The 54,182-nt window shown below is 56.6% G+C and carries 60 protein-coding genes, 1 tRNA gene and 4 pseudogenes (1 of these 65 running past the window's edge); 43 read left to right on the top strand and 22 right to left on the bottom strand.

Going from position 1 to position 54,182, the window contains the following annotated elements:
• The 29 genes and pseudogenes from ACQ4OD_RS17185 to ACQ4OD_RS17045 form a co-directional block, all read left to right on the top strand.
• Window positions 1-1,087 carry the 3' portion of a phage portal protein gene (locus ACQ4OD_RS17185; protein WP_088852976.1) on the top strand. 140 nt of this gene lie to the left of the window's left edge, so the window shows 1,087 of its 1,227 coding nt (coding positions 141-1,227); the start codon falls outside the window, past its left edge; its stop codon occupies window positions 1,085-1,087.
• A gap of 3 nt (window positions 1,088-1,090) precedes the next feature.
• On the top strand, window positions 1,091-1,708 hold the full coding sequence (locus tag ACQ4OD_RS17180) for an HK97 family phage prohead protease (protein WP_050706323.1): 618 nt from the start codon (window positions 1,091-1,093) through the stop codon (window positions 1,706-1,708).
• Between the two features lie 15 nt (window positions 1,709-1,723).
• The gene (locus ACQ4OD_RS17175; RefSeq protein ID WP_258801889.1) at window positions 1,724-2,947 is read left to right on the top strand and encodes a phage major capsid protein; all 1,224 of its coding nucleotides are present in this window, start codon (window positions 1,724-1,726) and stop codon (window positions 2,945-2,947) included.
• A 14-nt stretch (window positions 2,948-2,961) separates the two neighbouring features.
• A complete protein-coding gene (locus ACQ4OD_RS17170; RefSeq protein ID WP_088852979.1) occupies window positions 2,962-3,345 on the top strand; it encodes a head-tail connector protein in 384 nt (127 codons plus the stop codon).
• Window positions 3,342-3,713: a head-tail adaptor protein gene (locus ACQ4OD_RS17165; protein ID WP_158216155.1), complete on the top strand. Its 372-nt coding sequence runs from the start codon at window positions 3,342-3,344 to the stop codon at window positions 3,711-3,713. The genes ACQ4OD_RS17170 and ACQ4OD_RS17165 overlap by 4 nt, the downstream gene beginning before the upstream one ends.
• Window positions 3,691-4,125 carry a hypothetical protein gene (locus tag ACQ4OD_RS17160; protein WP_241412604.1) on the top strand — a complete coding sequence of 145 codons (435 nt, stop codon included), beginning with the start codon at window positions 3,691-3,693 and terminating at the stop codon, window positions 4,123-4,125. The genes ACQ4OD_RS17165 and ACQ4OD_RS17160 overlap by 23 nt, the downstream gene beginning before the upstream one ends.
• Before the next feature lie 9 nt (window positions 4,126-4,134).
• Window positions 4,135-4,734 carry a phage tail terminator protein gene (locus ACQ4OD_RS17155; RefSeq protein WP_430944642.1) on the top strand — a complete coding sequence of 200 codons (600 nt, stop codon included), beginning with the start codon at window positions 4,135-4,137 and terminating at the stop codon, window positions 4,732-4,734.
• Complete coding sequence (locus tag ACQ4OD_RS17150; protein WP_088852983.1) at window positions 4,731-4,910, top strand: DUF2635 domain-containing protein; 180 nt, start codon at window positions 4,731-4,733, stop codon at window positions 4,908-4,910. The genes ACQ4OD_RS17155 and ACQ4OD_RS17150 overlap by 4 nt, the downstream gene beginning before the upstream one ends.
• On the top strand, window positions 4,907-6,403 hold the full coding sequence (locus tag ACQ4OD_RS17145) for a phage tail sheath subtilisin-like domain-containing protein (protein WP_430944641.1): 1,497 nt from the start codon (window positions 4,907-4,909) through the stop codon (window positions 6,401-6,403). The genes ACQ4OD_RS17150 and ACQ4OD_RS17145 overlap by 4 nt, the downstream gene beginning before the upstream one ends.
• 57 nt (window positions 6,404-6,460) lie before the next feature.
• On the top strand, window positions 6,461-6,808 hold the full coding sequence (locus tag ACQ4OD_RS17140; RefSeq protein WP_260269999.1) for a phage tail tube protein: 348 nt from the start codon (window positions 6,461-6,463) through the stop codon (window positions 6,806-6,808).
• Window positions 6,808-7,107: a phage tail assembly protein gene (locus ACQ4OD_RS17135; protein ID WP_280087917.1), complete on the top strand. Its 300-nt coding sequence runs from the start codon at window positions 6,808-6,810 to the stop codon at window positions 7,105-7,107. The genes ACQ4OD_RS17140 and ACQ4OD_RS17135 overlap by 1 nt, the downstream gene beginning before the upstream one ends.
• Before the next feature lie 129 nt (window positions 7,108-7,236).
• Complete coding sequence (locus ACQ4OD_RS17130; protein ID WP_430944640.1) at window positions 7,237-9,435, top strand: phage tail tape measure protein; 2,199 nt, start codon at window positions 7,237-7,239, stop codon at window positions 9,433-9,435.
• Window positions 9,432-10,781 carry a DNA circularization protein gene (locus tag ACQ4OD_RS17125; RefSeq protein ID WP_430944639.1) on the top strand — a complete coding sequence of 450 codons (1,350 nt, stop codon included), beginning with the start codon at window positions 9,432-9,434 and terminating at the stop codon, window positions 10,779-10,781. Before ACQ4OD_RS17130 ends, ACQ4OD_RS17125 begins: the two co-directional genes overlap by 4 nt.
• A 4-nt stretch (window positions 10,782-10,785) precedes the next feature.
• On the top strand, window positions 10,786-11,898 hold the full coding sequence (locus tag ACQ4OD_RS17120; protein ID WP_430944638.1) for a phage baseplate assembly protein: 1,113 nt from the start codon (window positions 10,786-10,788) through the stop codon (window positions 11,896-11,898).
• Window positions 11,895-12,404 (top strand): phage baseplate assembly protein V, encoded by a 510-nt coding sequence (locus ACQ4OD_RS17115; RefSeq protein ID WP_430944637.1) that lies wholly within the window; start codon window positions 11,895-11,897, stop codon window positions 12,402-12,404. The genes ACQ4OD_RS17120 and ACQ4OD_RS17115 overlap by 4 nt, the downstream gene beginning before the upstream one ends.
• Complete coding sequence (locus ACQ4OD_RS17110; protein ID WP_430944636.1) at window positions 12,401-12,799, top strand: phage GP46 family protein; 399 nt, start codon at window positions 12,401-12,403, stop codon at window positions 12,797-12,799. The genes ACQ4OD_RS17115 and ACQ4OD_RS17110 overlap by 4 nt, the downstream gene beginning before the upstream one ends.
• Window positions 12,789-13,829, top strand: a complete 1,041-nt coding sequence (locus ACQ4OD_RS17105) for a baseplate J/gp47 family protein (RefSeq protein ID WP_280092962.1) — start codon at window positions 12,789-12,791, stop codon at window positions 13,827-13,829. The genes ACQ4OD_RS17110 and ACQ4OD_RS17105 overlap by 11 nt, the downstream gene beginning before the upstream one ends.
• The gene (locus ACQ4OD_RS17100) at window positions 13,820-14,416 is read left to right on the top strand and encodes a YmfQ family protein (protein ID WP_430944635.1); all 597 of its coding nucleotides are present in this window, start codon (window positions 13,820-13,822) and stop codon (window positions 14,414-14,416) included. The genes ACQ4OD_RS17105 and ACQ4OD_RS17100 overlap by 10 nt, the downstream gene beginning before the upstream one ends.
• 6 nt (window positions 14,417-14,422) lie before the next feature.
• Window positions 14,423-15,949, top strand: coding sequence for a hypothetical protein (locus tag ACQ4OD_RS17095; protein WP_430944634.1), 1,527 nt, complete (start codon window positions 14,423-14,425; stop codon window positions 15,947-15,949).
• Between the two features lie 9 nt (window positions 15,950-15,958).
• Entirely contained in the window at window positions 15,959-16,186 is a 228-nt protein-coding gene (locus ACQ4OD_RS17090; protein ID WP_088852993.1) for a hypothetical protein, read from the top strand.
• Window positions 16,183-16,422 (top strand): hypothetical protein, encoded by a 240-nt coding sequence (locus tag ACQ4OD_RS17085; protein ID WP_430944633.1) that lies wholly within the window; start codon window positions 16,183-16,185, stop codon window positions 16,420-16,422. Before ACQ4OD_RS17090 ends, ACQ4OD_RS17085 begins: the two co-directional genes overlap by 4 nt.
• A gap of 83 nt (window positions 16,423-16,505) precedes the next feature.
• Complete coding sequence (locus tag ACQ4OD_RS17080) at window positions 16,506-16,928, top strand: structural protein (protein ID WP_430944644.1); 423 nt, start codon at window positions 16,506-16,508, stop codon at window positions 16,926-16,928.
• Entirely contained in the window at window positions 16,925-17,287 is a 363-nt protein-coding gene (locus tag ACQ4OD_RS17075; protein WP_430944632.1) for a hypothetical protein, read from the top strand. Before ACQ4OD_RS17080 ends, ACQ4OD_RS17075 begins: the two co-directional genes overlap by 4 nt.
• Window positions 17,284-17,544, top strand: a complete 261-nt coding sequence (locus tag ACQ4OD_RS17070) for a hypothetical protein (RefSeq protein WP_343579748.1) — start codon at window positions 17,284-17,286, stop codon at window positions 17,542-17,544. Before ACQ4OD_RS17075 ends, ACQ4OD_RS17070 begins: the two co-directional genes overlap by 4 nt.
• Before the next feature lie 16 nt (window positions 17,545-17,560).
• A complete protein-coding gene (locus ACQ4OD_RS17065) occupies window positions 17,561-17,980 on the top strand; it encodes a hypothetical protein (RefSeq protein WP_430944631.1) in 420 nt (139 codons plus the stop codon).
• An 18-nt stretch (window positions 17,981-17,998) separates the two neighbouring features.
• Window positions 17,999-18,154, top strand: a pseudogene (locus ACQ4OD_RS17060) (DUF2514 family protein); the annotation flags it as partial.
• A 70-nt stretch (window positions 18,155-18,224) separates the two neighbouring features.
• Window positions 18,225-18,599 (top strand): hypothetical protein, encoded by a 375-nt coding sequence (locus tag ACQ4OD_RS17055; protein ID WP_280092927.1) that lies wholly within the window; start codon window positions 18,225-18,227, stop codon window positions 18,597-18,599.
• A gap of 78 nt (window positions 18,600-18,677) precedes the next feature.
• Window positions 18,678-18,866, top strand: a complete 189-nt coding sequence (locus tag ACQ4OD_RS17050) for a hypothetical protein (RefSeq protein WP_336196687.1) — start codon at window positions 18,678-18,680, stop codon at window positions 18,864-18,866.
• Between the two features lie 864 nt (window positions 18,867-19,730).
• Window positions 19,731-19,821: transfer RNA gene (locus tag ACQ4OD_RS17045), tRNA-Ser, on the top strand.
• Window positions 19,822-20,205: 384 nt separating this feature from the next.
• Here the strand turns inward: ACQ4OD_RS17045 and ACQ4OD_RS17040 are convergent.
• Complete coding sequence (locus tag ACQ4OD_RS17040) at window positions 20,206-20,616, bottom strand: hypothetical protein (RefSeq protein WP_430944630.1); 411 nt, start codon at window positions 20,614-20,616, stop codon at window positions 20,206-20,208.
• A gap of 824 nt (window positions 20,617-21,440) precedes the next feature.
• On the opposite strand from ACQ4OD_RS17040, the gene ACQ4OD_RS17035 reads away from it, so the two are divergent.
• On the top strand, window positions 21,441-22,184 hold the full coding sequence (locus ACQ4OD_RS17035; protein ID WP_430944629.1) for a hypothetical protein: 744 nt from the start codon (window positions 21,441-21,443) through the stop codon (window positions 22,182-22,184).
• A gap of 426 nt (window positions 22,185-22,610) precedes the next feature.
• Here ACQ4OD_RS17035 and ACQ4OD_RS17030 read toward each other — a convergent pair whose 3' ends face one another.
• Entirely contained in the window at window positions 22,611-23,318 is a 708-nt protein-coding gene (locus ACQ4OD_RS17030) for a hypothetical protein (protein ID WP_430944628.1), read from the bottom strand.
• A 239-nt stretch (window positions 23,319-23,557) separates the two neighbouring features.
• Between ACQ4OD_RS17030 and ACQ4OD_RS17025 the strand changes: the two genes are divergently transcribed.
• A complete protein-coding gene (locus ACQ4OD_RS17025; protein ID WP_430944627.1) occupies window positions 23,558-23,989 on the top strand; it encodes a hypothetical protein in 432 nt (143 codons plus the stop codon).
• Window positions 23,990-24,251: 262 nt separating this feature from the next.
• On the opposite strand, the gene ACQ4OD_RS17020 is transcribed toward ACQ4OD_RS17025, so the two are convergent.
• The 3 genes from ACQ4OD_RS17020 to ACQ4OD_RS17010 all read right to left on the bottom strand — a co-directional run bounded on the left by ACQ4OD_RS17020 (window position 24,252) and on the right by ACQ4OD_RS17010 (window position 26,963).
• Window positions 24,252-25,025 (bottom strand): hypothetical protein, encoded by a 774-nt coding sequence (locus ACQ4OD_RS17020; RefSeq protein ID WP_430944626.1) that lies wholly within the window; start codon window positions 25,023-25,025, stop codon window positions 24,252-24,254.
• A 7-nt stretch (window positions 25,026-25,032) separates the two neighbouring features.
• Window positions 25,033-25,671 (bottom strand): hypothetical protein, encoded by a 639-nt coding sequence (locus ACQ4OD_RS17015; protein ID WP_430944625.1) that lies wholly within the window; start codon window positions 25,669-25,671, stop codon window positions 25,033-25,035.
• A 152-nt stretch (window positions 25,672-25,823) separates the two neighbouring features.
• Window positions 25,824-26,963 carry a toll/interleukin-1 receptor domain-containing protein gene (locus ACQ4OD_RS17010; RefSeq protein ID WP_430944624.1) on the bottom strand — a complete coding sequence of 380 codons (1,140 nt, stop codon included), beginning with the start codon at window positions 26,961-26,963 and terminating at the stop codon, window positions 25,824-25,826.
• Window positions 26,964-27,290: 327 nt separating this feature from the next.
• On the opposite strand from ACQ4OD_RS17010, the gene ACQ4OD_RS17005 reads away from it, so the two are divergent.
• A complete protein-coding gene (locus ACQ4OD_RS17005; protein WP_430944623.1) occupies window positions 27,291-27,689 on the top strand; it encodes a hypothetical protein in 399 nt (132 codons plus the stop codon).
• Between the two features lie 192 nt (window positions 27,690-27,881).
• Window positions 27,882-28,883, top strand: coding sequence for a tetratricopeptide repeat protein (locus ACQ4OD_RS17000; RefSeq protein ID WP_430944622.1), 1,002 nt, complete (start codon window positions 27,882-27,884; stop codon window positions 28,881-28,883).
• 13 nt (window positions 28,884-28,896) lie between these two features.
• Here the strand turns inward: ACQ4OD_RS17000 and ACQ4OD_RS16995 are convergent, their stop codons facing one another.
• From ACQ4OD_RS16995 to ACQ4OD_RS16985, 3 genes are all read right to left on the bottom strand, one after another.
• On the bottom strand, window positions 28,897-29,241 hold the full coding sequence (locus tag ACQ4OD_RS16995) for a hypothetical protein (protein WP_430944621.1): 345 nt from the start codon (window positions 29,239-29,241) through the stop codon (window positions 28,897-28,899).
• A gap of 274 nt (window positions 29,242-29,515) precedes the next feature.
• Window positions 29,516-30,007 carry a hypothetical protein gene (locus ACQ4OD_RS16990; protein WP_430944620.1) on the bottom strand — a complete coding sequence of 164 codons (492 nt, stop codon included), beginning with the start codon at window positions 30,005-30,007 and terminating at the stop codon, window positions 29,516-29,518.
• Between the two features lie 42 nt (window positions 30,008-30,049).
• Complete coding sequence (locus ACQ4OD_RS16985; RefSeq protein WP_430944619.1) at window positions 30,050-31,831, bottom strand: SIR2 family protein; 1,782 nt, start codon at window positions 31,829-31,831, stop codon at window positions 30,050-30,052.
• Between the two features lie 276 nt (window positions 31,832-32,107).
• On the opposite strand from ACQ4OD_RS16985, the gene ACQ4OD_RS16980 reads away from it, so the two are divergent.
• Together ACQ4OD_RS16980 and ACQ4OD_RS16975 are read left to right on the top strand one after the other, a co-directional pair.
• Entirely contained in the window at window positions 32,108-32,947 is an 840-nt protein-coding gene (locus ACQ4OD_RS16980) for a hypothetical protein (protein WP_430944618.1), read from the top strand.
• Window positions 32,948-32,989: 42 nt separating this feature from the next.
• The gene (locus tag ACQ4OD_RS16975) at window positions 32,990-33,571 is read left to right on the top strand and encodes a toll/interleukin-1 receptor domain-containing protein (RefSeq protein ID WP_430944617.1); all 582 of its coding nucleotides are present in this window, start codon (window positions 32,990-32,992) and stop codon (window positions 33,569-33,571) included.
• Window positions 33,572-33,893: 322 nt separating this feature from the next.
• Here ACQ4OD_RS16975 and ACQ4OD_RS16970 read toward each other — a convergent pair whose 3' ends face one another.
• The 5 genes from ACQ4OD_RS16970 to ACQ4OD_RS16950 are packed head-to-tail and all read right to left on the bottom strand — an operon-like array spanning window position 33,894 to window position 37,387.
• Window positions 33,894-34,307 carry a hypothetical protein gene (locus tag ACQ4OD_RS16970; RefSeq protein ID WP_430944616.1) on the bottom strand — a complete coding sequence of 138 codons (414 nt, stop codon included), beginning with the start codon at window positions 34,305-34,307 and terminating at the stop codon, window positions 33,894-33,896.
• A gap of 12 nt (window positions 34,308-34,319) precedes the next feature.
• Window positions 34,320-35,075 (bottom strand): hypothetical protein, encoded by a 756-nt coding sequence (locus ACQ4OD_RS16965; protein ID WP_430944615.1) that lies wholly within the window; start codon window positions 35,073-35,075, stop codon window positions 34,320-34,322.
• Window positions 35,076-35,086: 11 nt separating this feature from the next.
• Window positions 35,087-35,683 (bottom strand): hypothetical protein, encoded by a 597-nt coding sequence (locus ACQ4OD_RS16960; protein WP_428628118.1) that lies wholly within the window; start codon window positions 35,681-35,683, stop codon window positions 35,087-35,089.
• A complete protein-coding gene (locus ACQ4OD_RS16955; RefSeq protein WP_430944614.1) occupies window positions 35,680-36,834 on the bottom strand; it encodes a toll/interleukin-1 receptor domain-containing protein in 1,155 nt (384 codons plus the stop codon). Before ACQ4OD_RS16955 ends, ACQ4OD_RS16960 begins: the two co-directional genes overlap by 4 nt.
• A 34-nt stretch (window positions 36,835-36,868) precedes the next feature.
• A complete protein-coding gene (locus ACQ4OD_RS16950) occupies window positions 36,869-37,387 on the bottom strand; it encodes a TIR domain-containing protein (RefSeq protein ID WP_430944613.1) in 519 nt (172 codons plus the stop codon).
• Window positions 37,388-37,782: 395 nt separating this feature from the next.
• Between ACQ4OD_RS16950 and ACQ4OD_RS16945 the strand changes: the two genes are divergently transcribed.
• Together ACQ4OD_RS16945 and ACQ4OD_RS16940 are read left to right on the top strand one after the other, a co-directional pair.
• On the top strand, window positions 37,783-38,757 hold the full coding sequence (locus ACQ4OD_RS16945; RefSeq protein WP_430944612.1) for a toll/interleukin-1 receptor domain-containing protein: 975 nt from the start codon (window positions 37,783-37,785) through the stop codon (window positions 38,755-38,757).
• Between the two features lie 303 nt (window positions 38,758-39,060).
• Window positions 39,061-39,426, top strand: coding sequence for a histone-like nucleoid-structuring protein, MvaT/MvaU family (locus ACQ4OD_RS16940; RefSeq protein WP_430944611.1), 366 nt, complete (start codon window positions 39,061-39,063; stop codon window positions 39,424-39,426).
• A gap of 83 nt (window positions 39,427-39,509) precedes the next feature.
• Here ACQ4OD_RS16940 and ACQ4OD_RS16935 read toward each other — a convergent pair whose 3' ends face one another.
• The 3 genes from ACQ4OD_RS16935 to ACQ4OD_RS16925 form a co-directional block, all read right to left on the bottom strand.
• A complete protein-coding gene (locus ACQ4OD_RS16935) occupies window positions 39,510-40,349 on the bottom strand; it encodes a hypothetical protein (RefSeq protein ID WP_430944610.1) in 840 nt (279 codons plus the stop codon).
• 61 nt (window positions 40,350-40,410) lie between these two features.
• Complete coding sequence (locus tag ACQ4OD_RS16930) at window positions 40,411-40,908, bottom strand: toll/interleukin-1 receptor domain-containing protein (RefSeq protein ID WP_430944609.1); 498 nt, start codon at window positions 40,906-40,908, stop codon at window positions 40,411-40,413.
• A gap of 677 nt (window positions 40,909-41,585) precedes the next feature.
• Complete coding sequence (locus ACQ4OD_RS16925) at window positions 41,586-42,509, bottom strand: hypothetical protein (RefSeq protein WP_430944608.1); 924 nt, start codon at window positions 42,507-42,509, stop codon at window positions 41,586-41,588.
• A 270-nt stretch (window positions 42,510-42,779) separates the two neighbouring features.
• Between ACQ4OD_RS16925 and ACQ4OD_RS16920 the strand changes: the two genes are divergently transcribed.
• The 3 genes from ACQ4OD_RS16920 (at window position 42,780) to ACQ4OD_RS16910 (ending at window position 46,631) form a co-directional block, all read left to right on the top strand.
• Window positions 42,780-45,410, top strand: coding sequence for a UvrD-helicase domain-containing protein (locus ACQ4OD_RS16920; protein WP_430944607.1), 2,631 nt, complete (start codon window positions 42,780-42,782; stop codon window positions 45,408-45,410).
• A gap of 325 nt (window positions 45,411-45,735) precedes the next feature.
• Entirely contained in the window at window positions 45,736-46,248 is a 513-nt protein-coding gene (locus tag ACQ4OD_RS16915) for a hypothetical protein (protein WP_430944606.1), read from the top strand.
• 182 nt (window positions 46,249-46,430) lie between these two features.
• Entirely contained in the window at window positions 46,431-46,631 is a 201-nt protein-coding gene (locus ACQ4OD_RS16910; protein ID WP_430944605.1) for an antitoxin Xre/MbcA/ParS toxin-binding domain-containing protein, read from the top strand.
• A gap of 18 nt (window positions 46,632-46,649) precedes the next feature.
• Here ACQ4OD_RS16910 and ACQ4OD_RS16905 read toward each other — a convergent pair whose 3' ends face one another.
• The 4 genes and pseudogenes from ACQ4OD_RS16905 to ACQ4OD_RS16890 form a co-directional block, all read right to left on the bottom strand.
• Window positions 46,650-47,222 carry a helix-turn-helix domain-containing protein gene (locus tag ACQ4OD_RS16905; protein WP_430944604.1) on the bottom strand — a complete coding sequence of 191 codons (573 nt, stop codon included), beginning with the start codon at window positions 47,220-47,222 and terminating at the stop codon, window positions 46,650-46,652.
• A gap of 521 nt (window positions 47,223-47,743) precedes the next feature.
• Window positions 47,744-48,121 carry a hypothetical protein gene (locus tag ACQ4OD_RS16900; protein WP_430944603.1) on the bottom strand — a complete coding sequence of 126 codons (378 nt, stop codon included), beginning with the start codon at window positions 48,119-48,121 and terminating at the stop codon, window positions 47,744-47,746.
• Between the two features lie 446 nt (window positions 48,122-48,567).
• Window positions 48,568-48,877, bottom strand: a pseudogene (locus ACQ4OD_RS16895) (type 1 glutamine amidotransferase domain-containing protein); the annotation flags it as partial.
• Window positions 48,851-49,295, bottom strand: a pseudogene (locus tag ACQ4OD_RS16890) (SDR family oxidoreductase); the annotation flags it as partial. The pseudogenes ACQ4OD_RS16890 and ACQ4OD_RS16895, both read right to left, overlap by 27 nt.
• A 397-nt stretch (window positions 49,296-49,692) precedes the next feature.
• On the opposite strand from ACQ4OD_RS16890, the gene ACQ4OD_RS16885 reads away from it, so the two are divergent.
• Entirely contained in the window at window positions 49,693-50,607 is a 915-nt protein-coding gene (locus ACQ4OD_RS16885; protein ID WP_430944602.1) for a toll/interleukin-1 receptor domain-containing protein, read from the top strand.
• Between the two features lie 219 nt (window positions 50,608-50,826).
• On the opposite strand, the gene ACQ4OD_RS16880 is transcribed toward ACQ4OD_RS16885, so the two are convergent.
• Window positions 50,827-51,018 (bottom strand): hypothetical protein, encoded by a 192-nt coding sequence (locus ACQ4OD_RS16880; RefSeq protein WP_430944601.1) that lies wholly within the window; start codon window positions 51,016-51,018, stop codon window positions 50,827-50,829.
• Window positions 51,019-51,273: 255 nt separating this feature from the next.
• On the opposite strand from ACQ4OD_RS16880, the gene ACQ4OD_RS16875 reads away from it, so the two are divergent.
• Both ACQ4OD_RS16875 and ACQ4OD_RS16870 read left to right on the top strand, forming a co-directional pair.
• Window positions 51,274-51,894: a hypothetical protein gene (locus tag ACQ4OD_RS16875; RefSeq protein ID WP_430944600.1), complete on the top strand. Its 621-nt coding sequence runs from the start codon at window positions 51,274-51,276 to the stop codon at window positions 51,892-51,894.
• Complete coding sequence (locus ACQ4OD_RS16870; RefSeq protein WP_430944599.1) at window positions 51,894-53,792, top strand: caspase family protein; 1,899 nt, start codon at window positions 51,894-51,896, stop codon at window positions 53,790-53,792. Before ACQ4OD_RS16875 ends, ACQ4OD_RS16870 begins: the two co-directional genes overlap by 1 nt.
• Window positions 53,793-53,991: 199 nt before the next feature.
• Here ACQ4OD_RS16870 and ACQ4OD_RS16865 read toward each other — a convergent pair.
• Window positions 53,992-54,182: pseudogene (locus ACQ4OD_RS16865) on the bottom strand (hypothetical protein); the annotation flags it as partial.

The following is a 54,182-nucleotide window of genomic DNA, read 5'->3' as shown; positions in this document are numbered from 1 at the left end:
GGTGTATGCCTGCATCTACGTGCTGTCCAGCTCCATGGCCCAGTTGCCGCTGAGCGTGTTGCGCAAGGTCAACGGGCGGATCGAGGTGGCCACCGACCACCCGGCCCATTACCTGCTTCACGATGAGCCGAACACCTGGCAGACCTCTTACCGCTGGCGGGAAACCAAGCAGGCCCATGTGCTCGGCTGGGGCAACGGCTACACCCGAGCAGTGCGCAGTCGTCGCGGTGAATTGCTGTCGCTGGAAATGCATGAGCCGCAACACACCGAGCTGGTGAAGAACGGTAATCGCTGGGTGTACTCGACCCAGGATGAAGACGGCGCGCCGCTGGCGGTGTCACCCGAGGACATGATTCACCTGCGCGCCATCGGCTCGCACCGGCGCATGGGGATCAGCCCCATCCGGCAGAACGCCGACACCATTGGCCTGGGCATGGCCACGGTGCGCTATGGCAAGGAGTTTTTCGAAGGTGGCGGCCGGCCGACTGGGCTGGTCACCGTCAGGGACGGGAAGCTGGATAACACCAGCTGGGAGCGCCTGAAAACGGTTTGGCGCGCCGCCGTGGAACGGCTCAAGCGTTCGGACAACAAGACGCTGCTGTTGCCCGCCGACCTCGATTACAAGGCGCTGACCATCGCGCCCGAGGATGCGCAATTTCTCGAGACTCGCAAGCTGACCCGCAGCGAGATTGCCAGCATCTTCAACGTGCCGGCGCACATGATCAACGACCTGGAAAAGGCCACGTTCTCGAACATCAGCGAACAGGCCATCCAGTTCGTGCGCCATACGGTCATGCCGTGGGTGAAGAACTGGGAGGAAGAAGTAAACCGCCGCGTCTTCACCCGCGCCGAGCGCATGGCCGGCTACTACGTCAAGTTCAACCTGGCCGGCCTGTTGCGCGGCACCCCAAAAGAGCGCGCCGAGTTCTACCGCATCGCCATTCAAGACGGTTGGATGAGCCGCAACGAAGTGCGCGTGCTGGAAGACCTCAACCAGCTGGAAGGCCTCGACTCGATGTTGCTCAACGTCAACACGCAGTTGCTCGGCGCAGACGGCAAGCCGTTACCCGTAACGAAGCAGGAATAACCCATGAGTGAATTCGAACAACGCATGCTGCAGGCGCAGCATTGCGAGCTTCGTGCTGTCCAGCCGGATGAGCAGGGCAGCGCGCCGAAGATCGCCGGCTATGCCGCTGTCTTCAACCAGCGTAGCGACCTGCTGGGCGGCACCTTCGTGGAAATCATCGCCCCGGGCGCGTTCGATGACGTGCTGAACCAGGACACCCGAGCGCTGTTCAACCACGACCCGACCTACCTGCTGGGCCGCACGGCCAGCGGCACGTTGCGCCTGACCGTGGATGAGCGCGGCCTGGCCTACGAAATCGATACGCCCAATACGCAGACCATCCGCGACCTGGTGGTCGAGCCGCTGCGCCGTGGCGACATGAGCGGCAGCAGCTTCGCCATGCGCGTGGCCAAGGGCGGCGATACCTGGCACGAGGAGAAAGACGGCCTGATCGTGCGCACGATCTTCAAGATTGCCGAGCTGCGCGACGTAGGGCCGGTGGCGTTCCCGGCTTACCCCGACTCCAGCGCTGCCCAGCGCTCCCTGACTGCCTGGAAGCAGGCGCAAACCGAAGGCGACGAAGCCCGCGCACATTTTGAGCGCGAGGCCCGCGAGCGCCTGCTTGACCTAACTGAACTGTGATCCCAAGGGGGAGCTATGACCCTGCAACAAATGAAAGAAGCCTATAACAAGCTGTCGGCCGAAATGCGCTCGCTGCATGACACCACCCCGGACGACGGTTGGACCGGCGAAGTCCGCGCCAAGTGGGAAGGCATGAAAGCCGACCTCAAGGGGCTGCGCGAGAAGATCGAGCGTGAAGAAGAACTGCGCGCCCAGGATCAGAGCTTTGTCGAAGGTCTGGACCGTGAGCGTCCGGCCGGCGCCCCGAAGAACGAGGCGGAGGCCGAGCAGCGCAGCGCCTGGGATAACTGGGTGCGTCGCGGCCTGGAGTATCTGACCCCCGAGCAGCGTTCCGTGGTTCTGGAAATGCGTGCTCAAGGCACCAATCCGAACGAGGCGGGTGGTTTCACCGTGCCGACCACCCTGCAGGCCAAGGTGATCGAATCGCTGGTGACCTATGGCGGTATTGCTTCGGTGTGCCAACTGCTGCAGACCGACAACGGCGCGCCCATCGCCTGGGCCACCAGCAACGGCGGCGAGGAAGAAGGCGAGCTGATCGGCGAGAACAAGCCCGCCGGCGAAAAGGATGTCGAGTTCGGGATGGGCACCATGGGGTCGCACACCATCAGCTCGAAGATCATCCGCGTCTCTGAACAGCTGCTGCAGGACTCGGGCATTGACATGGAAGGCTACCTGGCCGGCCGTATCGGTAAGCGCGTGTCGCGTACCCGTAACCGGCTGATCGTCCAGGGCACCGGTACCGGCGAAACCGCCGATGCGCCGGCGCAGCCGAAGGGCCTGGAATACTCGACCCCTCAAGGTGCCATGACCGCCAAGGCGACCGCCTTTACCTGGCAGGAGGTCAACAGCCTGATTCACTCCGTTGACCCGGCGTATCGTGCGGCCGCCAAGTTCCGCTTGGCGTTCAACGACAAGACGCTGCAGGCGATGGAAGAAATGGTGGACGCCAACAATCGTCCGCTGTGGCTGCCCGGCATCGACAGCGACCGTCCGGCCACCATCCTCAAGCATCAGTACGTGATCGATCAGGCCATCGCCGATATCGGCGCCGGCAAGAAATTCATGTATGCCGGCGACTTCAACGAACTGGTGCTGCGCGCGGTCCGTAGCCTGACCCTCAAGCGTCTGGTGGAGCGTTACGCCGAGTACGGCCAGGTCGGCTTCCTGGCGTTCGTGCGCTTCGGCCTGGTGCTGCAGGACACGGCCGCTATCAAGCACCTGGTGGGCAAGACCGCCTGACAGGAGGGTTGCCCATGCTGACGCTTGAGCAGATCAAGAGCCATTGCAAGCTGGAGCTGGACGAAACCGAGGAAGACACGCTGCTGCAGGCCTACGCCCGCGCAGCGCGTCGCCAGGTCGAGAAGGACAGCGGCCGGCGGTTGTACTGGGTCACGCTGCCGGCCGACGCGCCGGCAGACGCGACCGGCGATGAAGCCTACCTGCGTGGGCTGCTGCCGATCGATGCGCCGGAGAACGCGTTACCCGTAACGGATGACGTGGCGCTGGCCATGCTGCTGTTGGTCGCCCACTGGCATCGCAACCGCGAGCCGGTCACCGAGTCGACCAGCAACGGCACCAAGGCGCTGCCGCTGGCCTATGACGCCCTGGTGCAGCCTTACCGCTGGTTTACGCTGTGAGGGAGCCGGAAGCGGGCGAACTGCGCACCCGGGCGGTGGTGCGCATCCGCAACGACACGCCCAGCGGTTCCGGCCTGGACTCGCATTTCGAGGTAGTGGCCAAGCGGTGGTGCAAGATCGAGCCGTTAGGCACGGCCACCTACACCGGGTCGGTGCAGACCGGGACGACCATTACGCATCGCATCTACTGTCGATTCGTGCGGGACCTGGACACGCGGCATGAACTGGTCGCCGGCGGCCGGGTGTTCCGCGTCAAGCGGGCTACCGGTATGCGCGGGCGGCAGGTGTGGTCGGTGATCGAGGTCGAGGAGCTGCAGGCGGCGAATGCGCCGGCGGGAGGTGGCCGTGGCCAACTCCGTTTCGATTGACGGCTATCTGCATGTCGAGGGCTTCGACAAGTTCGACCAAGAGGCCTTCAACAAGCGAAAGATCCGCGCTGGCATGCGCAAGGTTGGCCAGCTGATCACAGGCCGGGCACAGATGAATCTAGCGCTCGGCGGTGGCCAGGACGGCTACCCCGTAAACCGTAGCGGGGCCACCACCGACTCCATCGGCTACAAGGTGTCGCGCTCGGGCTTTCTGGTGCGTGTCGCACCCAGCAAGACCGCGAGCATGAGGGCCTTCTATCCCGCTTACCTGCACTACGGCGTGCGCCGCAAGAGTGGGGGCGGGTGGCGGATCAAACCCCGCGACAACTACATGACCGACGCCCTTGTCGACAGCCGAGACGAGGTGCGGCGCATCCTGCAGCAGGCCTTTGCCGCCGCGCTGCTCAACTGAGCACCTGACATGAAAATCACGCCTGTGATCGAGCAGCTGCGCGCCTATGCGCCTGGCTTCGAAGGGCGCGTGGCCGGCGGTCTGGATTGGGACCCGACCGCCGACAGCGCCAAGATGCCCCCGCCGGCGGCCTATGTGATCGCCGTTGGCGACTCGGCCGACGAGCCGCAAGCGCAGAACGTTTACACCCAGGCCGTGCGCGACGTCATCGACGTGTGTGTCGTGCTGCCGACCGATGATGAGCGCGGCCAGTCGGTAGCCGACGTGCTGCACGACGTGCGCGCCCAGCTGTGGCGTGCCCTGGTGGGCTTCGAGCCGGACGACGAATCGGGGCCGCTGCTGTACGACGGCGGTCAACTGCTGCTGCTCGACCGCGACCGCATGGTCTACCGCTATCGCTTCTATGCCGACTTCCAGCTCGGCCGCTGGGAGCAGACCGGCGAAGGCAAGCCGCAGACCTGGCAGGAATGGCAGCTGGGCGGCCTGCCAGCCCTGGAAGGCATCGACACCCGTTTGGACTTCCTCAACCCCCTGAAAGACCCCAACGTCGACGCCCCCGGGCCAGACGGGCGGGTCGAGTTCACCATCCGTGAGGACTTGAACCCATGACCACGATTCACCTCAAGCCGGCACCGGGGCGCGATTGCCCGCTGCCAGATCAGCCGGGCAAGTACCTGCCCGCCGAGGGGGCCGTCGTGCCCCGAGACGCCTACTGGGAGCGCCGCCTACTTGACGGCGACGCCCTGGAACAGAAGACCACCACCCGGGGGAGCAAAGCGCGATGAGCATCGGTTTCAGCAACATCCCCAGCGACATTCGCGTGCCGCTGTTCTATGCCGAAGTCGACAACTCCATGGCCAACAGCGGCGGGTCCAGCCTGCGCCGGCTGATCGTCGGCCAGGTCAATGACGACGCCGACAGCGATGAAATCGGCCGCCTGGTGCTGGTGTCGAAGACCAGCGACGCCAAGGACATTGGCGGCACCGGCTCGATGCTGGCCGCTATGCATGCACGCTGGCGGGCCATCGACGTGGCCGGCGAGGTCTGGTGTCTGCCGCTCAAGGTGGCCACCGGCGCGGCCGCGACCGCCACCGTTACCGTAACGGGCAGCGTCGCCACTGCCGGCCTGGTCAATCTGTACGTGGCTGGCCAGCGTGTGCGCGCCGATGCCGTCGTCGGGGCCTCGGCCGAGGCCGTGGCGGCCAGCTTGGCGGCGGCCATCAATGCCGCCATTGACCTGCCGGTGACGGCCACGGCCGCCGCCGGCGTGGTCACCCTGCAGGCCAAGTTCAAGGGCGAGCTGGGCAACGATATCCAAGTCCAGCTGAACCGCCTGGGGCGCGCCAATGGCGAGACTACGCCGGCCGGCCTGACGCTGGTGGCCACGGCCATGACCAACGGCGCCGGCACCCCGGCTGTATCGGCGGCGTTGGCCGCGCTGGGCGACGAAGAATTCGAGTTCATCGCCCAGCCCTGGACCGATGCCGACACGTTGGGCGCCTGGAAAACCGCCATGGACGACAGCGCCGGCCGCTGGTCTTGGGCGAAGCAGCTCTATGGCCATGTGTACAGCGCGCAGCGCGGCACGTTGGGCCAGCTGGTCGCCGCTGGGCGCCTGCGCAACGATCCGCATGTCTCCGTGCATGGCTTCGAGCGCGGCGTACCGCAGCCGGCGTGGGAAGTGGCGGCGGCCTGGGCGGCACGTACCGCTGTGTTCATCAGTGCCGACCCTGCGCGACCGACGCAGACCGGCGCGTTGACGGGCATCGACCCGGCGCAGGCGAGTGACCGTTTTACCCTGACCGAGCGGCAATCGCTGCTGACCAGCGGGGTGGCCACCGCCGTCTACAACGGCGGCAGCTACCGCATCGAGCGTGCCGTGACGACCTACCAGCGTAACGCCTACGGCCAGCCGGATGACTCCTACCTGGACAGCGAGACGCTGCACCAGTCGGCCTACGTGATTCGCTACTTGCGCAGCATCATCACCAGCAAGTACGGCCGTCACAAGCTGGCCAACGACGGCACGCGCTTCGGCCCCGGCCAGTCCATCGTCACGCCGAAGGTGATTCGCGGCGAGCTGGTCGCGGCCTATGGCGCGCTGGAGCGTGAGGGCATTGTTGAGAACGCCGAGGCGTTCAATCAGTACCTGATTGTCGAGCGCGACCCGAAGAACCCGAACCGCCTGAGTGTGCTGTTCCCGCCGGACCTGGTGAACCAGCTGCGAGTGTTCGCGCTGCTGTACCAATTCCGCCTGCAGTACCCGGACGCGGCGTAACCCTCATCGTTCAACCCCAGCCCGCCCTGTGCGGGCTTTTTTATGGGAGTGCCCTTTATGGGTCAGAAAGTCGCGGGCACCTGTTTTATCAAGGTCGACGGCGATCAGCTGGTCATCACCGGCGGCGTGGAATGCCCGCTTTCGGACAAGAAGCGCGAAACCATCACGCGGGGTCATTTCAAAGAAGAAGACCTGATCCCCTATGTGGTGGTCGACGCGGTGAAGACCGCTAATTTCCCCCGGGCCAAGCTGGCCAATGGGATCAGCATGACCATCACCGCCGAACTGGCTGACGGTTCGGTGTACGTGCTGAGCGGCGCGTATCTGGTGGACGAAATCAAAGTGACCGGCGATGACGCCAAGGTCTCGCTCAAATTCGAAGGCATCCAAGGAGACTGGCAGTAATGACCACTGTAACTCACACCCTCGCTACCCCAATCCAGGCCCATGGCGAAGAAGTCAAAGTGCTGACTCTGCGTCGCCCCACCGTGCAGGAATGCCGGGCCATCAAGGTACTGCCCTACAACGTTGGCGACAGCGGCTATCCGGTTATGGAAGTCGAGGCGGCGGCCAAGTACATCGCCGTGTGCGCTGGCATCCCGGCCAGTTCGGTGAACCAGCTCGACCTGATTGACCTGAACAGCGTTGGCTGGACCATCGTTGGTTTTTTCACGCGCCAAGATTCGACAGCCTCGGAAAGCTGATCGAGCTGGCCTACGACCTCGCCTGGTGGTGGAAATCCACCCCGGGCGAGGTACTGGGGTGGACCCTCGACACGCTGTTCGAGAGTGAGGAAAACGCGTGGCGCATCAACGCGCTGAAAGGGGGAGACGGTGGCGGATAAATTCCAACTCAAGGCGCTGATCACCGGCGTCGACAAGCTGTCACCGGTGCTTAACGGTGTTCGCAAAAACGCCGCGGTGCTGCGCAAACAGCTGAACAGCTCGGGCCTGGGCAAGATCACCTTCGGTGAGGCCCTGCAGGGCGGGGCGATTGCGGCCCCGTTCGTCATGGGTGTGAAAGCGGCCATCGGCTTTGAAAGCGCCATGGCCGACGTTAAGAAGGTGGTCGACTTCGAGTCGCCGGCGCAGTTCAAGGCGATGAGCGATGACGTGCTGAACCTGTCCGAGCGTCTGCCCATGGCGGCCGAGGGGATTGCCAAAATCGTCGCTGCCGGTGGCCAATCGGGCATTGCCCGGGAGGAGTTGGCCAGGTTCGCCGAAGACGCTGTGAAAATGGGCGTCGCCTTCGACCAGACTGCTGAGGAGTCCGGCAGCATGATGGCGACATGGCGGACAGCTTTCCGCATGACCCAGGATGGCGTGGTGGAGCTCGCAGACCAAATCAACTACTTGGGGAACACGGGGCCAGTCAACACCAAACAACTGTCCTCTATCGTGACCGAAGTGGGTGCACTGGGTGAGGTGGCTGGCTTTTCTTCGGCGCAGATCGCGGCTATCGGCGCCACTATGGTGGGCGTGAAGCAGGATGTTGCGGCTACGGGCATCAAGAACTTCATGCTGGCCATGACCAAGGGGACGGCGGCTACCAAGTCGCAGGCCGAGGCCTTCAAGTCGCTGCGCCTGGACTCCAAGCAGGTCGCAGAGGGCATGCAGAAGGATTCGCAGGGCACCATGCTGGACCTGCTCAAGCGGATTTCCGAGGTCGACGCGGCCAAGCGTCCGGCGCTGCTGACTAATCTGTTTGGCAGTGAGTCGGTGGCGGCTATCACCCCGCTCTTAACCAACTTGAAGCTGCTGAAAAGCAACCTGGCCAGTGTCGGGGATTCGACAAAGTATGCCGGCTCCATGGAAGGGGAGTACACGTCGCGGGCGGCGACGACGGCAAACGCCCTGCAGCAGTTGCAGAACCGGGTGACCCGCCTGGGTATCACGGTCGGTAGCATGCTGCTGCCCCCGCTCAACGACTTCATGGCGACGGTGGGGCCGATCATCAGTGGCGTGACCAGCTTGGCCGGGGCGCATCCCTGGCTGATCAAAGGGCTGCTGGGTGCGGCGGTGGGCTTCACCGTACTGCGCTTGGCCACGGCCGGGGCCTCGGCGGCGCTGGCCCTGATGAACGGGGTCGCGAGCATGAGCCCGGTGGGCATGATCGTCCGGGGTATCGCCATTGCCGCCGGTGTGCTGATTGCCAACTGGTCGACCGTGGCGCCGTACTTCCAAGCGGTATGGGACAAGATCAAGGCCCCGGCGATGGCGGTGTGGGAGTGGATGAAAACCGCTTTCGCCTGGTCACCGCTGGGCCAGATCGTCGCCAACTGGGAGCCGCTGACGGCGTTCTTCGGCGCGCTGTGGGAACTGGTCAAAGCCCTGTCGGTGCCGTTCTTCGACTTCCTCAAGTCGGTCTTTGACTGGTCGCCGCTGGGTTTGATCATCAAGCACTGGGAGCCCATCACCGGCTTTTTCAAGGGGATCTGGGACAAGCTGCGACCCATCATCGAGCCCATGATGAAATTCCTGGGCTTCGACAGTGAGTCGAGCGGCGACGGCGTGATCAGCGCGGCGACGGCTAAGGTCAACGACTGGGCCGAGCAGCAGAAGGCGCGCAACGCTGCCGGCGAGCCGGTACCGGGGGCGCTGGTCAAGCCGATGGCGCAGCCGGTGCAGCTGATGCCCGAAGCCACCAGCGTGGCCAGCCTGATGCGTGCGCCGAATCAGCCGGGACCGTGGGCGGCGATGCCGCTGTCGGCCTCGCAGATGGCCGAGCATGCACAGGAAAGCCTGGCCAAAGGGCTGACCCCGCAGGAGGCGGCGAAACGCGCTGAAATAGGCCTGCTATCGCGTCCTGGGCAAACCAGTCTGTCGGCGCCGGCACCCGGTGCCCTGGCCGCGTCGCGGGGTTCCCTGGTGCAGCAGGCGGCCCAGGCAAGCAAAGCCCAGCTGGAAGGGCAAATGGTCGTGCGCTTCGACAACGCACCGCCGGGCATGCGGGTGGAGCAGGCCGACACCAACCAACCCGGGCTGCAGGTCAGCCCACAAGTGGGCTACCGATCCTTGGGGAGGGCGTCATGAGTACCTGGCGGGATCAGCTGCACCCGGCCTCATTCCGGGGCGTGCCGTTCCACGTCGACAGCGACAGCATGCCGGCGGGACGGCGTACACAGACGCATGAGTATCCGCAGCGGGACAAGCCCCTGGTGGAAGACCTGGGCCGCGTCACGCGGGAAATCAAGCTGGCCGCCTTCGTGATAGGGGAGGACTGCTATTTCCAACGTGACAACCTGCTCAACGCCCTGGACAAGCCCGGGGCGGGCGAGCTTGTCCACCCCTGGTATGGCCGGCTGACGGCCACCGCGACGGTCTGCAGCGTCAGCCATGAGCGCCGCGAGGGCGGCATGGTCCGCTTTGACCTGGTGTTCGTGGAGGGCGGCGAGAAGGGCTTTCCTGCCGGTGTGCCGAACACGGCGCGGCAGCTGGAGGACTCATCGGAAAGCCTGCTTGAGTCGGCGATTGCCCGGTACAAGGCCGCCATGGCGGTGGTCAACCGGGCGCGCCTGGCAGTGGTCGCGCTGCAGAACGGTGTGGCCGGGGTGCAGATGGCCATTGCCTCGGAGCTTCGCCAACTGACTGGCCTGGTCAGCTCGGTGGAGGCGCTGGCCGACATGCTGATCAACGCCCCGGGCAACTTCGCGGCGATGATCCGGGGGCAGTTCGCCAGTGTCGGCGGCAGTTCACGGTCATCGGGCTATCGCTGGGGGCCGTCCAGCGTGGGCGACTCGGCCAGCCTAGAGGCCGATCCGGAGTTTGCCCGCACCGTCGCGGCGCTGCCCGAGGCGACGCCGGAGTTTTCCAGCTTCGCCGAGTCCGGCCGGGCCATCACCGGCCAGGTGGAGCAGGCCCGCCAGTTGGCCAACGCGCCGCCACCGGCCGGAGGAACCGACACCGCCGCCGTGGTCACCGCTGCCCGCGAGCTGGTGCGCGATGCGCTGATCGTGTTGGCCGTGCGCGAGGCGGTGGCCATGCCGGTGGTGCAGGCGCCCGAGCCGTTGACCGGCTTCGCCACCTTGGAGCAGCAGGTGGTGGCCCCGATTCAGCGCCCCGAGGTGCCGGTGACTGCCGACGTGGTCGCGCTGCGTGACGCCATCAGCGACGCCCTGTGGCTGGCCGCCCTGGCGTCGCCGGTCGAGCATGTCGAGCGGCTGGAGGTGGTGCGTAATCAGGTGCGGGCGCACCTGACCGAAGTGGCCCGCGCCGGCGTGCGGCTGGCCGAGGTCACCACGCGGGAAAGCCTGCCGGCGGTGGTGCTGGCGTACCAGCGCTATGGCGACGCCACCCGCGCCGAGGAAATCGTTACGCGTAACAAGGTGCAGCACCCGGGCTTCCTGCCCGTGGGCGCGCTGACCATCGCTCGAGAGTGAATCCATGGACAACCAAAATGCTGTCACGCTGAGCGTGAACGGCCTGGACTATCGCGGCTGGAAGAAAGTCAGCATCAGCGCCGGCATTGAACGCCAAGCCCGGGATTTCCGCCTGGGCGTGACATGGAGCTGGCCGGGCCAGGTGCAGGAAATCCCGGTGCGCCAGGGCAACCGCTGCGAAGTGCGGATCGGTGCCGACCTGGTGCTGACGGGTTGGGTGTTCGGCACGCCGATTAGCTACGACGCCCGCAGCGTCGAACGGTCGGTCGCCGGCCGCTCGCTGACTGCCGATCTGGTGGACTGCTCGGCGGTGAACAAGCCCGGCCAATGGCGCGGGCAGAGTGTGCAGAAGATCGTGCAGGCCCTTGCCGAGCCCTACGGGGTGCGGGTGCTGAGCGAGGTGGCGGAAACCACCAAGCTGGCCGATCACCAGATCGAGCCGGGCGAAACCGCCTTCGAGTCCGTCGACCGCCTGCTGACGCTGTCGCGGCTGTTGTCGACCGATGACGCCCGGGGGCGGGTGGTGATCATCAAACCGGGCAGCGCCGGCCGCGCCGTCGACCGCCTGGAACTGGGGCAGAACTTGTTGACCGGCAGCGCCGAGTTGGATTTCTCGGGGGTGTTCTCCGAGTACCGCGTCACTGGCCAGCGCTCAGGCACCGACACTGACTACGGCGCGGCGGCTAGCGAAGTAAAGGCCGGCGTCACCGATCCGCGCGCCACCCGGCGCCGGGTGCTGCTGATCCACGAAAGTGGCCAGATGACCCCGGAGCTGGCCCAGGCGCGGGCGAACTGGGAGCGCGGGAGCCGCATGGGCAAGGCGCTGACCCTACGCTACAAAATCCAGGGATGGCGGCAGTCCACCGGCGCCCTGTGGGTACCGAACATGATCGTGCGCGTGGTCGACCCGCTGATCGGCATCGACCGCGACATGCTCATCAGCGAAATCGAATACGTGCTCGATGACGCCGGCACCGTGGCCAACATCGTTGTAGGGCCGCCGGATGGCTTCGACCCCGAGCCGAAAGACCCGCACAAGTCGCGCAAGCTCAAGAAGGGCGGCAAGGCCGACAACTTCGAATACCTCATACCCGCCGACTGGAAGCCTGGCCAATGAAACCCATGAGAAATTTTCTCGCCCGGGGCGTGGTCGCCCTGGTCGATGCTGGCCGCAAGCTGCAGGGCCTGCAGATGCGCCTTACCGCCGACGAAGTGAAAGACGGCATGGAGCACTTCGAGCCCTACGGCTTTACGTCCAACCCGCTGCCCGGCGCCGAGGCGCTGGCGGCGTTCCTGGGCGGCGACCGCTCCCATGGGGTGGTCGTCTGCGTCGCCGACCGGCGCTTTCGCCTGCAGGCGCTCAAGAGCGGTGAGGTGGCGATTTACACCGACGAGGGCGACTGCCTGCACTTCAAGCGTGGCCGCTTGATCGAGATCCAGACGCTGACGCTCAAGGTCAAGGCCGAGACGGCCGTGGAGTTCGATACGCCGGTGATCCGCACCACGGGCCAGATCGTTTCCAAGGGCGACCAGATCGCCGCCGGCGTCAGCCAGGTCAACCACCCGCACGCCGGCGTGACAGTGGGCACCCAGCAGAGCGGTAAGCCGGTGGTGACGGCATGACGCTGCTCGATGCCGAGTCCGAACGCGCCTGGCAGCGCGCCGTGGTGATCAGCCTTTTGACCTGGCGGCGCGCCGAGGCCGGCGACCTGCTGGACGATGACCAGCGTTACGGCTGGTGGGGCGACACGTTCCCGACCCTGGCCAATGACCGGATTGGCTCCCGCCTGTGGCAGCTGCGCCGGCGCACGCTGACCGACGACACGGTGCGCACGGCTGAGGCGTTCGCCCGCGAGGCGTTGCAGTGGGCGGTGGATGACGACCGGGTGAGCGCCGTTACGGTAACGGCGTCGCGCAAGGTCGACCGCCTCGACATGCAGGTGCGGGTCGGCCTGCGCGATGGCGCGGTGATCGATGTTCAACTAGACAACCTGTGGCAGGTGATCAATGCCGTTTGAAATCCCAACACTGCCCGCCCTGGTGGCCAGGGCGCAGGCCGACTTGGCCGGCGGTAGCGCTCTTGTCCGCTCCGACGCCGAGGTGCTGGCCCGCGTACTGGGCGCGGCGTCGTCCGGCCGCTACGGTCACCAGCGCTACATTGCCGACCAGATCCTGCCGGACACGGCCGACGACGAAACCCTGCTGCGCATGGCCCAGGCGCGGCTTAAGCGCGGACGCCTGGAGGCCGTGAAGGCGAGCGGGGCGGCCACCTTCACCGGCGCCGCCTCGGCGCTGCTCGACGCCGGCACGCTGCTGCAGCGCGATGACCAGGTGCTGTTCAGGGTGCGGGCCTCGGTCAAGCTGACCGGCACCGAAGGCGTGGCCCAGGTTGAGGCCCTGGAGCCGGGCGAGCTGGGCAACACGCCGGCCGGCACCCCGCTGCGCGTGGTGTCGCCGGTGCTGGGGGTCAATGACACGTTCACCGTGGCGGCACCGGGCCTGACCGGCGGCACCGAGCAGGAGAGTATCGAGGCGCTGCGCGCTCGGGTGATCCGTTCGTACCGGGTTATTGCCCACGGCGGCAGCAAGAGCGATTACGAAACCTGGGCGCTGGAGGTTGCCGGGGTTACCCGGGCCTGGGTGGTGCGGCACTGGATGGGGCCGGGCACGGTTGGGGTGTTCTTCGTGCGCGATGGCGATATCGACATCATCCCCAGCGCCGAGGCCCTGGCGGCCGTGGCGGCGTACATCGAGCAGGAACGGCCGGTCACGGCCGAAGTGTATGTGCTGCCGCCGGCAGAGAAGCCGGTGCAATACCAGCTGTCAGTCACACCGGACAGCAGCGCGGTACGTCGCGCCGTGGAAGCCGCCCTGGTGGACCTGCACAACCGTGAATCGGAGCTGGGCGCCACGCTGCTGGCCACCCACATTGGCGAGGCTATCAGCGGCGCCACGGGTGAGCGCGATCACAAGGTCATCAGTCCCGCAGGCGACGTGCAGGCGGCTCCTAATGAGCTGCTGACCTATGGGGGTGTGCTGTGGTCGTGAGGACGGTAGCGGACTACTACGCCCACTTGTGCGCCTTGCTGCCGCCGGGACCAGCCTGGGATCGTGAATTCAACCCCGGCGTTGACCAGGTGCTGCAGGCGGCGGCCCAGGAGCTGGCCACCGAGGATCGCCGCGCCGCCGACCTGCTGGCCGAGAGCGAGCCCGCCACGGTGCGCGAACTGGTCCCCGATTGGGAGCGGGTCATGCACCTGCCTGACCCCTGCATGGGCGACTCACCGGCGTTTGCCGATCGGCAATTGGCCGTGCGCCGCCGGCTGCTGGAAGTCGGCGGGCAGACGCCGGCCTACTTCGTGGAGCTGGCTTTCTCGCTGGGCTACCGCAATGCCCGCGTGGTCGAGCACCGGGCGCCGCGCTTCGGTCGGTCGCGCTTCGACTCGGCCCGCTTCGGCACCTGGGGCGCGCAATTCATGTGGACCCTGGAGACGGGGCCGCGCCTGGCCCAAGGCAGCCGCTTTGGATTCAGCCATTGGGGCCAGACCTTCGGCGGTGCCGCCAACGGCGCGCTGGAGTGCCTGGTCAGCCGCGCCGCCCCGGCGCACACCCTTGAAACCATTACCTACGGATAACGCGATATGGACTACCCGAAACGCATTCCCAATGTCGGCCTGGTCGGCGGCAAGTTCGTGGACGAAAACGTCAGCACTGGCCTGCCGGGCTCGTTGATCCCGTCCGCCTGGGGCAACGCAGTCACCGATGAGCTGTTGGCTGTGATCAAGGCCGCCGGCCTTGTGCCGAGTGAAGACAACAACGCGCAGCTGCTGCAGGCAATTCAGGGCCTTGCTGCCAGTGACATCAAGCGCGCCGTGCGTGTGGCGACTACGGGGCCAATTGCCCTGTCCGGCCTGCAGACGATTGACGGCGTGGCCCTGGTGGCTGGTGACCGGGTGCTGGTGAAGGATCAGGCCAACGCCGCGCAGAACTGGATCTACACGGCGTCCGCCAATGCATGGTCACGGGCGTTGGATGCGAACGAAGACGCTGAATGCACCCCGGGTCACCTGATCATCGTCCAGGCCGGCACCGCATACGCCGGCACCCTGTGGCAGCTGGCCAACACGTTGCCGCCGCAGGTCGGTACCACGGCGCTGACCTTCGCCATGACCAGCGGGCGAACCGGAGTAGCCGCCGGCACTTATCGGCAGGTGACGACGGATGCATTCGGGCGCGTTACTGCGGGCGCGAACCCTACAACGCTTGCCGGCTTCGGCATTCTCGATGCCTACACCAGGTCATGGATTGATGCTAACAAGGCGTCCCTGGTCAGTCCGGCGTTTTCCGGAACGCCGACCGCAGAGACCGCTAACCTGGGGGCAAGAACCTCCCAGCTGGCCAACTGTCTGTTCGTGGCCAACACGGTTGATAGGGCCGTTGCGGAGCTGGTTAACGCGCTGGCAAAGAAGGCTGACAATGCCAGCATGCTTGTCGAGCTGGGAAAACGGTTACTGATCGATGCCGTGAGCCAGCAACGGCCGCGCCTGTCTTCGCCAAGTAACTCTGTGGACTGGAACGCATCTGCGTTAGAGATTCGAGAGGCGCAGCAGGTGGCCGAGTGGTCGCCGGCTGAGACGGGCGACCAATGGGCGCCTGCTATAGCGTTTCACTGGGCTGGAAGAATTGGTGGAAAGCTGGCCATGGATGCTACCGGTGTCCTGAAATGGGAGGGGCACCCCCTTGCAACGCTTGATAGCCCTGTATTCACCGGCGCCCCCCGAACAGACACCGCGCCATACGGCGATGAGACGGGACGGCTTGCTAACACTAAATTCGTGCAGAGCGCGGTAAGAGGGCAGGCGGTCAAGGCGGCCAAAGCTTGGGTCGTTTTCAACGGCACCGGGGTAGTCGCTATTCGCGATAGTTTTAATGTCAGTTCAGTTATTGATAATGGCGTGGGCGATTACACGGTTAACTTTGCTGTGCCGGTGCCTAATTCAAACTACGCCGTTGCTGCTAGCGGTTCCAACGGTGATTCGCCTATTACGGGTATCAACTGTGTCAAAGCTTATGCCCGAACAAACACGGGATTCAAGATTGGCACTACAAGTGCTTCAGAAGGGCGCTCAGACTTCCTTTCTGTTGATGCTGTGATTTTTTCGAACTAGGAATCAGTTATGGAAAAAAGAATCTTATTCCAACCAAAGGGCGCAGCAGTCCATGTGCTGATTCCCCTCGCATGTGAACTGACACTGAAGCAAATCGGCGAGAAAGACGTGCCGGAAGGACTGCCCTTCTGGATTGTCGATGCCGACATTGTGCCCGCTGATCGCGCTTTCCGTGCTGCCTGGGAGTTGGATCCGGATAGCATGGGGCCGGCAAGTGGGAAAGGGGGTAAAAAGTGATCACGATAAACCGAGAGAAGGCCGAAGCTATTGTGCGTGACCGACTTCGCCAAGAGCGTGACCCAAAGCTTGCCGAGTTGGACATTGCTTATGTAAGGGCGCTGGAGGCAGGGGCAGAGACGAACTTAATTGCAGAGCAGAAGAAGGCTTTGCGCGAAGTTCCAGATTGTGATTTGAGTGGACTTACGTTCACTGAGCTGGCAACACTCACCCTTGATCAAGCTCTTGGATTGTAGATTTACCGGCTACTTCCGCTGCTCAAGCGGCAAACCCCATGAAGCCCCGCACAGTCGGGGCTTTTTCTTACCTGGAGAAAACCATGACTCAATTGCTTCCTCGCGGCGTGCGCAATCGTAACCCGGGAAACATCGATTTCAACCCTGCCAACAACTGGGTTGGCCAGATCGGTAAAGAGCCCGGCGGCCGATTCTGCATCTTCGACACGCCGGAGAATGGCATTCGTGCGCTCGGCAAGTTGTTGCAGACCTACTACAACAAGCACGGCCTGCGCACTGTGGCAGCGATCATCAAACGCTGGGCACCGGAGGTAGAGAACGACACCGATGCCTACATCCGCACCGTGGCGCAGCGCTGCGGCCTTGGCCCGAGTGTTCCTATCAAGGACATCAAGAACCTGCAGGTCCTGGGCGGCCTGGTGCATGCGATCATCAAGCATGAGAACGCGAACTACGAGTATCCACCGGCCGTACTCGCCGAAGGCCTACGGAGGGCGTTGGCATGAAGGCCTGGGCGCAGCACTTTGCCCGCGCCGCCCTGCTGATTGTGCTTGGTATGGCCATAGGCACATGGGCTACTACACACCATTTCCGGCCACTGCTGGACGATCAGCAGGATCTGGCCACGCAATGCATTGCGGCCCGGGACAACCTGGCCGACTTGGCGCAGGAGCAGGGTAAGGCCCTTGGTGACCTGAGGTTGGCCGCGAACGAGCGTCAGGCTAGGGCAGAGCATGCCATGGGTGAGGCAGCAGCCAGCGCCCAGGTCGACTTTGCCGCAGCGAACCGACTGCAGCAGGAGCGGACCGGCGGCGACCAGTGCGCGGCTGCCACCTCGATCATCGACCAGGAGCTTGGCCTATGAGGATGGTGGTGCTCGTGCTAGCGCTGGCTTTGGCCGGCTGCAGTGGTCGTACTGAGCCGCAGGTCCAGTACGTGCGCGTCGAGGTCCCGGTGCAGGTGCCATGCCGTGCGCCGGAAGTGGCAGTACCGGCCTGGGCGGCTGCAGATCTTCGAAAGACCGACAGCCTTGAGGTGAAGGTAAGGGCGCTGCTGGCGGAGCGTCGACAACGCATTGGTTACGAGCGTCAGTTACTTGCTGTAGCCTACTCTTGCCAATGATTAAGGAGTAACCGAATTGCCCCAAACTCAAACCAAGCTCGAGAAGATTCAATTGATCGCATCGATCGCGTCTTCGATAGCTATTCCTTTGATTCTCGCCGTCGGCGGCTATCTAGTGCAGCGAGAAATTGCTGGCGACGGCATCAAAAAGGATTATGTGGGCATGGCGACGGCAATCTTGAGAGAGGATGCACGAAAACAGGACCCTGCTCTTCGACTCTGGGCCGTTGAGATTGTGTCGGCATTTGCCCCCATCAAGTTGTCTGCGCAGGCCGAGACGGGTCTCAAAACCTGGGCTATCCCCGAGTTGCCAGAGTCTGCAAGGCAACAGCCTTTGCCTGACTGGTGCAAGCCAAGTTGCAGCGAGGCTCTGCAAAGAAAGAACGAGGAGGCCCGAAAAGAGCTGGAAAAGCTTTTTGAAGAGTCTAGTCGTTGAAGGCCAAAAGGCAGTCCAGGTCAGACAGCCACTCGCGCCGCCATGGTGCTCTCCGACCTGCTCGCACGGGCTGATGCTCGAGCGGGAGAGCTGGCGGCAGCGTATGACCGAGCCAGAATAGCTGGGCTTGCCTGTGAGAAATCCTATAATGCCTTGGTTAAGCCACCAGGATAGGCTTCGGCCGTTCGAGGTGGGTATGAAGGTGTGAGTATTTTGCTCTGCTCAGGTCGAAAGGACGTCGTCGATGCGTAGTTTGTTCATGTGTGCTGCACTGTGTTTGTCAGCCGTTGCCCAAGGTTCGAATTTTGAAATGGACAGTGCAAAACCGCAGGTACTGAAAGTGGATCGTTGTGCGAATGCTGCGTTTATTGCTGTATCCATTTTGGAAGACAGTGATGATGGAGTTAAACAACATCTCGCATTAACGGGCGCTTTGGCGGGACTGAGCAAAGGTAAGCTGGGAGAGGCGACACCTACTGCGCTGGAACTGAAGGTCACCCATCAGTATGCCTATCGAGAGTCTATTGGTATGCCCAGGCCCTTCGGCAAGCGTGAACATGACTGGTTGATCGCCCAAGCTGCAGGGGGATGTGTCATGTGGATGCCGCTCGAGGGCTAGAGGCTCAGGGCTTGATGCACCATAGCGCGATCAGCACGTTTCGGCAGGAGAAATGTCGTGAAACGAACCATCGAAGGAATGATTGAGGCGGGTGAGCCGCTTATCCGTGAGGCCATTGAGGCTTTGCGTGCCTACCATAACGCTCAGGACGCTGGAGGTTCGGTAGAAGAGATCGAGCGCTTACGGCTTATCGCGGAATCCTCATTCCAAGCGGTGACCGATTATCAGCTTTACGCCTTGGGTCACCAGCCACTTTCCCGCCATTGAGCTTCGTTGCGCTCAACAGGGCATCGGGCTGTTATGGCCCGCGTGTCATTTACCCGCAGCGATGGGCAGGACTGCTTGTTTTAGCCGGCCGATGGCTTAAGGCAACCTAAGCAGTATTGTTGCGAATCGTTCCGATTTCTGTGCTTGAAATAATTCCTTACAACTAGACCTTGGTATTATTTCTTTTTGCAGAAAAAACCGGATGAGCGGTAGTAAGCCCCAATTTCTTGCTCGGCGGACATTATGTAATCTCGCCGACATTTAGCGCTAGGCTTCGCGGGGGCTTTGGGGTGGTAGAGCAAGAGCAAAATCTGGTCATTGCTGACTGGACGGGTAGGTACCTTGGTGCGGGTGTGCTAAGAGAGTCAGAATATGATCAAGCCATAGCAGTAGCCCAGCGTCTTCAGCATTCCGGCTTGGTAAGCTCAACTGAGTGGATTGCAATGGTTCGCCAGGCTAATGCAGCGCTGCTGATGTGCGCTGAAGGCGACTGGATTTAGCCGGTTTCGTCTTATCGAGAAAAGAAAAGCCCGCAGGGAAGCGCGGGCGAACGTAGGAGATCGGATGAGCGTTTACTGTGCAGGATTTGACGTGAAAAAAGTGTGAAGGCAAAAAGGCCTGATTCTCCTCTGGTTTCCTAGAGCTTCTAAAATCGGTTCCAAAACTGAAATTACGACCCTTGGGCTATGCGGCCTGTAGCCGAGCCACCTCGGGTTAGTTTTGGAATCGATTTTTACGTTGACGCCTTGATAAATGGGCACTTATGGTACGGTCTTGAAAACCGTCGATGGGCAACTATCCTAGAGTTCTTATCTAAGGTGGTTCCCAGATGCACACTACACCTTCATCAGCTGTGCATGCATCGGGAAATTGGCAGAGTGGTTGAATGCACCGGTCTTGAAAACCGGCGTACGTTAATAGCGTACCCAGGGTTCGAATCCCTGGTTTCCCGCCAAACTCAGTAAAATCAGGGCCTAGAGCGATCTAGGCCCTTTTTTGTGCCCGATCATTTCTTGCCTCCCTGGTGTGCTTAGGCACAATTTCCGTCTTGGGGCGCGAGGGATGCATCTCATCCACTGCACGCTACTGCCGCTTGCTGCACGCTTTGGAAAGGGTGAAATTTCGACTGCATGCTTTGCAAACCGCGGATTTCCTGGGTTCCCCGCATAGCCCTGTGCGTCCTCACCCGGTCTTGCATTCCGTCAGCACCTGAACCGTTGTTCGTTGGTGGCCTGGATGACCGTTGCGCCTGCTCCTCGCGGAGTTCCTCAAAAACCCTTCAGGTAATAAAATCGGTTGAGAAACGAACTGTGAAAGCTTCGTTGAGGCGCTCGGATCGTTACAGACCCAAATCAGCAGCGAACTTGAGATCGCGAAGCTCCGGGTGAAAAATTTCAGAGCCGATGGTGCCCAGAAGGTGCTGAGCAAACTGCCTTATGGGGTAGGAATCTACAGGGACACACCATCCTTCGTAATCGGACAGGCAGCTAAGAAATGCAAATCCGAACCGATAGCCTCGCTCTTGAGACACAGCCGTGAAGGCGTCAAAGAGAGCTTGAGCGTGCTCTGGCGGTAATCTCGATAGATCAATCATTACGTCTGTGCTGGGTTGATCATCAATAAAGTCAAAAAAGAAGGTCTCGATTTCCTGCGCGAGTGATTCGGGTGAATTGGATCGACAGGCGATCTCGATGACCGTCACGTCGTAGAGGGTGGCGCTGAGCTGCTCGCTCCGCGAGTCTTGTAGCATTGGTCTTCGCTCGTTTTACTTTTAATGGGGGGCTGGGAGTGTACCTGAGGCAGTAATGGTTCAGGTTTAGCAGTCGCGGTCTGGGGGGGAGGTGTAACCTGCTTAACTCCAGCTGTTCCGATTCTGGTCTGCACATTCAAGATGATGAAGCGCACAGTGAGCCGAGATCAGGAACAAGATCGAAGGGCTCTGATGCAATAAGGCGCTGTTTGTAAAGTGCACCCAAAGCCCAGATTTCTTGTCAACGTCTGCAGCCTAACCTTTACCTGCCTCCAGCCCTTGCTGTGACAGGCGTGCAGCACTGTCGTGTAGTCTAATCAGAGAGTCAACCCAGCGGATTATCTGTGAGTCTTCCCCTATAAACTCTTTCAGATCCAATCACCGGTTAGTGCCACGATCTCAGTACGGATGCTAATCCATCAAGCTGCTGGACAGCAGTCGCGAAGTTCGCTCAAAGCCAAAGAGTACAAATGTACTCTTCGTGGGCGGCGGGGCAGTGATGTGGGGAGGGTGAGAATTGAGCGACCCATTCGCCAGGTCGCTGCTAAATACACTCATCGCGCGGTTGCCCCACAAGTAGGTCAACAGCTCGATGAGCTATGGCGTTCTAGTCACTTAAGTGAAGGCTTGCAGCCCTCGATAGGGTAGGTTCGAGATACCATCCGTGAGGCACTGCATCAGGCTGTTGAGGGATTTGGCTGAGTGGATGAGCAGCATCAATTTTCGAGCCTGCCGAAGGCGCAGAGAGCGACCTCTCAATTAATCAACAATTAGCCCAGATAGCTGGACTGCCGCAGCAAGGTAAACAAGGAGTTAGAGACCAAGTGGTTAGAGCCGTATTTTTCAATGACGCTTTCAGGGCGGCCTTCAAGCATGCTGAGACCCTGTGCAGCGATGACAAACACAAGATCAAAGAGATCGTGTTGGTGATTCCGGCCATGGCAAACCTCAAGGGTTCCACTAGCCTGGTGTCGTTTCTTGGGCCGGAGGCAACAAAAGCGCTCAACAAAGGCGAAACTGCCGTGCTGAGGGGTATGCCCATCACGCTGAAAACCGAACGCACTTTGTCAGGTTTGACGCCAAACACGCTGGTCGTCTGCGCCTACGCAAGCCAGAGCATGATGGACAAAGTCGATGGGTTTGGGCGGGTTGCAGGCGTCATTGCTCTGCCGTTCGCAAAGGACGTTATCAATAGCTGGATGACCTCTTGGTCGCCTTTGGTCGATGGCAAACAGCCTCATCAATCGAAGTCGGTAGCTACCGATGGCGTCGTGTTACAGGCGATGGAGGGATTGACGGCAACAGTGGGGGTGGCATCAGGAGTGCTCCACAACTCGGATAAAGAAAGGGTTGATCGGGTGCTCAGAATTCTTCGCAAAAAAGGGCACACGCTGGAGGCTACAGCGTTACGTGCATGGGCCGTAGGTAGTGGTTGGGCGCCAAAGGCCGCAGATGAACTGGAGAAGCTTGCGACCCGGATTGCTGGGCTGAAAAATAAGCCTACTCTGAGCAGCCCGGATCAGGCGGAGCAGCTCTACGCCTCTTGGGTCACGAAAGCCTCCCAATAGCTGAGACAGGCCTTGCTTTCGTGATCAATCCGAAAAGGTCATCTCTGCTTGCATGGGACAAGGGAAGGGTACTTGGGGGCGCGTCCTGCGAGGTGCTGGGTGTCTACTCGCGGGCTCCGTACATCAAAATAGGCGGGCTCTAAACCGGGCAGCCCCCGTTTTGCATGAGGCTCACGCATCGGTTGAGCTCGTCATCGAGATCGTTGCAGGGGGGGCAGTCGATGTCATCGCTTCCTGGGAGCTAAGCTGCCGGATCCATGACAGACATGATCTGAATGACGCATGTCGCAGTCACCCCACAGTCGCTGGGAACCAGCCTCAGAAGCCGCTCAAAGGCTTTGAGTACAAATGTACTCTTAAGGGTCGCCCGGGCGTTGATGGGCGCGACTACAGGGAGAATTGAGCCGCCCCTTCGCCAAGTCGCTGCTAAGGCAGTCTGAGCCGGCGGTTACCCAGAAAGCAGAGCAACAGATCGCTCAGAGCCATGGCCTCTTGATCGCTCAGGTTGAAAGGCTCGTAGCCCTCGATAAAGAAGCTGCGAGAGGTGTTTGCAGTGTCGAGCATGGCGGTGTGAACCTTCTTGCCCGATTTGAAGTAGACCCTACCTCGCGATGAGGGGTGCAGTTCGATCAGCAGGTTTTCAGCATCCTGTTTGGACAATTTGAAGACCTGTTGATCAATTTTCAAATTCAGACGATTCCACTTCCAGCGGAACTGTGTGAATCGCTCCCTGCTAGCTGAGCAGACAGTAAAGGGGCGGAGAATATTGTTCGCTTCCTTAAAACGACGATGGAGTTCCGGAAGGGGAGGGAGGCCTTCTACGTCTGCGTGTATAACGCTATTGCGATAGCCTTTGAGCACTATCGCCTCCTTGACAAATCTATCCCAGAATTCAGTATATTCCGGATGCAGAGGATAGTTTTCAAGGGTCTTTCGAACCAGTTTTCCCAGTGAGTCTTCTGGTGCTGTACCTGCCATGCGCGCGATGTAGTTTTTGACATTTTTGTCGAACTCGATCGCTTCTGCGCGCAGCTCATGAATGGTGGGTTCGAAGCTTCCAGGTATGTCTTGGAAGTGAGTCGGTGGACGGAATCGACGAGACAGTCCGAATACGTGGGTGATCCTTTGCAGCATCTGTTTTTCCTATTTCGATGGGTGGAAGAGCCTTGCTCTAAGCGGTCTTGGAGGGTGATGTTTTGGATATCGGCAGATCGGTGATTTTTTTTAGTGAAATATCACCAGCCTAGTAGATCCAGAGCCAGCGACTTGGCATTCAACAGAGCAGTCATTCATGGATTGTTGCTGATGGTGTGTTGTGCTACAAGGAGATCACTGGTAATTTGATAGAGGATAATAAGAATAAGGAATACGTCGTGGCTGATTTTTCTGTTGAAATTTTACCTGCTCCCAATGGGCCGATGTTCGAATTCAAACGCATAGCTAGTAAGCAGGAAAGCCAGCCAGTATCTGCTTTTCAGGGTGTCGGATTGATTTATCGGATTGCGGACGCCTTTATTCGCTTTGACCCGTCTCTAAAAACAAAAGCCGATGAATTCGTGTCGCGTCAACTATCTGAGGGCGGGTGGCCAGATCAGATAGCAGAGTGTTTCCTCGCAGCACCTGATTGGCCCAGTAGAATGCTAACAGCATGGTGCCTTCTCGGCGAAGATGAGCGGCAGAAGGCAGTGGAGCTGGATTATGAGTGCTATATCAATTATTGGCCAAGCCAGGCCTTCATGGAGGCTGAGTGGACGGCGGAGGCTAGGCTATGGATAGAAGCCCCGGTAAACATGAAATACATTTAGCCCGGAGCGGAAAATCTCCGTTCGAAAGAGACATGAGCCCCGATTGAATCAGGGCATGTCGATTTGGACAACTGACGGTCAGCCCTGGCATGCGGACTCTGTAACCGTCATCATCAGCGTTACTCCACCATCCGCATGATGGAGGTGATGTCACTCCGCCCTCAAGCAACCTTTGTGGACGCGTGCTCTCGGTATCATTGAGTAAGTCTTGTCGGATCCATTTACTCAGTCGAGACGCCTTCCAGGCAGCTACTCTCTGAGATCAAACTCTGCTTCGCAAGCTGCTGCCGCCATGCAGCTTGGAAAGCGACTCAAGGATTTCCATTGAAGTGGATTGTGTTTCTTGCTCGCCAATCCAGCGTTGGAGCCTCAAACCCGTTAGCGCCTTGAGGTGATCTGTTTTCGCTTCATGGAATACGGGCACCGAGTCGAGAGCACGCGATTCGGTGGCGACCACCAACTCTTTGGCATGCTTGGCTTGCCAAATGAAATGGCTAAACATCAGCTCCATATGAATCCAAGGAGACCCTGTTTTGTCTTCGTCTTCGATCGAGTGCTGTGTGGACAGGGAGTGGTCGGTGTTCAAGAAGAACAGTGCGGTGGAATCGCTAATCATCTGCTGCAGAGCTGTGGCTAGGATCATGTACACATGGGCGGTCGAGCGATTGCGAAGGTCGTAGTGATAACGAGTGGTACCTTCGATTTTGCAATGTTTTTCATCAATTGCCTTCAGGAGTTCGTATGCCGAACCCCAAACCGTAGAGTCGATGAAGGCTGTTATCCCTTTCTTTTTCAGATCCAGCGCGAGTTGGATCGCCAAGTCTTGATCCTGGAAGGAATGGGAAATGAAGATGTCGCATCGTTGCGCCGGGAATAGGTGCTTGATAACGGTTTTGGCATCAATGCTGACATTGTCCTCCAACAGGTAATTTTTAAGCTTGACTGTGGAGGTTTTAAGGGTGCTCTTGAAGTCTCTGACCTCCCTGGTAATCGGGAAGTGATTGGGGTTGATGTCAATGTTGAAGCCGTATTCCATTTGGTGGTTATCCTTTACCGAAAGTATTGTCTGGATCGTGCCTTGGTTTCGAAGGTTTCACTGACAGATTGCGCTCGCTGTTTAGCCCGATTCCTAGGCCATGGGTGAACAGGCCAACGTAGTCGAGCAGCTCGTCGTAATCTTTTTCGTCGGGTGTGAGTAAGCGATCAATCGAGGCGGAAGCGCCACCAGGGCTGCGGAGCGCTATCACATTTGCTTGGGGATGATCCCCTTTAAACTGCACGTGCTCGTCGAGGATACCTTGTTGCCCGCCGATGAAGACCGCTGCCTGGAACTTGTGGTGGCTGAACATGGCTCTTCTCATAAGCTCCAGGCTCGACTGCCGGTCGCCAGTTGAATCTACTTCAATCAAGTTTTCAAACCTGAGGTTCACCTTTGGAGTTACCTCTGCGAAGTATTTCGACTGGTAGATCGTCACGGCAGCTCTGTTGTCGACTCCTAGATCCTCGCAGACCGCGAGAATGAGAGGGGAGATTGTGGGATGACCACCAAATACGAGGTGTTTACGACCCACTACGGTATACAGGAATGTCCGAAGCGCTGCCTGGATCAGCATCGGATCACATTGTTCATAGAATCTGTTGTCGGTGCTTGGAACGCTGGCAGAAAGGAAGATTTTGCCCATATCGTTGGCCTCAGATTTAGCTGGATGGAGGGATGCGCTGGTTCAGGCGTGTGCCCGATCTCGAGCTGTCGAGTGATCATTCACCATGATTGCCGGCGGAGACGCTTGCAGGTCAATCTCTGGAAGGATCGTGTCGAACAGGCACGGGGTTCCTAGTACCAATCTTGGAATCGATGGCCAGCGGCGTTCGCCTTCACTAAGCGCGCATGCCCATCAAGCCTGTCTCCGAGCCATTGCATGTGGGCTTTCCAGGTTCTTTCTTCGATGCCTTCTTCGTTATAAATCACGGCAACTGGAGGCGAGTGCTCTTCCAGCGATGCCTCATAGAATGACTCGCTGGTTGGTACGCGAAGCTCTGGGTAAACAACGATTTCTTCATTTTTTACTGAGACCACCAATCCTCTTCGGGACGAAGCGCCCAGCACTTTACCGCCGGCGGCCTCTACCGAAGACGTTAGCTTCCCGACAAGATCCCGGTACCTGATCGATACGCTTTTGCTTCGATAGAGCTCGATTTTCTCGAGAATCTCGGTCAAAGCATCTGACTGAATCAGCCGATCTGCCCCGAGATCAGAGTCCTCCAACTGAACTTGTCCGCTGATCAAATGGATGTTGGTTGCTTCAACGCGTGGCCACCCAACGCGAAGCATGGCGAGTTTCCTCAACGAAGCCCTTTCGAACTCCAGTTCCGTCCAGCGGCCTTCGAAGTACCCTGAGCTATCGAGGTAGACGAGTACGTCGGAATCGCAGAGGCGCTGCCATAGCACCTCTTGGAAGTGCTCTCCAGGTAAAATCCCGTGGGTATCGAGGAAAACGTCGTACTGCCTCGCACACAGTTCTGAATACAGCTGCAGGGCAGCTTCTGTGGACTCTTTGCGTCGATAGCTGAGGAACACCCGGCGCTGACGTGGGATCAGCGAGCTTGCCTCCAGGAGACAGCTCGCAAGGATAGCTGGGCCCTGGGTCATCGCAACGCCGTTCAATGCTCCAAGTTTTCCGGGAAATTCGGCTTTAAAAGTGTCTGGATCCCGCGCAACCGGAACCAGTGGTACTCGGCGATCAATGAAATACTCAATGGTCGCCTCATCAGTGGCATTGATGCTTGCGCAAAGGGCTGCGCAGCAGCGATCAAACTTGGGTCGGAAGCGCCTGGGATCTCCCCGAAACAGTGTCACGTCTTCATGAAGCACTAATCCGAGTTCCGAAATTCGCTCCTCTAGAGCGGCCTCGATCTCATCGGCGATAGCGGTGGGAAAGTCGCCTAGTAGGGCGAGGGAGTAGCGGGCGTCCATCAAGCTTCCGAGCCTCTCTGTATCGTTGACATGCGCGTGACCGTTGCGAGGACTGCGCCCACCCAAATGCCGTATGGGTAACGCTCAGTCTGCTGGCTACGAGCTGAAGAGTGGCGATAGGCTATCAGGTATTCAACGCGCATTCCTCTTGAAAACCGCGCCAGAGAGGCTCAGCCCCCAATCGTTACGCCAGCTGGACTGCAAAGACAATCCAGAGCTTTTGGTGGCTCTGTGGGGCTCACAAATGGAAACCATAAAAGTCGAGATGACCAGGCATGCTCCGTGCGAACATTGTCGCATCGCAGCGCTCTATCTCAAGGAAATCCGATGCTGATGAGATTCGACCCTCCAACCCGCATCACCTACATCGCGTTGACCTACGCGATACCATGCTTGGCGATGTTAGCGCTATGGATGCAAGACGATTTGACGAATCTAACTGCAGCTCTGACGCTGGGTGTGGCTGCAACCTTGTTTCTTCGAATGGAGTGGATTCAGAACTTCGTTCGGGCTAGGTGGCAGCGTGAGTATGAACAAAAACTGGCCGCCACGGATGCGGCATTGGCTCGGGATGATCTAACCGCTATAGAGCGTCGTCGGCTTCAGCGCTATCGTAACCAACTGGCTGATCGCTACCATCTGGTTACCTCTCCCGCGGTAACCTACAAGCCGATCAATGTCATGGGGTATGTGCTCAAACTCAGTGTTTACGCGTTCAAGAACTAGGTCGAGCTTGCTGGATTCTTAGCCTGCGGCTTTTCCGCAAAGCCGCTACGCTGCTGGATCACGACTTCAAGCGCCGCGGGCTACAGGGCATGTTTTGAGAGTCGGGGGCAGGGTCAATTGAGTCACGCACTCAGTGTTCGAGATGGGTAGCAATGCTCACCTCGGCACGCTCAAGCTTCGAAGGAGCAGGGAATGAGCATTTTTAGTTGGCTGTTCAAAAGGCCCAAGGCCGTCAACGCTGAAGCCGACTCCGGGTCTCCAAAGGGGCGTCGCCCAACGCTCCAGGTTTCGCGTGATGAGCATTTTTTGACGGTGGAGTCGCTCGACTTTTACGGCTTGTATCAGCTGTCTAAGTCAAAGCAGTGGGCGATTGGGTGGCGCGACTCAGATCCTGCGGCGGGCCGAGGAGGACATCGGGAGTCGGGCCTTGGAGCCTACGTTCTGGCGGATCTGAGCAGCGGTACGGTCAGTTGCAACGGAACCATGGCCAGGCCGAACAACGGTCACGTTTCCGACTCCGGTGTTTTCTGCTTGGAGGACTGGCATTTTGGCAGCTCCCTTTCTGGAACATTCAGTGTCTTCGATCCCGCGGGAGCTGTAATCATCACGAAAGAGCTCACCGCCAATATCTTCACCAGCGGCATTTCTAGGAATGGGAAGTACGCTTTCTGCGCCACAGCAAACAGTCCCAGTGAGCATGGCAACAAGGTCTTCCTGTTCGACCTGCTCAAGCGGGTAGAGCTGTATTGCGTCACTCCAAAAGCCGGTTGGCCCGAGAGCTATGAGGTCGACGAGAAAACGGGAGAACTGATTGCACATTTCAAGGAGGTCGGGAGCTTCCGTTACGGCATAGATGGCCAATTCCTTGATGGTGATCAACTCGAGGATGCGAATCTCACCTTGTCTCGGTTTGAGCGCATTCTCCTCTCAGCAGAGAAGGTGCTAGGGGAGGTCGATCTATCAAACGAGCGCGCTGTTGAAGTCCTCGATGCTGTCCAGCGTGCCAGGTCGCTTGGCGCAGACCAATATCCTGCTTGGAGAGCCACTGCCTTGAAAGTACAGGGGCTCGCGCACGAGCACCTGGGCCAGTACGCCGAGGCAGTGCAGGTTTACGAAGAAGCACTTTCTCTGAACCCTAAAATCGGCGTGAAGCGTAGACTCGCTTCTGTGGTGAAGCGGATCAACACTAGATAGCAGGAATGGTCTCTCAGGAACGCTGGGCGCGGTTTGTGTAAAGGAAGCGACTCGGAGAACCTCGAGCAGCCCAGACTTCCATGGCACGCTGAACGATCCGGTGTGTACTGGCTAGATTGAGCGTATTCCGTTCAGGATGCCAAAGGGTTGGCACGAACCTTCTGTCGTGCGGCGAAAGAAAGACCTCGAATTCGTTGTAAATGATGTCGGGGCCGCGCCCCTTCGAGTCCTGCAGAGCTCGGACTATCTGATCCTCTAGCTTGAGAGCCTGCAGACGCATCGTGGAGTTGATGACCACGATGTGGTGGTCGTTCAGATTTTTGGCTAGTTCATGAGCCTCAAAGATGATGCTGTCCAACACTGCGACCTGGTGCACTTTCTGGCTCCGTATTGATGCGACCCGCTGGCACCTTAGAAAATCTCTCTGCCGGCTACCTGATAAACCTCAAGCCCGGGAGGCTGACAGTCTCGCTGCGGCACGTTCATTTGCTGCATCAGGCTCAGTGACGGCGCGAGCCAGCTTAGTCTGTACAAACAGGCGCATGGCATAAACCCAGCCTGGTTTGCGTATCGGCGTAAACTAATGCTCCCGCGCCGCTGAGCACTGATTGACCGTTGATAGTGCTTGGGCTTCAGCTGTAACGGCTGACTGCATGAGGATTTCTGAGCGTTTCATCAGTCCACGCGAGCCATACACATACCGCAAGTGCCATGCATGCATACCCAAGCACTCCCGCAGTTCCAGCGACGCTCATGGATTCCACGTCTCGATAGCACCACACCATCAGGTACCCCATCATTGCGCCCAGTGCCGCGCGAAAAGCTGTCAGCAGGCTTCCACCGATGTTAACGAAGAACGAATGTACCTCGCGAGATTTCCGAATGAGGCGGTACGCCCGGAACGTCACCCTGAAAATGAAAACACTCACCAAGCCGAAGGCGAAAAGCAGCCAAAGGTAGTAAGACATCAGGGTAGGAGCCGCCAAGAGCGCATTCACCAGGTCGCTGACCTCTTTGGAAGATGTGCACGCAAAGAAAGGCGGTGCACCGAGGAAAAAGGCATAGGTCAGTTCTCTGCGGGCGCGTCGGATAAAACCAAATTTCTGGTCTCTTTTCTGTAGCAAGGTTACGGACTTCCTGTATGTGACGACTTGATCAGCTGATCATTAAAAGCGGAATCTTGCGAGCCCCAGTAGGCCTTCAAGCATCTGCGAGAGGTAGTTCTCAGAGCCGAAGGCGAATCCTGCGGCCAGGGTAGGGGCCTTGACTTCTTCGGTTGCGTACTCGTGAGCGAAGCGGTTGATGGTCTCCGAATGCCATGAGATCCGTCCGCCTGCGATGGTTCTGATCTTACGATTTTGAATGATGTCGATCAGCGATTCCTCGCTGATTAGGCGCGTTTCGCAGAAGAAAAGGAAAGAAAGAAACTCAAACCGTTCGTAGAGCAATCCTGCGTCGTGCAGACCTGCAAAATCGGGCGCCCAGCGCGGTGCCAGTACTTCAGCGAGGCGGTTGCAGAACGGTGTAGTGGAGCTGTCTTGCCCCTCGAACATTCGCCAGCGTTCGAACAGGCCGATGCCCGCTTCGACGTACAGCGGAGCGAACCTTTCCCCTATGGTGCTAGGGATTTCGTGGCGGGCAATTAGCGGAGTGCTGAACAGTTTACGGAGCTCTGTCAGGCGTTCAGCCCGGACTAACCCCATTCCGTACGCGTAGATGACCAACGTCGCGGGATAGCTCTTCAGTGAGGCCCAATGCTGCAAGCCGGACTGCTCTTTTTGAAATGAGGCATACAGCCCTTTAATGGCGTCCAGTACCAATGGGTACTCGCCACCGCTTCCCCAGCGTCCCAAAACTGCGCAGAGGCGAGCGAGAGGTTCGATAGTGGCTTCGTAGCTGACGACCCGATCTGTGAAGTCTTTCGGTGCATCTCCTTGAGGCGGTGAAGTGAACAATGGTGTCAGCTGTGTGAGGGAGCGCTGAGTCTGTGCTGTGATCAGGTCATCTAGCTGGATCCTGTGTTCCGGCTTCGCCAGGAAACGCTTGGCCATTGCAAGTGTCAGTTCTATTCCTGCCGGGTTGGGTAGCCGGGACTGTTGGATGGTTTCCAGCTTAAAGCTCAAGTCCTCAAAGAACGTGTCCGCATCCAAGCCATTCACCACGGTCGCTCTGCGCTGCGTGATGAGCTCTTGGCCGCGTTCGCTTGGGCGGCCTCGAGCCAGCCAGTATGTTGGATAACGACGAGAGGGGGCTCTGATGAACGCAGCTCTCAGCGCATGATCCCACTCACCTGACCAACCCGCGACGATCAGCCCAAACTCATCGATGATGCGATCAAGGAGCGTATTGAATGCGGGTGGATAGTCTCCCAACTCATCATCCGTGTTGAGGATCCTGGCATCCTTGTAATCGCCATGGATTTTCAGGATGTAGCAAGTCGAGTGGGTAAGCGGCTCCGCGCCGGCGAAGCTATCAGCCGAGCTGACCACACTAGGTTCGATGCCGACATCTCTTAGCGCGTTTTCCATCAGGCGATCGAAGTTCGTTGTCACAATCACGCGAATGTGGCCCGTCTTGACCATGTTCGCGATAGCTCGGTGTGCACGTGTGGGCAGTTTAAGGCCGTCCTCGGCCTCCTGTTCATTCGGTTCGAGAAAACCCTGAATTATGGCCCTGCGTTCGGTTTGGGTCGCCGCCAGGCGCTCAAGCAGCTTAGAGTAGTTGGGCTGCTCACTCGTCTGCGCTACATACCAGGAGACCCAGTCATCCTGATCGCCCGCTCCTGTGGCGATGCCCCAGCGTTTGACCAGTTCCATTGTGATCTCCCAGCCCGTCTGTATTCCTGCGGAGCGGGAGACGCCTGAGCCAACAAGGACTGCGTAGACGCCTTTGTTCTCGAACATGGAGAAAGCAATTTGAGCAGTGGCATCAGGGGCTGTTGCGGTCATGCGGAGTCCTCGGTCATTAAGCGTAATACGCTCATAGGCAGTCGTGCGTTTCAGTCCCTTGGTACCGAGCCGACGTAGGCATGAGCTCCATGCCACAAGGATGCTCGCCTCAGTTCACCCCCGTCCAGTCCAAGTGCTGGCAATTTGCCGTGTTTGCGTTCAGAGTGCTGTTGCCTGCCTGCTTCTACACGGGTGTGCTTAGCATTGTCCGCTATGCGGATCAGGTTCAGGACGTTTCAAAAACTCGCAGAAACTACAGATCAGAAGGGATTCAGTATGTATGTAGGGCTTGAGTTGACCAGCTATGAGAGCAATAGCTCGGTACCCGCGTCGGAAATCCAGAAGTTCAAGGAACAGGTGCAAGGTCAGTTCGGTGACGTGTCCGACTACCTGGTCGATGTATTCGAAGGCAGGCGTCTGATCGACGCTAACCTGCTATCGAGGCATATCTTCCCTCAGCAGCAGAGGACGCACGTGTTTCTCTCGCACTCCCATGCTGACGAGGATAGGGCTGTCGAGCTTGCAATTAAGCTCCGTAATTGTGGCGTCAACGTATTCGTGGATTCCTGTGTCTGGGGGGCGTCACAGCATCTTATTGAGAAGCTGATGGCTTTTTACGCAGACCAGAAAGCAGACGGACAGCCACTGAGTGAGCGTGAAGTAAGCGATCTTTCGGCTGGCGTGCATCTGATGCTGGTAGGTGCGCTTCAGGAGATGATTGATAGAACGGAGCTTTTCGTGTTCCTGAACACTGAAAATTCCGTTCCCTTGAAGGCCTACGAAGGTTCAGATCGCACGTTCTCGCCCTGGATATATTCGGAGCTTCAGTTCAGCGCAATGGTGAGGCGTCGGGTGCCAACTCGCCGCAGACGCCGTAGCCCAGAGGTCTTGTCGTTGGAACACGAGCAGGCCAAACGCTTGCTGCCAAATTTTGCTCACAAGGCACTCAACTCTCACCTGCCCAAAGTCGACGGTTCAGAGTTCAGTGGCTGGATTGAGCTTTTGCTCGAAAAGGGTGAGCTCGCTCTTGACAGCTTGTATGGGCACTTCGAGATACCAGGCCTGTTCAGAAGGCTTCGGGCTCAGGCGGCTGCTAAGAGCAAAAAGCTCTTGTAAGAAGGCTCTTGGCGCCTTCTCAACACCTACATGGATTGAAAAATGGCATTTTTTACGAAATCTGAGGCGCGTGCCGCAGCAAAACGAGCGATGAGGAATCGCAGCCTCGGCGAGATGATGAGCGAATCGATGGAGTCCAGTAAGCGGGCGACCAAGTTCGACGTTTTCCTGTCCCACTCGATCAACGATGCTGAGCTAGTACTCGGGGTGAAGGTGCTGCTGGAGGAAATGGGCAAAAAGGTTTATGTCGATTGGGTAGACGATCCTGAACTGGATCGTAGCCAGGTGAACAAACATACGGCGGAACGGCTGCGAGGTCGGATGAAGCAGTCCGATACGCTCCTCTACATCGCTACCGAGAACGCTACGAATTCGAAGTGGATGCCCTGGGAGCTGGGCTATTTCGACGGCCACAAACCCAACAAAGTCGCCATCCTCCCTGTCCTGGAAAAGGAAAGCCAGAAATTTGAAGGGCAGGAGTACCTGGGTTTGTATCCGACGGTAGACAAAGACAGCTTGAGCGAGCCTCCTCGGCAGAGTCGAGACCCTCTCAGGGATCTAGAGGCCCTGCGCAGGGGGCTTCAGGGAGGGCCATTCCCGTGGAACGGTAAGATCTATCTTTGATCGATGAAATTATTTCCACAATGCGCAGCGTAGGTTGAGTCCGCTCCTAAATGATTGAGTCAAGCCCGCTTCCCCCATCGCGGGCTTTTTTTTGCCTTCTATTTCATACCCCGGGAAGGTTCCCGTTCTTTAGGCACGCAGAAGGCGTTATGTTTTTAAGGCTGCTTGGCCGCATTCGACTTGCTGACGCCTGAGCCCCACGATCATGGGTGGATCCCTACTTCAGCTTGAGAACAATTGAGCTGACGCTACCTTTTGATGCAGTGATAGACCTGAGATTAGGCCAGGGCTCGTTCGACATCACGAGCCCAGGTCGATCCAATTATGCTGCACAAGACTTGATGAAGTAGACCACGACTACTGCAGTGATGGCCGCAAATACTGCCCCATGGAAGGCAACCAGTGTTTTGGAGCGCGAAGCGTTGAACCAGTTTTTCCAGCCCTGACCTTTGTCGATCACCATGATGAAATCGATCTTGTCTTTGTCCGTCGATCGGACTTTGTCGTAAAGCTTCCGGTAACAGCGCTCGAGCGCCAGGAAGTAGCCATCCAGCCCCCAAAATGCGATGCCTGGGATGTAGGCCAGCAGAGCGAAGCCCTTGTCAGAATCTTTGGCGGACAGTGCGAACAGCGCCGAGATCAGGATGATCGACCAACCTTTGAGCAGAAACGAGTTAGTAGAAAGGCGATTGACTACGCCTTGAGCGAATTCAAGGTGTTTGAGCTTGGCATCCATGGGGTATATCCGTCAGAAGTTGCGGTATAAAAGATCGATGGCTTTCGAGCCTCTAAGGGTGGACGCCTGTAGCATCCACTTTCGAAAACCGCTTTCTGCAATAGAGGTTAGGTGGCCGGTAGGGGCATCATGTACGACGTTGAAATGCTCGTTAGAAACTACTTCATCCATCGCACGCTTGCCCTCTATCGCCATTTTGTAACGTGAGCGACGCCGTACCAATGTACTGAAATTGAGCTCCATGTGTATCCACGGAGACAAGGTCTTTCGCTCTTCATTTACTGAGTGCTTCAGCGAGATCGAATGCTCCGTGTTCATGAAGATGATCGTATCTGTCTGATCAATCATGCGCTGCAGGGCGGTGGTCAGGATCATGTGTATGTGCGCTGTCGAGCGATTACGCTCATCGTAATCGTAATCGATTTGACCTTGACGGCGGCGGTACTTGTCGATGGCCTTCAGCAGATCGTAGATCGAGCCCCAGACGCAAGAGTCAATAAATACATTCAGGCCGCACTTCTCTTGGAGCTCCAGTGCGATTTGGATCGCCTCGTTTGCGTCAGCGGAGGAATGAGACAAAAAAATGTCAGCCTTCACTGCCGGGAAGAGAGCCTCCAAGATGAGGGACGCATCGAATGTGTCCTCGTCAACCATTAGATGGGCGAGGCCGTCAATGCGTTTTTGATTTGCATCTTTATAAGCACGGACTTTCGTGAAATCGACAGGGTATGGGCCTGTGTTAATACTCAGGTTGAAGCCGCGATCCATTAAACTCTTCCTTAATTACTAAAAATCCGTTCGCTATTCGGATCGATGCCTAGAACGCTGTTGAACAGAGAGAAATAGTCCCCAGACTCTTCAAGCTCCTGAATGGCTGGGTCTGATTGCGTACAGGGAAGGGTCGCCGTAGCGCCGCCGCCGGCTCGGACTGCGATCACTTTGGCGTCAGGGGATTTTTCTCTGAACATTTCATATTCGTCGACAATGCCCTTCATGCCGCCTATGAAAATACCGACCTCAAATTCGTTATCTTCCAGCATTCGCCGGCGCATAGACAAAATACTGTCTTTGAGTTCTGCTTCCTTGGGGATTACCCGAATGTCAGCAAATCCATGGTTCTCAAGAGGGAATTTGTCTTCAAAAAATGCGGATTGGTAAATGGTCACGCATTCAATGGTATTGAGCCCAAAGCTCCTGCCCGCGGCATAAACCATGGGTGTGATTGAAGGATGCCCGCCAAATACCAAGCGTTGTCGTCCCAGTGCCAGGAGCAACAGTGATCTTACCGCTATTTGTATTTGATAAGGGTGGCAAGAGTCAAAAAACTCTCTGCCATACGTCGGTACGCTGGCAGAAAGAAAAATTGATTTTTTCATTTGCGCCAGTCCGTAAATTTCCAGCCAGAGTCATAGGGCTTGATCAAGCGGACGTCTTTTTCCAAATAGTCACTTATCCATTCCATATGTGAAATCCACCTTCTCTCTTCAATACCCGCGTCATCATATACTACAGCTACAGGTGCGGGATGGTTGTCAAGCGTGGCGTCATGCAAGGTATAAGTTGTAGGTACCCCGAGGGCAGGATAGACATAGATCGGATCGCCAAATTTCGGCTTCACGGTAATGCTACGGCGCAGTGAGCATCCCTCAATCGTCGCTTGAGCACGCTTGAGCGATGTCCCGAAGGCATCCATCAGAACGTGATAACGCGTTGCTACCCCTTCCGCGCGCAGATCCTCAGCAGACCGGCATACCCGAGCTAGGCATTCATCGGTGAGTGAGACCCCGTCAGGCAGGAAATCGTATGTGCCTAGACGCATATCCCGCGTGAACTGGCCGCGGTCGTCGAGGCCTACATCTGGCCATCCTGCTCTGAGGATAGGGATGCCTCGAAAAACAGCGCGAGCGAATTCTGCAGTCGTCCATCGGCTATCAAAATAGCCAGGCGTGTCCAGGTAGATCATGACATCGCTGTCGCACAGCTTTTGCCACAGCACCTCCTGAAAGTGTTCCCCTGGCAAAATCTCGTGCGTGTCGAGGAAAACGTCGAACAACCGTTCTGAAAGCGCCGCATAGAGCTGTAGCGCTGCGGTGGTAGATTCCGTTCGTCTGTAGCTCAGGAAAACGCGTCGCTGCCTAGGCAAGAGCGAGGCGCATTCCAGCAAGCAATTGACGATGGTCGGGATGTCCGATGAGTCCAGTCCTAGCCCGTTGAGGATCGATACTGACGGAGGAAACTCCGCGGCCAGATGTCCGAGCTTCGACGCGACTGGGATGACGGGGACACCATCCTTCATCAATTTCGTAATGTGTACGTCCTGGCCATTAGGAAGAGGGAAACACAGGGCTGCGGTGCATTTCCCGTTGGCAACGCGGTACTCGTCAGGCATACCTGTGTACCAGTCGACCTCAACGCCGAGGTTGAGTGACAGTACCGCGACTTTTGTTTTCAAGGCTTCGTAGAATTCGTCAACGAAGCCTTCGGGAGGCGAGCCGAAAATAGCCAGGTAGTAAGAGGCGTGCTGCATGGTGTTTCTCATTGGCAGAGTCGAGAGAGGGCGGTTAGTAACGCTTTCGGATCGCTATCGCTTCTTCGACCCACCTGCCAAGATTCTGAGAGATGGTGGCGTACCGTGTGGCGCTGTCATAGCCCGCTGGATCGTAAGTGCGAACGATGTTGGAAAGAGGGACATTGTCCACATTGAAGCCGTCGAACGGATTTGAACCGACTCTGGAGGTCTGGTTGTTGCGATCAGTTATGCCGTGAATGTAGACCCCGACTAGGCCCATGCCTTTGTTCCAGGCTTGCTCAATTTCGTAGTTGATCCATTTGCGTCCCGCAGTTTGTGAGCCGATTAGCACAATCGCGCAGGAGCAGCCGTTCATTTCGGCGGCAATCCAGTTTTTGATTGCCTGTTCGCTGCCATTTTTCACAGCTTCCCAGCCGTTGTCATAGGCCTCACGGGCGCCATGGATAGCACCGATCGAGCGAATCTTGGCCGCTCGCCAATTGTCGGCTTCGTAGTGAAAGCTGTAAAAGCAGTGGCGCATGATTCCATCTCCGCGCAGGTAATGCAGCACCGAGTGCTCGGCGCTGCGAGGGCGTTGATATCATAGGGCCGCTACTCTTGGGGCGCTACATCACGATTGCAAAAAGGCTGCGTAGACTCAAGCGCTTGCGCTGGACGCGCGTGGTTGAGCGTGCGCAGTTCAAGTTACGCAGGTTGCTCGGCCTTACTGGCTTCCAAGCGCTCGTATACTTTCTTGAGCGCTTCCCGGCGCTACTGCGCATCTGGGGCCTCCACCTTCGCAAGAAGCCAATCTGCGGCTGCGTTTAGCTCCATCACGCCCAGATCCTCGCCTGGACGAGCCTCAATCTGGCCGGTTCGTCGAGCTCTGAGGTTAAATTGGCTCGCTACCGAGGCGGGTTCGAGTCGTGATAACGTCGGAGCCACGAATTCATAGGGAGCGCCGTAATGGCAAAAGTGTTTTTCTCATACAGTCATGATGATGAAGCACTGCGCAATCAACTGGAAAAGCACCTCGCCTCCCTGAGGTACGAGGGGCTGGTTGATTCGTGGCATGACCGGCGCTTGGTCGCCGGCGAGATGGTAGACAGTGCGATCGATGCGCAAATTGATGCCGCGGATATCGTGTTGCTGTTGGTCAGTGCCAGCTTCCTGAGCTCTCACTATTGCTATTCGGTAGAGATGCAACGCGCTCTGGCCCGGCATGCTGCAGGGGAGTGCCGGGTTGTGCCAGTCATTCTGCGCGCGTGTGATTGGACGCATAGTCCGATGGGCAAGCTACTAGCGGTGCCTCAGGATGGGAAACCAATCACCAGTTGGACGAACCCTGATGAGGCTTTCACTGATGTGGTACGTCAGATTCGAGTGCTGATAAAGGAAATATCGCCTGGCAACCCCGGACGTGGTGCATTGGCTCAATCCCATCGACCATCTGCTGCCCATGGTGCCGCAGCGGACACGGTAATTTCGACGATGTTTGAGTCGGTGCGATCGAGTAACCTGAGGCTTCGAAAAACCTTCACAGACTTCGAAATTGATCAGTTCGCTCATGATGGTTTCACTTACATCCAGCGTTTTTTCGAGAATTCATTAGCTGAGCTTCAGGCGCGTAACCCTGGGATTCAAGCAACATTGAGACGACTGAGTGACACGCGGTTCGCGGCTTCCATCTATCGGGACGGGAAGGTCGCTTCGGAATGTGCGATTGGGATGGGGGATGGTATCAGTCGGAACGGTATCACCTACTCGGCTCAAGTATCCTCAAATGGATTTAACGAAATGCTCTCCGTGAGCACGGATGACCAGTCGATCTTCTTCAAGTCTCTGATGGGATTCTCTCGGAATACTCGTGATGAGAAGCTGAGCCACGAAGGTGCTGCAGAGGCGTTCTGGGCGAAACTTCTTGAGCCTCTCCAGCGCTAGGCCAGTTGACCTTATATTTTCCGCGCGCCGTGGAACGGGTTTACTTGGACTTTCCACGGATCAGCATTTTCGGAGCGTGAGGTCACTGCCTCCAATTTGCTCGGGGTATGCTGCCTGAGGCACTGTACTTCGGTGTTAAGACGTAGCGACTACGGGTGGGCACTTTTACTCTTGCAAATTCAGTTCGCTATCAAAGCGTCGAACGCCTGATCAGATTTATAAAATAGGTGAGGACACGCCTAAGATATTGACCTAAGATAGGCCTACTCTTCGTCTAGTGATCTCTCGTTTTAAGGAGTTTTTATGTCTCGCTTGGTAGAATTTCGGCAGTTGGAGCAAAAGCTAGCAGAGCAGCTCGCTGAACTTGAGGCGATGAAGGGGAGCTCTGAGCTTCAGCATGAAATTGAATTCGAGAAAAAGCTGAGGGATTTGCTAGCGAAGTACAACTATAGCTTGCGTGATGTCATCAATATACTCGACCCGCAAGCTGGCCGTGTCAGTGTAGAGCCTAAAGCAGCTAAAGCAACACGAAAGGCGCGTGAAGTTAAGGTGTACAAAAATCCTAATAACGGTGAAGTCATCGAAACTAAAGTTGGTAATCATAGATTTCTGAAGGAGTGGAAGGCTAAATATGGGGCAGAAGAAGTTGAGGCTTGGGTTTCCAAGTGAAATATGTGATTTGATCTGAATGCCCGAAATAAAGCCCCGGTACATGGGGCTTTATTTTATTAAGTGCGTGAGTTTATGTCTGGCTACTGAAGCGCTAGATTGTCAATTTTATGTTCGTAATATCGATTGGTTATATGGCAGGTGGCATAGAGGTCGTCCAGAACCTCTCCAGCATCAGTAAATTTCTTCGCCGCTAGGTCATGGTACCACTTGCTGAAGTCTCTACCTTTTACAGATGGCAGATGCTCCTTTGAAATTTTGAACGCCATCTCATACGGCTGTAATTGCTTTGACTCAGTCATGTAACTCTCAAATCCAGCGACACTCGGTAGAGATTTCTTATTTTTCAAGCGTGGCGGAAGCACCTGTTGAACCTGGGCGCTGAATTGAAGCTCGGCATAGATCCAAGGGGAAAGGGTTCTATCGCTGACATCGTTTTCAAATGGTACTGATTTTTCCGTGCGTAGAAAAACAAAAGCTTCGGTACGCCAAATCATTTGGTGGATGGCGGCAGAAAGCAGCGTATGCACGGCTGTGCTCACTCTGACTATTTGAGAGTCTCTCGTTTCGTTCTCGAGTGGGCTGGACTGCTCAAGAATCAGTTCTATTAATTTCTCGGAGTGTCCCCAGACGCATGAGTCGACGAATACCCTGATCCCTTTATCTTTAAGAGAAAGGGCTAGCTCGATTGCTTTACTTTGATCGGCATGGGAATGTGAGAGAAAAATATCATAGTCTGATCGAGGAAATAGACTAGCGGAAATTTTCTCGGCATCGAGATGTTGAATGGTATGCGAAGTTGATGCAACATATTTGGCTAGGTCGTAGATATTTGCGTCGTTTAAAGCGCTGAAGCTCCATACGTCGAGGTCGTCTTGACGGGTTAGGCCTTGATAGTCTGTTAATTCGAAGCCAATAAACATGTTAAGTCCTTTATCAGTCCATTGCGGTGGTGGTGCTTGAGATCTAATTGGCCAATCTTAGTTATTTCAGGAAGCGCACCCATTTCCCTTTACCTTGCGGGTCAAATAGGGCTAAACCACCACCTGAGGCTCGGTCGACTTTGTTGTAGAGTTTTAGATACTCGTTGCCGTAGTGGTGGCCGCTATTGTCGGTGGTAGGAATTATTGCAATTTTCTCGACTCGCTTTTTCCCATCGGCATACCCGATCTCCCAAGGGCACCAGCGAGAAGCCTGAGAGTTTTGATTCGCGAGAAATAAAAACCAATCAGCGGCGACGATAGCATTCTTGATACGGCTAGCCGTTACTGCGTCGGGCGACTCAGGCATGGCTTGATCCTGCCAATCAATATACACATACCAGCCCTCTCGACGTAGTGTCTCCTGGAGCCCCAACGCGAGCTTCATATCTTTGTGGCTATGGCTCAGAAAAGCAGTGGGTTGACCAGATCGTTTAGATACATGGCCCTGAGGGACACGCGTTGTAGCGCTGTAGAAAAGGTCAGATTGCCGAATCGCCATAGAGAAACGCCCTCAAAAATAGAGGCAAAATGCCAGCTTTCTTGGGCTGCCACAAGATGCTGATCTTAAGCAGGAAGGCGAATGCGTCGGCTGACGGTCTCACCACCAGCTCAGCAGCAACGTGATGAAGCCATTCGTTTTGGCTACCGTTCGTCAGGTGTATTCGGCTTTAATAGCCATAAATTGACTTGTTAAAATAAGAAAAATTTCAAGAGTTAAGACCTTCGTTAGCGTTAACCGTAATCTCTTGATTTTTCTAAGCTTGGGCCATTGTTGTGTGTATAATCGCGGCTCAAAATGTGTATTGTGCAATATCATTATACCGTGGAAGCTTGTTTTATAGTTTAATTTTAATCGTCGCTCCTCCCGCCTAAAGGCCTTGAGCGCTCCTTGCATGGCTGCGCTTTGCGGTTAAGCTGCGAGCAGAGTAAATTATTTCGTAGGGCGTTACATGGTGTCCTGGGAGGCGGCGTGCCAGAGAATAAATTAATTAGGATGCTCGCGGTTGCAGTGTTTTTTCTGCTGATTAGTCTATGGTCGCATTCGGCTTATTGAGTCTTAGTTTGACAGCGTTCGCTTTAAGCCTAAGAGGGTAATGCTTTTTTGGAGTAATGGATGATGTACGCACGTATCGAAGGTCTGTGTGCTCAAAGCGTATGCAGTGCTGATAGGGGAAGTCAGGTTTGTTCTTGAGTCTCTCTAAGTTTGAGCAGGTCGTTGTTGTACAAATGCTTAAGAGATAATTCGGCTAGTATCTGTGCATAGCTCATCATGAGACTCAGCAGGTCGCTCAGATTAAAGGTTGAAAATATTCCGTATGTTGGGTCGGTGTGGCCGAGAAGGAAAACGTGTGTTTCCTCGCTGCTTTTCAATTTACTGAAAAATTTATTGGCTTTTAGTGATAGTGCTGGTTTGTCTCTATCATTGATGCCGCAATCTTTAAAAATGCGTTCAATTACCTTCTCTTTATTTTTGACTACGCCTGAGTTATGTACGATCAAGTGACGCAGTTTCGATATTAAGCAAAGGTTAAAACCAACATGGCAGTCAAGTTTGTTTTTGGTTTCAATTTTTCTTAGTTCGTCGAATTTGTTTCGGAAGCATGCGAGGATGCTGTTTGGTTTGCTTTTCTTGATGGCTACTTGACTTAAGAACCAATCAAAGTCTTTCGTGGGTAAATCAGAGCGGTGAGTGTTTTTGTAGTCTGAAACAGGCCAGAAATCGTAGTCGACGTAACCCATTCCAGCGTAGAGGTTCTCAAGAAAATCTTCGAATCCCTCGTAAGCTTCTGCCAATACCCACTGGTAGTGTCGGTTTTTATGGATGTGAGCTGACCTAATCTGATCGTCTAAAAATAAGCGCTTCGCGCCATAGGTCTTGGCGTGGCCTGTTCTTAAATCATGATAGATCATGTGATGGACAGAGCGAGGGATATCCTCCATTCCCGGTTCTTTTTCGCGTTCCTTCTCTTCCTTCAGCTTCCTGAGTTCACTGTCAAAGCGTGAACTGATTGCGTTCCTCAGTGCGCTAGCCTCGGTCATCCTATTTTTTAGTGCATCCAGGGCGTCCAAGATTTTTTGTGCTTTCTCAGGCTCTTTCATAGTGCATCCTTGTTGGCTTTCACGCCATTCGTTTGAGTGTTTTCAGTCTGCTAACGGTGACATAAGTATTCGTAACAACGGGTAAAGAGGGGGCGATACACACCGCGTGCGTCGCGGGATAGGGCATTTTACGAGAAGCAGTGAGAGAAACGTCCACTCTGGTGGTAGGCTTCTCGTGGCCTGAGCCTCGAATGAGGCACCGCATTTGAGCCTATAACCACCCTTCATCTGGTGGATGGGCTTTGTCGCACAGAATGGAGATTTGTTGTAGTGGATGCCCCAAAGCCTGACGCATCAGCGGATGAGACCGTTGAGCCATTGTTTTCTAAAAGTCTGCTGCATCGCCTGGTCAACCGGCTACTTGATGCCGCAGGAGTGCAGCAGGCATCTGCTTGGAGAGCAGGTCGTGTCGTGGGGCGAGAGGACGGATATCAGTCAGGATTGAAAGTAGGTCAGGCAGCGGGTGTCGCTTTAGGAAACAAGATAGGGCATGCACGCGGTCTTGGTGCAGGGCGCGCTACTGGACATGAGGAGGGTCGAGCCCTTGGCTTTGAGGAAGGGCAGATAGCAGGGTTTAAAGCTGGCCACCAAAAGGGATTTGACGAAGGCAAGCTGGTCATTGAGGTTCAGGCTGGCCCCGAACCCACGACTGGTGCTCCAGGTATCCGGGAAGACCAGCTCTTTAAAGATTGGCGCTTCCCAATCACGGAGGAGTTGGAGGCACAAATCAGAGCTGACGTTGCTGATCGATTGCCTAAGCAGCCGCCTTCAGCCGATCAGTGGAAGATGATCTTGTCCAAAACGCCCACCACATCTGTGGTTGCCGGCGCGGGGAGTGGCAAGTCGACGACGATGGTGTTACGGCTTCTGGTGTTGAGGCACTACTTAGGAATCGATTTTTCGAACCTCACCGTAGTCACCTTTACCGTTGAGTCTAAGAAGGATTTTGCTAAGAAAGTCCGAGAGGTTTTCAAGCTTTGGGGCTATGACATCTTGCATGATGACTCGCTGAAGATCGTACGTACCTTCCACTCACGGATTTTGTCCTTCGCTCGATGCCTGCCAGGCATGAGTCAAGTGGAGCCTTTCGAATTCCTGGAAAAGGACGGCACGACGAAAGAGAAAGGCTCCATGTTTCAAGTGAAGGTGGGCGAGCCCCAGCTGGAGCTGATGAACGAATGCTACATGCGTCTTTACGACAAGAATCCAGAGTTCAAAACGCTCATCGGTAAGCTGTATCGTCACGCACTGGCGATGGAAAAGGTTAACGCAGATAGCCCTGACGCGCTGAAGGCGCAAAGGCAGGCGCGCGACTTGGCCAAGGCTGACGAAGACATATGCGACACCCTAGAGCAGCTGTGGCGCGCTGCGGGCAAATGGCCGATCGAAGGTATTGAGCCTTCGCGCAAGGTGATTCAGCTTCTTGGTCAGGACTTCCAAGTCAACGGCTACATTCCTGAGCTGGATGCCTTTGTCATTTTGGGGGTGGATAAGTCAGAACCAAGTGATTTGAAGGCAAAGGAGGGGCGCTTTCCCTACCTCACCGCGGACGTCAAAAACAAGCGAATCCTCTTTCAGGCTCATTGCTCTCGGCCAGTCATCTACCTAAAAAGCTATGTCGAATCTGCCAGTCCCATAGAGGCAATCCGCAGCTTGGTGAATACCTGCCCAAAATTTACCTATAAGCTCGAAGGTGACATTGCTCCTCAGTACATCACGGAGGCGTTCTACAGCGCCGCATCGTACATGGAGAATCTTGGCCTGGATGTTTTTGAGGCTATCCGGGCCATGCGCCTACGCAAAGACGATGCAGATCGTGACTTCTTCCATGCCCTTGCGATCTACTGGAGCGACTTCACACGGATGCTGTTCAACATGACTCCGCCGGTGATGACCTTCAACACAATGTTCTCCATCTTCAGCGAACGCAAGCCCCATAACCTTCGGGCACTGACACCAGATGTTCTGCGACCGATGACCACTTTGCTGGTCGACGAGTTTCAGGATGTCGGCGCTAATACCATCTCCTGGATACGTGCGACGTTTGCCGAAATCGAGCGACGGAATTTGAGGGTTCCCACCAACGGTTCGCCGGCGTACGCCTCGCTCATGGTCGTCGGCGATGACTGGCAGAGCGTTTATGGTTGGCGTGGCAGCTCTCCGCACTACCTTATCGACTTTGACAAGGTCTTCGAATCACCAGAACCCAACCGGGTGCTTATGCAGGAGAACCACCGGTCTCACCAAATGGTGATTGATGCCGCAGAAGAAATCGTAAAGCGTACGCCAGGTGGTGTACCTGGTAAGCGGGGAGTTGCGAAAAACCAAGCTGTGGCAGGGCATCAGGTGCCAGTCGAGGTGCGTGAGATGGATTGGAATCAGATCGCAGCCGATGTTGAGCGACACTACGAAGCAGGTGATTCGATCCTCGTCCTAACACGCTCTAACTCTTTGAAGGAAGAGGCGCGCGACGCGCTGGAGGATCTTCGTGAGCGAGCCAGGCTGGAACGGCGCTCTGAGCAGATCAAGTTCCTGACCTACCATTCTGCAAAGGGACTGCAAGCCAAAGCTGCTTTCCTGCTTGGTGATTGCGACCTCAAAACGTCCTCTCCGTCCAAGAATGACCTGTACGCTCAGGCTGGCCTCAATCGCCCCGGTGATCCTTGCGGATACGACACTTCACAAGGCGAGGAAGCCTTGCGTACAGCATATGTGGCGATTACCCGAGCGATTACCTATTGCTACTGGTACCTGGATGATGGCTCTAAGTCGGTGATCGAGCGGGCCAGCCGTCATATCAATGCGGCTCAACCGTACTGGAATCGGGTGAACGCTCCTGTTCCGGACGCTGCCAGCAAACCCAAAAGGCCAGCTAAGCAGCCTGACAGTCGAGTTCACTGAGTGCCTCCGAGAGTGATAGCGAATCTGGAGCAAGCAATTAGACGAGCATCTCATTCGATTTCTACAAGGCGACGATCCGTTGATGCGAGAGGCGATTGACGCGCTCAAGTGTTATCACGAGGCTGTGGATGCTTCAGCCCCTGAGGAAGAGGTAGAGCATCTGAAGAACGAAGCGGAAGCGCTCTTTCAGGCAGTGTCCAATTACCTAGTCCGCGCGACCGGAGGTCAAGCAGGGACGCTGCATTGATCGAACCTGAGAGGATGAAGGACTGTGTCGCGGGGTGGTCAAGACCTAGTAAATGAAAATTTTCTGAAGAGGAAGGTCATGGGAAAACATCAGCATCTTGTCGACCTGGCACTTGGAGGGGAATTGCCCAAGCTTGCGATCGAGTTTTTCATCGTGTTCTCCAGATTCGAATGTGCTCTCAAGCGGTCAGGGGATTATGCAGCGCCAGGCGACAACGCAAAGGTAAGCGCCAATTGGGACGCTTTCGCAAAAGCTCTCGGGAATGGCTTTTTTGAAGAGGTGATTGCTCAGGGTCTAGCTCCCGACCTAGTGCACAGACCGCCCAAGCTACAAGTGATACTTCCAGATGGAGGTGGACTAGGGTGGCGTGACAGCGCTGCTGTCACCAACTCGGTGGAGCTTTTCATCGCAGTTCGTCGTGCCCGGAACAACCTTGTGCATGGAGCTAAGTACCGTGACCAGGCCACGGGGCAGGTAGATCCCGTTGAGGGATCTGAGCGTGATGAAAGGTTGCTGGATCAGGCGTTGGCTGTGCTTGGCCTGGCGCTCGAACGAAATGCAAAAGTGCAGGGCTTTTTTCATCCCTACTGAGCTGTGACGTCAAGCTAGGCTTGATTGTTATGTCGTGGTTATTGATGCTGTCTTGGTGCGGGGCCGGAGCTTGTGGACGTGAAGCCTAAACCTAAATGTGTTGATGCACTTGTCCAACCAGGTAGGGATCGACCAGTGTTTGCAGTGACGGTTACAGATGGCCCTAAGCAAGGTTTTGGAGAATGGTGATGATGGAGCTCTCAGAGCTGCTTCGCAATCAAGCTGAGCGAGTATTCGGTGACAAGGTCAAAGCTGCGGTGTGGTTGGGGCGGCCACGGTCAAGCTTAGATGGATGCAGTGCGCTGGAGTTTGCTCAGGACGAGGCGACCTACCTGCGTGCAAAAGATGAGTTGGACAGAATCGAGCACGGGTTTACAGGCTGACTTGACGCCGGCAGGTACTCATTCAGGGAAGGCGAGCTCGGTTTGATTAGGGGAAACGGTAGTCGGTCGTTTAGAGAGCCGCGCTGCTCGACCTCGCTCGAGAGATAGGGGTGAATCGAGAGGAGTGGCCTGTTGCAGGCTTATCAGGCCTGGTAACCCACCTTCGCGTTCTAGCGTTTCGAGTTCAAACTTGAGTGTGTTGACAAGGTCTTTAGCCGGTTTACAGCCGTCTTCGCTTAGCGTTAGAGCCAGTAAAGTCAATGGACTCAGCTTGAGACGCGCGCTTAGCTGTTCAAGCTTGTCCAGCGTGATGCTTGATTTGCCACCCTCAAGCTTCGACAAGTAGGTACGACTGCTTGCATCGGCAAATTGCCGCTGGGTGATATTGCGTTTGCTCCTAATGGCGCGGAGCACAGTGGCAAATGATGACTTGAGTGTCATGAGTTCGGCCTGGTCATCTGACATTGTACGTGCGTCGCGCTCAGCGTTTCCTTTGTAGGATGCCGCATAGGGGAGGGCGAACACTTGATCGTGATTGGCGAAGGCAAGGGCGGGTGCCAGTCTAGCACGGGACTTTCGTCGGAAACGCATCTCTAATCCGCAGGGCCTGGCTTACAACGCCAAGGTGAGGTCCTCGCCCATCATGGAAAAGTGCGGCCTCAATTTCACGACTCGTCCATGTCCTGGGTAACCTGTTGTCATTGCAGTCTACCGTTGTGACCTTTACCAATTGCTCGATGAGCCAATTTGCCCTTCGATTCCAAGTCGCATGTCGTTGGTGGTATCTGATGTGGCCAGAGGGTGCGAAGTATTTAAAGGTCTTGCTATCAGGGGTTCTCAAGGCCCGCGCTACTTTCTGAGTATTGGCCCTCATACACCCAAAGCGCAGATGTGGGGGAGCCTGGACCCGCACTCTTGCGCCCAGCATCTTACAAGCCATGCAAGCGCCGCAGCGACGCGGCTGTCGTAAATCACGAATCCGGGCAAAATTAGCGAATAGATTTTTGTGGTGCCCGCATTGGAGCGAAGATCGCTCAGTCCTTCAAGCAGGTGAGGTTCGTCGGAGTGGAGCGCCGGCAGGGCCCGATTAAGGTACTCGGGCAGGCCCCCGTTTAGGCTTCCCAACCACACGGCATTACCGGGACGTTTGAAAACACCGCCCCACACCATGATCGCTCTTGCCCAACCGGCCAGTTCAGTTGGGTTGACCGGTTCTGAGCCAAGCAGCTTTTGATGCCGTTGGACAGTTTCTGTAGAAGCTGCTCATTCTGCGCAAACCCTGAGTTTCGATCGATGCTCTCAGTCCCTGTGGGCGTGGCAAGCTCGATGCGCTTGAGCGGCCACCTATAACGCTCGAAGGCGTCGCTCAGAAAGTCATCAACGCCGCCTCGATGTGGAAACTTGATAGAGCGTGCTCCTGTGACGATGGATTCGAACCACGTCATAAACGATAGGGTATCGTCATTCGTTAGAAAGTCATTTTTCGTCATGCATCTGGCACTCCATTTCATGTGAGCAGTCTGGCAGATGGCCGGGTCTTAGCGAACCCAGATAGGTATATCTCGAATACACAGGTTGAAAGCATGACTTTAAAAAGATGGCAGCAGAGGGTAGGGAGCGGGCGCTGATGCATCGCCCGTTGATACTTACTAGGTTTCAGATGGTCGGTGCGCACAATTAACGTACCGACTCATAATCCCGATGCTGCAGATGCGACGCGAGGTGCCGCAATAAATCTATTTCTGCGACATGGCTATCATGGAGTAACCATTCGCACGTGGTGTACAGAAGTGGGCATGCAGCCGTGTTCGTCAAATTATGCCACCTCGCTAGCTGCGCATGAAAACTACCCGTCTCTCAAAGGGGGGAGTGCGGATGTCCTCTTCATTGTCCTGCCTGAACCCTTGACTCACCATGAGTCCAGGCGGTTCGAACGCTATTTCAATTGGGCAGCCGGTGATTTGGCCACGCCTTCAGAGCTTGCAGGGTTCTGTCCGGTGATGAGCTTGCCATCTTCGACTACGAAGGGTGCCCAATCAGGGCCTTTTCGTATAGTCCGCCCTGGCGCTGGAATTCATCCTCAATCAGGAAAGACACCGCCTCGGTCAACTCCACTGCGGCTTCCTCACCATTGGTGAAGCCAGTGACACGACGCCCTTTGATCAGCGGTGCTCCGTCAGCAGCTCGACATGGCGCAGGGGCGCAAGGGCGTGACAGACAAATGCGATGGCGCGGGCAGCGGACTCTGCAGGAATCGCCTGCTTGTAAAAGTCGGCGATGGCCTGAGCGCTGGCTTCGTGGCCGCTACCAAATTTCAGCTCTGAATCCACGGCGTCCGGTTCGATTGTGGTGGTGCGGATATGGCTGCCGACCTCATGGCGTAAGCCATCCGAAATCGCGCGCACTGCGTACTTGGTGCCGCTGTACACCGAGCCGCCCGGGCTGAATACCTTGATACCGGCAACTGATGAAATGTTGATGAAGTGCCCCGCGCCTTGCTGCTCGAAGAGGGGGCAGGGCAGCTGCGATACCGTACATGACGCCTTTGATGTTAATGTCGATCATGTGATCCCATTCATCAACACGCAGTTCGGCAATCGGCGCGATGGCCATCAGGCCTGCGTTGTTGATCATCACGTCTACACGTCCAAAGGTATTCATGGCGTGTTGGTAGTGTTTGCCCAAATTCCGTTGTACCTCGCGGAGCCTCATCTATCCTAGGGTAGGCTTGTTTAGGTGGTGGCGGACTACGCGCCGGAGCCGCCTGACCTTGTCCTCTATCGAACACGTCCAGATCCAGCTTCGCGGGGAATCCGGTTGGTGTATGACTTTTTGATAGAGAAACTTAGTGACCAGCATTTGTTGCCTTCTAGTGCGTCTAGGTTCAACCGTGATCAACCCATCAGTGCTTTAAGCTCATGAATCTGGCACGCTAGGGTAGAGGTCGTCGGATGAGCACTGAGGGACGAGGATAGGGTGTGGAGTAGCTGGTGATGAAATGTGGTATTTTAGGCTTTTATGAAAATTTCGCGGCTGTGCCGCGCATACTGGAATTGAAGAGATGAGTGCTGACTTATTTATTTCTTACGCGTGGACGTCTGCGGCCCATCGAGAGTGGGTTCGCTTACTCGCCAGCCAACTCCATCTAATGGGCTATGATGTGAAACTCGATGAGGACGTCGATTATGGTTCGAACTTACACGGCTTCATGCAGCAAGTCACCGAAGCGACTCACGTGTTGCTGGTTGTTGACGAAAACTACGTCGATAGAGCGGACAATATGCCAGAGTCTGGAGTCGGCATTGAAACGAAGTGGATGAGTGGTGTTTTCAAGGATAAGCCAGAATCATGGCTGTCAATCTTGTATGTCCAAAACCCCAAACTTCTCCGGCCTAAATGGTTTGAGGGTCATAATCCAAAGGGCTTTGATTTTAATTGTAATATCGAAAAGAAACAGTTTCCGGGATCGCTACAACTTGAGGAGCTCTGGCGATGGGTTGAGGGGCTGCCGTCCAATAAGTCCAACGCCATACCATTGTCGGTACTACGTAATCGTACCGCTCGTCTTGAACGTGTTGATGCCCGTCGCGATCCTGCGCTTTATGTGAACCCTGCTCCCAGCGGACAAGTGATTTTTGCCTATAAAGACAATCCCCACTTTACGGTTGGTTACGCGGAATGTGAGTTCAAAATATCATTTAGCGGACGTTCTTTTGATAGTGTATATGTTTATACCGATGCAGGTCTAAAAGCGATCGGTTTGATAACGGAGCCGGATTTTGATCCGCTCACTGTAGCGTCTTTCTTGACGCCAGGTCGCACTGTTGAGCCAGTTGTGGGGCAAAAGGTAGTATTGCTAAATGTATATGGGCTTATGTGTGTCATAACAATTAATAGAGTGGGTTGTGAGATTAATGATAAGCAGTATACGCCAGGGCTGGTAGGCTTTGCATATGAAATCCTTGTGAGCGAATAGTGCTTGTCTTGGCAGGTGATGCCTATTTGATGCAAATCCCCAGGAAGGCAGGAGTTTTTCTGAGGTTTGGCTATTGGTCGTGTGGGTGCTAAGTGTATGGCTTGGTATGAAAGCGGAAAGTTGCTGAGGCCTTTAACCACTGTCACACACTAAGTAAGGTGAGTAATTGGTGCGGGTAATTGGTTGAGCTTAAAAGTCAGCTGTCACTAGGCCGTTGGATCAATCCTTGGTGGAGCAGTGGTTGTTCTGTTCTCCTCTCTTCTTCGCCGCCCGCCGCTTGAGCTTTTCAGCTATTTTGAATACGTCGTCTGCAGGGTCGGGTTTAATCGACACATAGCCGTTCTTGGCGAGCTCATGAAAAGCTTCTTCTACGGCCCGTTCTTTCGGGTTCCGCTCGATGAATGTACTCATAGCCGCATTGCCACCAAGGTGATCGGATCGACATGCAGCATGACATGCAGAGCCAGTTTAGTCACAGGGGCGCGGTGAAATGTTGCCAGGAGCGGCATCGACAGATGCCATACAATGGCCATCGCTTTCTTTCCAAATCCGAGAAGCCTCTGCAGGCACCGTGTTGGCAATCGCGCAGGTCGAGGGGCATAAGCAAGGGCGACGTTCAGTGCGCTCAGGCCGGCCAAGCCGAGCTTGACCAATGAGGAGTGAGGTATGAGGGATAAATCCCATCCTTTCCCATTTGATACGGAGGCGGAGCTCGTCATGGAAGCATTCATGAACGCTACGGGGGAAAGGCTCGATCAAGCGCGCAGACAAGTGGGTGGAGGAGATAACGTCCAGCGCTTCAGCCATGGAGGATCTTGGCAGTCACATCACAGCTATGCCCCGGACCGAGTCGATCAGATGCAGACCATTAGGCACGAAACAAGGTTGCGTGTAGAGGACATCATGGAAGGCCAACTCCAGCTCATTGAGCGCACTGCCGAGGAAATTTCCAGCAGCATGGCGGACAGCTATGCCAAAGCGTTTTACCAAATGCTTTCTGATACGTGCGAAGAGAGCGGCAACGTCATTGATGGCTCCGCGGGGAGCTTGGGTGAGCAGATGCTCAAGGCCATCGAGCAAGTCGAGTACTCGGTGGATCGGAACGGTCAAGTATCGCTTCCTGAGTTTCGCATGCACCCCACCCTGGCCAAGCGCCTTCATTCTGATCCTTCGCTCCGAGATCCGGTACTGCTGGCGAAAGCCGAGGAAATCAAGTCGCTCAAAACTGCCCAGGCACTGGCAGAGGAAGCGGCGCGGAAATCCAAGTTTCGATGCAGGGAGCAGTGATGGCCAAGGTATTGCTTTGCGTTGGTTGCGACGACTATCAGTCTCTCAAAAAGCTGACTGGGGCCGAGCGTGACGCGATTTCTATCCATACCGCACTTTGCACTGGGCCACTGAGCAGTATCCAGCCAGCCGACACCTATCTGCTTAAATCTCCGGCCCGGCAGGATCTGGATGCCTTGCTGCTGCAGATTCAAGATCGGTACGATGAGATTGAAAGCTTCACGCTTTTCTTTGCCGGCCATGGCGGAGAAGCGAATGACAGTTACTTCCTATGCCTGAGCGATACCCGGGGCGATCGCCTGTCGACCACTGGCTTCGCCCTTAGTCGCTTGTTCGAATATTTCAACGAGCTCAAAGCTGCTCACTGTAACGTCATCATCGACGCCTGCAACGCTGGCGGTATGGTTTCTAACCTGGGCATTTTGCTCAAGCCTGAAGTGATAGGTAAGGCAAAGACCTTCGGCGTCTCTTTTTTTGTGTCCTCTGCTGCAGATCAGTATGCCGGCGAGACCAACCGCGGTGGTTATGGAACCCTCGCACTGCTCAAGGTTTTAGACGGGGAGATCGACACGGGATCGCGAGCCGGGATGCTCGATCTGGTGGATATGGGGCGGCCTGCTGCGCAGTATGTGGCAGAACAAACCCAAGGGAGGCAAATGCCATCGGTGTGGGGAGTGAATCTCTACGGCCACATGCCGCTGTTTAGCAATCCGCATGCTGCCGACAATCCAACATCCTCTTTGCTGGGCCTCACTGGGATCTTACCCACATCTTTAGCTGGGCAAGCCATCAACAGTCATTCCGCCGAGCTCTACACGCTCATGTTCGCCCCGGAGAATGAGCTCACTGCGGACAATCTTTTCCCTGTTTTAGCCAGGTTCGTTGATCGGCTGGCCGAGATACCCAACTCGACCGGGGTGTTCATTGGCGGGATCTGGCAATCCTTGGAGAAAAGTACAGGGCGTCATGCTAATAGCTTCTCAAGGGTGGAATTGAGCGCGACATGCGTAGCTTTGCTCCTCCAGTCGTCACAGAAGGACAACACCGCTCGAGACTGCATTGAAGGGCTTGCCCACGAGATTGTCAGGGATGTTGAGCGCATCCTTTGCGCGATCGTCCAGGGACTTCGTGAGAATCCTGGCTCGTTATGCCGTCATGGCATTCCTGATCTGTTCTACCTTCCGCAGCGTATATCGCGGATTTTGGGTTGGGCCGGCGCAGCAGTGCACCTGGCCCGGGAGCTAGGCATCAGAGATGCCGTACTCCGAGAGGCCTTGGAGCAACTGAGCGTCTTGCTGATGGAGCACTATGCAAGCACGTGTGCTGGTATGAGCGAAGACGAAGCACCGTACTGGTCAGCTTTCCTCACAGCCATCAAAACCGATGACCTCAATGGCCTCGGTGAATTGGTCGTAAGCACGTTGATCAATGCGCTTGTTGAGCACGATGGGCGACTCGCTCGACCATTGCTGCCGGCAGAGGATGTGTACGCGTATCTCAAGGCGCGCGCAGACAAGGATTCTGTTGCTCTGAGCACTTTGAGCAACTCGCCCTCAGAAACTCTGGCCCTTGTCCTGCTCATCAGTGGGCGTCACTCGCTCGAGGAGGAACTGGATTACAACCTTGCGAGTCTTGACCACGCACACCTCAATATTTTCATTCCGCAAAGCTACCTGGACTTCAGCCAGTCTTTCGTTCCTAACGGGATAAACCATGTGTTTCAGATCGGCCAAAAGGTGTGGACAGTCGCGGATGTTGTCCAGCGTTGGGAGGCCGTGTGCAAACCCCAGATGGATAGTGACCCGTCGCTTCGAGATCCAGCAACGCGGATCGGCGCTATCTGCGCATCACTGCTTTTTCCGAATCGAGTGCCTTGGTTTTTACTCATCGAGCAGTGATCGCAGGTTGCAGCCAGATCTTCACGCGTGTCGAGCGCTGTGTCGCCGCGGCTCAGTCGCCCCAGCTAGCTATTCACTGAAGATGGCCAAGGCAAGCGCTTACCCAACTCACCAATGCCTCGCGGCAGTCGACTTTGAGATTCCAAGCATTCTGGAGGTCTCCGCTTTCGAGTGGCGAAAAGATTTCAATCGCTGAACTTCATCGCGCAATCTTCCCGCTTCGATGACGCGCGGTTTGATCGTCGATCGAAAGCGGCTGGTCAAGCGCATCAACGAACTCTAGCTCAGTGCGGACAAGCTCCAACAGATCCGCCGGAGGCATTTTTTCGCTAGCCCCGTACGTCAATGCAATAAGAGTGAGGGGATGGATTTTTAGCAGGCCGGCGATTT

Origin of the sequence: Pseudomonas sp. WC1 (assembly GCF_050586565.1) — a bacterium.
In the GTDB taxonomy this organism is placed as follows: Bacteria; Pseudomonadota; Gammaproteobacteria; order Pseudomonadales; family Pseudomonadaceae; genus Aquipseudomonas.
Note: the sequence above shows the minus strand (reverse complement) of the source record. Positions and strands in the feature narration are given on the sequence as shown.

Excerpts from the sequence above, each read along its gene's own strand:
- ACQ4OD_RS17020 (WP_430944626.1), bottom strand. The coding sequence starts at position 25,025 with ATGGAATACGGCTTCAACATTGACATCAACCCCAATCACTTCCCGATT.
- ACQ4OD_RS16885 (WP_430944602.1), top strand. The coding sequence starts at position 49,693 with ATGAGTGCTGACTTATTTATTTCTTACGCGTGGACGTCTGCGGCCCAT.
- ACQ4OD_RS16905 (WP_430944604.1), bottom strand. The coding sequence starts at position 47,222 with ATGCGTTTCCGACGAAAGTCCCGTGCTAGACTGGCACCCGCCCTTGCC.
- ACQ4OD_RS17040 (WP_430944630.1), bottom strand. The coding sequence starts at position 20,616 with ATGCTACAAGACTCGCGGAGCGAGCAGCTCAGCGCCACCCTCTACGAC.
- ACQ4OD_RS17070 (WP_343579748.1), top strand. The coding sequence starts at position 17,284 with ATGAGGATGGTGGTGCTCGTGCTAGCGCTGGCTTTGGCCGGCTGCAGT.
- ACQ4OD_RS16970 (WP_430944616.1), bottom strand. The coding sequence starts at position 34,307 with ATGGATGCCAAGCTCAAACACCTTGAATTCGCTCAAGGCGTAGTCAAT.
- ACQ4OD_RS17005 (WP_430944623.1), top strand. The coding sequence starts at position 27,291 with ATGCTGATGAGATTCGACCCTCCAACCCGCATCACCTACATCGCGTTG.
- ACQ4OD_RS17120 (WP_430944638.1), top strand. The coding sequence starts at position 10,786 with ATGGACAACCAAAATGCTGTCACGCTGAGCGTGAACGGCCTGGACTAT.
- ACQ4OD_RS16985 (WP_430944619.1), bottom strand. The coding sequence starts at position 31,831 with ATGACCGCAACAGCCCCTGATGCCACTGCTCAAATTGCTTTCTCCATG.
- ACQ4OD_RS16930 (WP_430944609.1), bottom strand. The coding sequence starts at position 40,908 with ATGGCGATTCGGCAATCTGACCTTTTCTACAGCGCTACAACGCGTGTC.
- ACQ4OD_RS17080 (WP_430944644.1), top strand. The coding sequence starts at position 16,506 with ATGACTCAATTGCTTCCTCGCGGCGTGCGCAATCGTAACCCGGGAAAC.
- ACQ4OD_RS17170 (WP_088852979.1), top strand. The coding sequence starts at position 2,962 with ATGCTGACGCTTGAGCAGATCAAGAGCCATTGCAAGCTGGAGCTGGAC.
- ACQ4OD_RS16965 (WP_430944615.1), bottom strand. The coding sequence starts at position 35,075 with ATGGATCGCGGCTTCAACCTGAGTATTAACACAGGCCCATACCCTGTC.
- ACQ4OD_RS16955 (WP_430944614.1), bottom strand. The coding sequence starts at position 36,834 with ATGCAGCACGCCTCTTACTACCTGGCTATTTTCGGCTCGCCTCCCGAA.
- ACQ4OD_RS17135 (WP_280087917.1), top strand. The coding sequence starts at position 6,808 with ATGACCACTGTAACTCACACCCTCGCTACCCCAATCCAGGCCCATGGC.
- ACQ4OD_RS16945 (WP_430944612.1), top strand. The coding sequence starts at position 37,783 with ATGGCAAAAGTGTTTTTCTCATACAGTCATGATGATGAAGCACTGCGC.
- ACQ4OD_RS17015 (WP_430944625.1), bottom strand. The coding sequence starts at position 25,671 with ATGGGCAAAATCTTCCTTTCTGCCAGCGTTCCAAGCACCGACAACAGA.
- ACQ4OD_RS17055 (WP_280092927.1), top strand. The coding sequence starts at position 18,225 with ATGCGTAGTTTGTTCATGTGTGCTGCACTGTGTTTGTCAGCCGTTGCC.
- ACQ4OD_RS16870 (WP_430944599.1), top strand. The coding sequence starts at position 51,894 with ATGGCCAAGGTATTGCTTTGCGTTGGTTGCGACGACTATCAGTCTCTC.
- ACQ4OD_RS16915 (WP_430944606.1), top strand. The coding sequence starts at position 45,736 with ATGGGAAAACATCAGCATCTTGTCGACCTGGCACTTGGAGGGGAATTG.
- ACQ4OD_RS17155 (WP_430944642.1), top strand. The coding sequence starts at position 4,135 with ATGAAAATCACGCCTGTGATCGAGCAGCTGCGCGCCTATGCGCCTGGC.
- ACQ4OD_RS17125 (WP_430944639.1), top strand. The coding sequence starts at position 9,432 with ATGAGTACCTGGCGGGATCAGCTGCACCCGGCCTCATTCCGGGGCGTG.
- ACQ4OD_RS17110 (WP_430944636.1), top strand. The coding sequence starts at position 12,401 with ATGACGCTGCTCGATGCCGAGTCCGAACGCGCCTGGCAGCGCGCCGTG.
- ACQ4OD_RS17075 (WP_430944632.1), top strand. The coding sequence starts at position 16,925 with ATGAAGGCCTGGGCGCAGCACTTTGCCCGCGCCGCCCTGCTGATTGTG.
- ACQ4OD_RS17030 (WP_430944628.1), bottom strand. The coding sequence starts at position 23,318 with ATGCTGCAAAGGATCACCCACGTATTCGGACTGTCTCGTCGATTCCGT.
- ACQ4OD_RS16875 (WP_430944600.1), top strand. The coding sequence starts at position 51,274 with ATGAGGGATAAATCCCATCCTTTCCCATTTGATACGGAGGCGGAGCTC.
- ACQ4OD_RS17150 (WP_088852983.1), top strand. The coding sequence starts at position 4,731 with ATGACCACGATTCACCTCAAGCCGGCACCGGGGCGCGATTGCCCGCTG.
- ACQ4OD_RS17105 (WP_280092962.1), top strand. The coding sequence starts at position 12,789 with ATGCCGTTTGAAATCCCAACACTGCCCGCCCTGGTGGCCAGGGCGCAG.
- ACQ4OD_RS16880 (WP_430944601.1), bottom strand. The coding sequence starts at position 51,018 with ATGAGTACATTCATCGAGCGGAACCCGAAAGAACGGGCCGTAGAAGAA.
- ACQ4OD_RS17145 (WP_430944641.1), top strand. The coding sequence starts at position 4,907 with ATGAGCATCGGTTTCAGCAACATCCCCAGCGACATTCGCGTGCCGCTG.
- ACQ4OD_RS16940 (WP_430944611.1), top strand. The coding sequence starts at position 39,061 with ATGTCTCGCTTGGTAGAATTTCGGCAGTTGGAGCAAAAGCTAGCAGAG.
- ACQ4OD_RS17095 (WP_430944634.1), top strand. The coding sequence starts at position 14,423 with ATGGACTACCCGAAACGCATTCCCAATGTCGGCCTGGTCGGCGGCAAG.
- ACQ4OD_RS16960 (WP_428628118.1), bottom strand. The coding sequence starts at position 35,683 with ATGAAAAAATCAATTTTTCTTTCTGCCAGCGTACCGACGTATGGCAGA.
- ACQ4OD_RS16910 (WP_430944605.1), top strand. The coding sequence starts at position 46,431 with ATGGTGATGATGGAGCTCTCAGAGCTGCTTCGCAATCAAGCTGAGCGA.
- ACQ4OD_RS17090 (WP_088852993.1), top strand. The coding sequence starts at position 15,959 with ATGGAAAAAAGAATCTTATTCCAACCAAAGGGCGCAGCAGTCCATGTG.
- ACQ4OD_RS17010 (WP_430944624.1), bottom strand. The coding sequence starts at position 26,963 with ATGGACGCCCGCTACTCCCTCGCCCTACTAGGCGACTTTCCCACCGCT.
- ACQ4OD_RS16925 (WP_430944608.1), bottom strand. The coding sequence starts at position 42,509 with ATGAAAGAGCCTGAGAAAGCACAAAAAATCTTGGACGCCCTGGATGCA.
- ACQ4OD_RS16975 (WP_430944617.1), top strand. The coding sequence starts at position 32,990 with ATGGCATTTTTTACGAAATCTGAGGCGCGTGCCGCAGCAAAACGAGCG.
- ACQ4OD_RS17175 (WP_258801889.1), top strand. The coding sequence starts at position 1,724 with ATGACCCTGCAACAAATGAAAGAAGCCTATAACAAGCTGTCGGCCGAA.
- ACQ4OD_RS17000 (WP_430944622.1), top strand. The coding sequence starts at position 27,882 with ATGAGCATTTTTAGTTGGCTGTTCAAAAGGCCCAAGGCCGTCAACGCT.
- ACQ4OD_RS16980 (WP_430944618.1), top strand. The coding sequence starts at position 32,108 with ATGTATGTAGGGCTTGAGTTGACCAGCTATGAGAGCAATAGCTCGGTA.
- ACQ4OD_RS17050 (WP_336196687.1), top strand. The coding sequence starts at position 18,678 with ATGATTGAGGCGGGTGAGCCGCTTATCCGTGAGGCCATTGAGGCTTTG.
- ACQ4OD_RS17115 (WP_430944637.1), top strand. The coding sequence starts at position 11,895 with ATGAAACCCATGAGAAATTTTCTCGCCCGGGGCGTGGTCGCCCTGGTC.
- ACQ4OD_RS17140 (WP_260269999.1), top strand. The coding sequence starts at position 6,461 with ATGGGTCAGAAAGTCGCGGGCACCTGTTTTATCAAGGTCGACGGCGAT.
- ACQ4OD_RS16900 (WP_430944603.1), bottom strand. The coding sequence starts at position 48,121 with ATGACGAAAAATGACTTTCTAACGAATGACGATACCCTATCGTTTATG.
- ACQ4OD_RS16935 (WP_430944610.1), bottom strand. The coding sequence starts at position 40,349 with ATGTTTATTGGCTTCGAATTAACAGACTATCAAGGCCTAACCCGTCAA.
- ACQ4OD_RS17180 (WP_050706323.1), top strand. The coding sequence starts at position 1,091 with ATGAGTGAATTCGAACAACGCATGCTGCAGGCGCAGCATTGCGAGCTT.